At 63.9% G+C, this 56884-nt stretch carries 50 protein-coding genes and 1 tRNA gene (1 of these 51 running past the window's edge); 23 read left to right on the forward strand and 28 right to left on the reverse strand.

The features are described from left to right. The first annotated feature begins 212 nt into the window (after positions 1 to 212). Positions 213 to 896, forward strand: a complete 684-nt coding sequence (locus FIU94_RS03425) for a hypothetical protein (RefSeq protein ID WP_152464442.1) — start codon at positions 213 to 215, stop codon at positions 894 to 896. Positions 897 to 1044: 148 nt separating this feature from the next. On the opposite strand, the gene rpmE is transcribed toward FIU94_RS03425, so the two are convergent. The 3 genes from rpmE to FIU94_RS03440 form a co-directional block, all read right to left on the reverse strand. Next, positions 1045 to 1266, reverse strand: coding sequence for a 50S ribosomal protein L31 (gene rpmE, locus FIU94_RS03430; protein WP_152464443.1), 222 nt, complete (start codon positions 1264 to 1266; stop codon positions 1045 to 1047). An 11-nt stretch (positions 1267 to 1277) separates the two neighbouring features. Then, entirely contained in the window at positions 1278 to 1664 is a 387-nt protein-coding gene (gene rplS, locus FIU94_RS03435) for a 50S ribosomal protein L19 (protein WP_152464444.1), read from the reverse strand. Positions 1665 to 1923: 259 nt separating this feature from the next. Further along, positions 1924 to 2823 (reverse strand): DMT family transporter, encoded by a 900-nt coding sequence (locus FIU94_RS03440; protein WP_152464445.1) that lies wholly within the window; start codon positions 2821 to 2823, stop codon positions 1924 to 1926. 551 nt (positions 2824 to 3374) lie between these two features. On the opposite strand from FIU94_RS03440, the gene FIU94_RS03445 reads away from it, so the two are divergent. Further along, positions 3375 to 5057, forward strand: a complete 1683-nt coding sequence (locus tag FIU94_RS03445; RefSeq protein WP_152464446.1) for an ABC transporter substrate-binding protein — start codon at positions 3375 to 3377, stop codon at positions 5055 to 5057. 73 nt (positions 5058 to 5130) lie between these two features. Here the strand turns inward: FIU94_RS03445 and FIU94_RS03450 are convergent, their stop codons facing one another. The 3 genes from FIU94_RS03450 to dgcN form a co-directional block, all read right to left on the reverse strand. Next, positions 5131 to 5988 carry a D-amino-acid transaminase gene (locus FIU94_RS03450; RefSeq protein ID WP_152464447.1) on the reverse strand — a complete coding sequence of 286 codons (858 nt, stop codon included), beginning with the start codon at positions 5986 to 5988 and terminating at the stop codon, positions 5131 to 5133. Between the two features lie 105 nt (positions 5989 to 6093). Further along, a complete protein-coding gene (gene dgcA, locus FIU94_RS03455) occupies positions 6094 to 7059 on the reverse strand; it encodes an N-acetyl-D-Glu racemase DgcA (RefSeq protein ID WP_152464448.1) in 966 nt (321 codons plus the stop codon). A 48-nt stretch (positions 7060 to 7107) separates the two neighbouring features. Continuing rightward, positions 7108 to 8109 (reverse strand): N-acetyltransferase DgcN, encoded by a 1002-nt coding sequence (gene dgcN, locus FIU94_RS03460; protein WP_152464449.1) that lies wholly within the window; start codon positions 8107 to 8109, stop codon positions 7108 to 7110. 249 nt (positions 8110 to 8358) lie between these two features. Here dgcN and FIU94_RS03465 point away from each other — a divergent pair, with 249 nt between their 5' ends. After that, positions 8359 to 9318: an L-malyl-CoA/beta-methylmalyl-CoA lyase gene (locus tag FIU94_RS03465; RefSeq protein ID WP_152464450.1), complete on the forward strand. Its 960-nt coding sequence runs from the start codon at positions 8359 to 8361 to the stop codon at positions 9316 to 9318. 91 nt (positions 9319 to 9409) lie between these two features. On the opposite strand, the gene FIU94_RS21125 is transcribed toward FIU94_RS03465, so the two are convergent. Then, positions 9410 to 9541 (reverse strand): hypothetical protein, encoded by a 132-nt coding sequence (locus FIU94_RS21125; protein WP_302848711.1) that lies wholly within the window; start codon positions 9539 to 9541, stop codon positions 9410 to 9412. 250 nt (positions 9542 to 9791) lie between these two features. On the opposite strand from FIU94_RS21125, the gene FIU94_RS03470 reads away from it, so the two are divergent. Next, positions 9792 to 10754, forward strand: coding sequence for an acetyl-CoA carboxylase carboxyltransferase subunit alpha (locus FIU94_RS03470; protein WP_152464451.1), 963 nt, complete (start codon positions 9792 to 9794; stop codon positions 10752 to 10754). 6 nt (positions 10755 to 10760) lie between these two features. Here the strand turns inward: FIU94_RS03470 and FIU94_RS03475 are convergent, their stop codons facing one another. The 4 genes from FIU94_RS03475 to FIU94_RS03490 all read right to left on the reverse strand — a co-directional run bounded on the left by FIU94_RS03475 (position 10761) and on the right by FIU94_RS03490 (position 13432). After that, positions 10761 to 11207, reverse strand: a complete 447-nt coding sequence (locus FIU94_RS03475) for a GNAT family N-acetyltransferase (protein ID WP_152464452.1) — start codon at positions 11205 to 11207, stop codon at positions 10761 to 10763. A gap of 450 nt (positions 11208 to 11657) precedes the next feature. Next, positions 11658 to 12308 carry a GntR family transcriptional regulator gene (locus tag FIU94_RS03480; RefSeq protein WP_152464453.1) on the reverse strand — a complete coding sequence of 217 codons (651 nt, stop codon included), beginning with the start codon at positions 12306 to 12308 and terminating at the stop codon, positions 11658 to 11660. Positions 12309 to 12351: 43 nt separating this feature from the next. Beyond that, on the reverse strand, positions 12352 to 12693 hold the full coding sequence (locus FIU94_RS03485; RefSeq protein ID WP_152464454.1) for a DUF3140 domain-containing protein: 342 nt from the start codon (positions 12691 to 12693) through the stop codon (positions 12352 to 12354). A gap of 46 nt (positions 12694 to 12739) precedes the next feature. Next, positions 12740 to 13432, reverse strand: a complete 693-nt coding sequence (locus tag FIU94_RS03490; RefSeq protein WP_152464455.1) for a M48 family metallopeptidase — start codon at positions 13430 to 13432, stop codon at positions 12740 to 12742. Positions 13433 to 13542: 110 nt separating this feature from the next. Between FIU94_RS03490 and FIU94_RS03495 the strand changes: the two genes are divergently transcribed. Beyond that, a complete protein-coding gene (locus FIU94_RS03495) occupies positions 13543 to 13869 on the forward strand; it encodes a TIGR02300 family protein (protein ID WP_152464456.1) in 327 nt (108 codons plus the stop codon). A 102-nt stretch (positions 13870 to 13971) separates the two neighbouring features. Next, positions 13972 to 14047: transfer RNA gene (locus FIU94_RS03500), tRNA-Ala, on the forward strand. 734 nt (positions 14048 to 14781) lie between these two features. Here FIU94_RS03500 and FIU94_RS03505 read toward each other — a convergent pair. Further along, entirely contained in the window at positions 14782 to 15780 is a 999-nt protein-coding gene (locus FIU94_RS03505; protein ID WP_172975838.1) for a hypothetical protein, read from the reverse strand. Between the two features lie 115 nt (positions 15781 to 15895). Here FIU94_RS03505 and FIU94_RS03510 point away from each other — a divergent pair, with 115 nt between their 5' ends. Next, positions 15896 to 16846, forward strand: a complete 951-nt coding sequence (locus FIU94_RS03510; RefSeq protein ID WP_172975839.1) for a LysR substrate-binding domain-containing protein — start codon at positions 15896 to 15898, stop codon at positions 16844 to 16846. Further along, positions 16843 to 17889, forward strand: coding sequence for a tRNA 2-selenouridine(34) synthase MnmH (gene mnmH, locus FIU94_RS03515; RefSeq protein WP_152464459.1), 1047 nt, complete (start codon positions 16843 to 16845; stop codon positions 17887 to 17889). Before FIU94_RS03510 ends, mnmH begins: the two co-directional genes overlap by 4 nt. Here the strand turns inward: mnmH and selD are convergent. The 5 genes from selD to FIU94_RS03540 all read right to left on the reverse strand — a co-directional run bounded on the left by selD (position 17882) and on the right by FIU94_RS03540 (position 26476). Continuing rightward, positions 17882 to 20035, reverse strand: coding sequence for a selenide, water dikinase SelD (gene selD / locus FIU94_RS03520; protein WP_254702606.1), 2154 nt, complete (start codon positions 20033 to 20035; stop codon positions 17882 to 17884). The genes mnmH and selD overlap by 8 nt on opposite strands. Before the next feature lie 133 nt (positions 20036 to 20168). Continuing rightward, complete coding sequence (locus tag FIU94_RS03525; protein WP_152464461.1) at positions 20169 to 23480, reverse strand: error-prone DNA polymerase; 3312 nt, start codon at positions 23478 to 23480, stop codon at positions 20169 to 20171. 155 nt (positions 23481 to 23635) lie between these two features. Continuing rightward, positions 23636 to 25123: a DNA polymerase Y family protein gene (locus tag FIU94_RS03530; protein ID WP_152464462.1), complete on the reverse strand. Its 1488-nt coding sequence runs from the start codon at positions 25121 to 25123 to the stop codon at positions 23636 to 23638. Further along, positions 25071 to 25805 (reverse strand): ImuA family protein, encoded by a 735-nt coding sequence (locus FIU94_RS03535; protein ID WP_152464463.1) that lies wholly within the window; start codon positions 25803 to 25805, stop codon positions 25071 to 25073. Before FIU94_RS03535 ends, FIU94_RS03530 begins: the two co-directional genes overlap by 53 nt. Positions 25806 to 25969: 164 nt before the next feature. Continuing rightward, positions 25970 to 26476 (reverse strand): MarR family winged helix-turn-helix transcriptional regulator, encoded by a 507-nt coding sequence (locus FIU94_RS03540; RefSeq protein ID WP_152464464.1) that lies wholly within the window; start codon positions 26474 to 26476, stop codon positions 25970 to 25972. Positions 26477 to 26637: 161 nt separating this feature from the next. On the opposite strand from FIU94_RS03540, the gene FIU94_RS03545 reads away from it, so the two are divergent. Beyond that, entirely contained in the window at positions 26638 to 28845 is a 2208-nt protein-coding gene (locus FIU94_RS03545; RefSeq protein ID WP_254702607.1) for a DEAD/DEAH box helicase, read from the forward strand. Positions 28846 to 29029: 184 nt separating this feature from the next. Here the strand turns inward: FIU94_RS03545 and FIU94_RS03550 are convergent, their stop codons facing one another. The 3 genes from FIU94_RS03550 to FIU94_RS03560 all read right to left on the reverse strand — a co-directional run bounded on the left by FIU94_RS03550 (position 29030) and on the right by FIU94_RS03560 (position 32259). Next, complete coding sequence (locus FIU94_RS03550; RefSeq protein ID WP_152464465.1) at positions 29030 to 30304, reverse strand: ABC transporter permease; 1275 nt, start codon at positions 30302 to 30304, stop codon at positions 29030 to 29032. After that, positions 30301 to 31107: a taurine ABC transporter ATP-binding protein gene (locus FIU94_RS03555; RefSeq protein ID WP_152464466.1), complete on the reverse strand. Its 807-nt coding sequence runs from the start codon at positions 31105 to 31107 to the stop codon at positions 30301 to 30303. The genes FIU94_RS03550 and FIU94_RS03555 overlap by 4 nt, the downstream gene beginning before the upstream one ends. Before the next feature lie 132 nt (positions 31108 to 31239). Beyond that, on the reverse strand, positions 31240 to 32259 hold the full coding sequence (locus tag FIU94_RS03560) for an ABC transporter substrate-binding protein (protein WP_152464467.1): 1020 nt from the start codon (positions 32257 to 32259) through the stop codon (positions 31240 to 31242). 524 nt (positions 32260 to 32783) lie between these two features. Between FIU94_RS03560 and FIU94_RS03565 the strand changes: the two genes are divergently transcribed. The 9 genes from FIU94_RS03565 to FIU94_RS03605 all read left to right on the forward strand — a co-directional run bounded on the left by FIU94_RS03565 (position 32784) and on the right by FIU94_RS03605 (position 44646). Next, positions 32784 to 34175 carry an aspartate aminotransferase family protein gene (locus FIU94_RS03565; RefSeq protein ID WP_152464468.1) on the forward strand — a complete coding sequence of 464 codons (1392 nt, stop codon included), beginning with the start codon at positions 32784 to 32786 and terminating at the stop codon, positions 34173 to 34175. Between the two features lie 215 nt (positions 34176 to 34390). Further along, complete coding sequence (locus FIU94_RS03570; RefSeq protein WP_071969584.1) at positions 34391 to 34654, forward strand: glycine zipper 2TM domain-containing protein; 264 nt, start codon at positions 34391 to 34393, stop codon at positions 34652 to 34654. Positions 34655 to 34910: 256 nt separating this feature from the next. Continuing rightward, entirely contained in the window at positions 34911 to 36374 is a 1464-nt protein-coding gene (locus tag FIU94_RS03575) for a PLP-dependent aminotransferase family protein (protein WP_152464469.1), read from the forward strand. A gap of 113 nt (positions 36375 to 36487) precedes the next feature. Continuing rightward, the gene (xsc, locus tag FIU94_RS03580; protein ID WP_152464470.1) at positions 36488 to 38266 is read left to right on the forward strand and encodes a sulfoacetaldehyde acetyltransferase; all 1779 of its coding nucleotides are present in this window, start codon (positions 36488 to 36490) and stop codon (positions 38264 to 38266) included. A 3-nt stretch (positions 38267 to 38269) separates the two neighbouring features. Further along, positions 38270 to 39370 carry an acetate/propionate family kinase gene (locus FIU94_RS03585; RefSeq protein ID WP_152464471.1) on the forward strand — a complete coding sequence of 367 codons (1101 nt, stop codon included), beginning with the start codon at positions 38270 to 38272 and terminating at the stop codon, positions 39368 to 39370. Next, positions 39363 to 40121, forward strand: a complete 759-nt coding sequence (locus FIU94_RS03590; RefSeq protein WP_152464472.1) for a sulfite exporter TauE/SafE family protein — start codon at positions 39363 to 39365, stop codon at positions 40119 to 40121. Before FIU94_RS03585 ends, FIU94_RS03590 begins: the two co-directional genes overlap by 8 nt. A gap of 19 nt (positions 40122 to 40140) precedes the next feature. Further along, positions 40141 to 42954 carry a molybdopterin oxidoreductase family protein gene (locus FIU94_RS03595; RefSeq protein ID WP_152464473.1) on the forward strand — a complete coding sequence of 938 codons (2814 nt, stop codon included), beginning with the start codon at positions 40141 to 40143 and terminating at the stop codon, positions 42952 to 42954. Between the two features lie 73 nt (positions 42955 to 43027). Next, positions 43028 to 43774, forward strand: coding sequence for a 4Fe-4S dicluster domain-containing protein (locus FIU94_RS03600; RefSeq protein ID WP_152464474.1), 747 nt, complete (start codon positions 43028 to 43030; stop codon positions 43772 to 43774). Then, positions 43774 to 44646, forward strand: a complete 873-nt coding sequence (locus FIU94_RS03605) for a DmsC/YnfH family molybdoenzyme membrane anchor subunit (protein WP_152464475.1) — start codon at positions 43774 to 43776, stop codon at positions 44644 to 44646. Before FIU94_RS03600 ends, FIU94_RS03605 begins: the two co-directional genes overlap by 1 nt. Positions 44647 to 44661: 15 nt before the next feature. Here the strand turns inward: FIU94_RS03605 and FIU94_RS03610 are convergent, their stop codons facing one another. Together FIU94_RS03610 and dapA are read right to left on the reverse strand one after the other, a co-directional pair. Next, a complete protein-coding gene (locus tag FIU94_RS03610) occupies positions 44662 to 45831 on the reverse strand; it encodes a M20 aminoacylase family protein (RefSeq protein WP_152464476.1) in 1170 nt (389 codons plus the stop codon). A gap of 91 nt (positions 45832 to 45922) precedes the next feature. Continuing rightward, positions 45923 to 46798: a 4-hydroxy-tetrahydrodipicolinate synthase gene (gene dapA / locus FIU94_RS03615; protein WP_152464477.1), complete on the reverse strand. Its 876-nt coding sequence runs from the start codon at positions 46796 to 46798 to the stop codon at positions 45923 to 45925. A gap of 136 nt (positions 46799 to 46934) precedes the next feature. On the opposite strand from dapA, the gene FIU94_RS03620 reads away from it, so the two are divergent. Next, positions 46935 to 48902, forward strand: a complete 1968-nt coding sequence (locus FIU94_RS03620; RefSeq protein WP_152464478.1) for a lytic transglycosylase domain-containing protein — start codon at positions 46935 to 46937, stop codon at positions 48900 to 48902. On the opposite strand, the gene FIU94_RS03625 is transcribed toward FIU94_RS03620, so the two are convergent. Both FIU94_RS03625 and mnmD read right to left on the reverse strand, forming a co-directional pair. Next, positions 48849 to 49736, reverse strand: a complete 888-nt coding sequence (locus tag FIU94_RS03625; RefSeq protein WP_152464479.1) for a DMT family transporter — start codon at positions 49734 to 49736, stop codon at positions 48849 to 48851. The two genes, FIU94_RS03620 and FIU94_RS03625, sit on opposite strands and share 54 nt — an antisense overlap. Then, positions 49733 to 50407: a tRNA (5-methylaminomethyl-2-thiouridine)(34)-methyltransferase MnmD gene (gene mnmD / locus FIU94_RS03630; protein ID WP_152464480.1), complete on the reverse strand. Its 675-nt coding sequence runs from the start codon at positions 50405 to 50407 to the stop codon at positions 49733 to 49735. Before mnmD ends, FIU94_RS03625 begins: the two co-directional genes overlap by 4 nt. Positions 50408 to 50464: 57 nt before the next feature. Here mnmD and FIU94_RS03635 point away from each other — a divergent pair, with 57 nt between their 5' ends. Further along, positions 50465 to 51496: an FAD-binding oxidoreductase gene (locus tag FIU94_RS03635; RefSeq protein ID WP_152464481.1), complete on the forward strand. Its 1032-nt coding sequence runs from the start codon at positions 50465 to 50467 to the stop codon at positions 51494 to 51496. 87 nt (positions 51497 to 51583) lie between these two features. Here FIU94_RS03635 and FIU94_RS03640 read toward each other — a convergent pair whose 3' ends face one another. The 3 genes from FIU94_RS03640 to FIU94_RS03650 form a co-directional block, all read right to left on the reverse strand. Further along, positions 51584 to 52120, reverse strand: coding sequence for an NADPH-dependent FMN reductase (locus FIU94_RS03640; RefSeq protein ID WP_152464482.1), 537 nt, complete (start codon positions 52118 to 52120; stop codon positions 51584 to 51586). 134 nt (positions 52121 to 52254) lie between these two features. Continuing rightward, the gene (locus FIU94_RS03645; RefSeq protein WP_152464483.1) at positions 52255 to 52926 is read right to left on the reverse strand and encodes an OmpA family protein; all 672 of its coding nucleotides are present in this window, start codon (positions 52924 to 52926) and stop codon (positions 52255 to 52257) included. 126 nt (positions 52927 to 53052) lie between these two features. Continuing rightward, positions 53053 to 53913 (reverse strand): bifunctional helix-turn-helix domain-containing protein/methylated-DNA--[protein]-cysteine S-methyltransferase, encoded by an 861-nt coding sequence (locus FIU94_RS03650; protein ID WP_152464484.1) that lies wholly within the window; start codon positions 53911 to 53913, stop codon positions 53053 to 53055. Between the two features lie 101 nt (positions 53914 to 54014). Here FIU94_RS03650 and nth point away from each other — a divergent pair, with 101 nt between their 5' ends. The 3 genes from nth to FIU94_RS03665 are packed head-to-tail and all read left to right on the forward strand — an operon-like array spanning position 54015 to position 56245. Next, complete coding sequence (nth, locus tag FIU94_RS03655) at positions 54015 to 54659, forward strand: endonuclease III (RefSeq protein WP_152464485.1); 645 nt, start codon at positions 54015 to 54017, stop codon at positions 54657 to 54659. After that, positions 54656 to 55645, forward strand: a complete 990-nt coding sequence (locus FIU94_RS03660) for an adenosine kinase (RefSeq protein ID WP_152464486.1) — start codon at positions 54656 to 54658, stop codon at positions 55643 to 55645. The genes nth and FIU94_RS03660 overlap by 4 nt, the downstream gene beginning before the upstream one ends. A gap of 3 nt (positions 55646 to 55648) precedes the next feature. Then, positions 55649 to 56245, forward strand: coding sequence for a GNAT family N-acetyltransferase (locus tag FIU94_RS03665; protein WP_152464487.1), 597 nt, complete (start codon positions 55649 to 55651; stop codon positions 56243 to 56245). Between the two features lie 320 nt (positions 56246 to 56565). Here the strand turns inward: FIU94_RS03665 and tuf are convergent, their stop codons facing one another. Beyond that, positions 56566 to 56884, reverse strand: partial view of an elongation factor Tu gene (gene tuf / locus FIU94_RS03670; RefSeq protein WP_152464488.1) — the final stretch only. The gene runs 857 nt beyond the window's last position; 319 of the gene's 1176 nt are visible here — the last part of the coding sequence; the start codon falls outside the window, past its right edge; it ends in the stop codon at positions 56566 to 56568.

The raw sequence follows: 56884 nt of genomic DNA on the forward strand, positions 1-56884 counted from the left end.
TTTGGTAGCGCAGGTTATTGTTGTGCGACACTATATGTGGGGTGCGCCGCTTTGGAAAGTGTTGGTGTTCTGGGCAAATGAACTTCTGTCACTTTCCCGTCGCACCTGCTTCACAAAGCGAATTTGTCATCCTGTCGCAACTCTTCGCCGCGCCAGCGCGTTAGTCCTGATATGCCGGTTCGTGGACCGGCTGTGAAGCACGGAAAGCCGACATGCCGACAATGAAACATGACAGGTGGTACCATTCGACCAGCGCAGAGGTTCCGCAATTGCAGGCGGTATCTCAACTGCGCTCGGCGATGTTGGACATTGGCAGTCTACTTCTCATTTTCATCGCGACACCGCTGGCCCTTTTCTATGACACCTCCGTGGCAGGGCAGCCCATGTCAGAGAGCACATTGACCGAGCGATTGCAGGTGGTGCTGATCGTCATCTCCATGCTGGCTTTCGCAACCGGCGCATTTTTCAGGATGGGCCATGCGGGATACACCGGTGCGGTCACGACGCTCTTGGCGTGCATGGCGATCCGCGAAAACGATTCCGCCTTCGACCTCGTGTATCATGGTTTCTGGCTGGTGCCCGCGCTTGCCGCCCTGGCAGTCGGCGGCGCCTACACCTGGAGCCACCGTGCCGGTGCCTGGGCGGCCTTTGCCGCCCACCTGAATACCCGGCCCGGGACCTACTTTATCCTAGGGCTTCTTCTGTTGCTTGTTTTCAGCCGCCTGTTCGGCACCGGTGCGGTGTGGGAGGGTGTGATGGGCGCTGCCTACACCCCTGAAGTCAAAGCGGCCGTGCAGGAGGGGCTTGAGCTGCTGGGGTACTTCCTGCTGAGCTATGGGGCGTTCTTATCCCTGCAGAACCGGTTCGGCGGCGAACCAAATGACGTGCCACGCTGATTTCCCGACGCCTAACGTCGGCATATCCCTACCCGTGACGCGGGCGCTGCGACGTCAGGTCTGTGCATCGTCACATCGCGCCCTCCTGAAATGAAAAAGGCGCGCCCCCAAACAGGAACGCGCCTTTTCAAACGTATGGCAGGGCCGATCAGAAACCCAGACCGGCGTACTTGTTCTTGAACTTCGACACGCGGCCACCGGTGTCCATCAGGCGGCTGGAGCCACCGGTCCATGCCGGGTGAACGGAAGGGTCGATGTCGAGCGACAGCTGGTCGCCTTCCTTGCCCCATGTCGATTTCATTTCCACAACGGTGCCGTCGGTCATCTTGACGTTGATCGTGTGGTATTCGGGATGTGTATCGGCTTTCATCGAAGAGGTCCTTACGCTTCGGCGCCCGAGGAACGGGGCTTGTAGTGAGAGTTTTCGGTGATACGTGCGGATTTGCCCCGGCGCGAACGCAGGTAATACAGCTTTGCACGGCGGACGCGACCACGGCGGACCACCGTGATGCTTTCGATGTTGGTGGAATGCAGCGGGAACACACGTTCCACGCCTTCACCAAAGCTGATCTTGCGCACGGTGAAGGACCCGGCGATGCCGTGGCCGTTGTTGCGCGCGATGCAGACGCCTTCGTAGTTCTGCACGCGGGTGCGCGTGCCTTCTGTAACCTTGAAGCCGACGCGGATGGTGTCACCGGCGCGGAAATCGGGGATATCCTTGCCCAGTTCGGCGATCTGTTCCGCCTCGAGTTGTGCGATCAGGTCCATTGACCATTCTCCTAAATATGCTCGTGGTATGCCACGAAGTTGCTTGTCCGATCCAAGAGCTTCGGCCTGTCTGTCGGGTCTGCACCGTCTTCCCGTCAAAGGGAGGGGTGGCCCGCCGGAGATAGCATCGTCTTTCCTTGTCGCCTGCGCATAACGCAAACCACCGGAGCCGCAGCGGTGCGATTCCGGATGGCCGGGGTATAGGGGCGATGGCGGCGCGGATCAAGGGGGTTCGCACCCCCACCGCAGCGCGCCGATGCTAGTGTGGCGTAGGTCTGGCGGGACGACCCGGCGCAGGGTCCCGTTTGCGCCGCACTAGCACCACGAGATTGGAAAGGAACAACGCCCCGATCACAACGGCACCGCCAGTCAATGCATAAGCGCCGGGGTCTTCCCCGACAAAGTACCATGCCAACAGCGGCGCAAAGACGGATTCCAGCAGGATCAGCAGCCCCACCTCGGCAGAAGTGATGTAACGCGGACCCAGCGCCAGCAGAACAGAGCTGCCCAGGATCAGCCCGGCGTGCATCGCCACCAGCGGCGCCTGGTCGGACGGCACGGAAAACGGCTGCGCCCAGGCCAGGATCACCAGCGCGCCCAGCAGGTAGCCCAACGCCACACCCGGCACCATCGACACCCGCCGGACCAGCCGGACGGCGGTCAGACCGGCGGCGAAAATCGCCGATGTCGCCAACGCCAGAAGGTCCCCCGCCAGCGCGGCGTTCGCCGTCTCGCCGGAGCCGTAGGCGATCACCGCCAGACCGGGCAGGACCGCCGCCATCGTCAGATACATCCGCAGGCTCAGCCTTTCGCCCAGGGCGACCCGGCTGAACACCGCGGCAAAGACCGGCAGCGACGCGATGATGAAGACGACGTTTGCCACCGACGTCAGGCTGACCGCCAGCACGAAAAGCACTCCGGACGCGCCCATGGCAATGATGTAGACCAGCGCGGGCCAGCCGGTGCCGAGGAAAGCCCTGAAAGGGGCGGCGCCCCGCCAGACCAATAGTCCCACCCCGATCAGAAGCCCAACAAGCAGCGCGCGCCAGAAGGCGACGGTCAACGCCGGAGCGTCGATCAACCGGACAAAGAGAGAATCGGGCACGATGCAAAGCACACCGAAGAGCGTGATGAGCAAGCCTTTGAGCTGATCGTTCATGCGGCATCGGTGGCCGAGTTTCCCGGCCAGGTAAAGACCCCACTTGCCAGGAGCAGGCCCGGAGATTCGATCCGGTCGGTCAAGGTCAGACGCCTGCGCCGCCACTTTGGCGGCTATTCAGCAGACTCTTATCAGGTGCCGAAAACCGCCGGCAGGGTGCGACACCTGTCGCCGCCATGCTCAGCCCGAAATCCGCAGTGGCGACTTCGCGACCGCTCCGCTTTGCTCCGGGCGACGCAGACCGGGTCGGAAATGACGCTTTTCCTCTCACCGACGATGGATCTTTCCGAAACCCATTAACGGGAGGAAATCCGGCCTATGACCGATGTACGCCAAGACCGTAAATCGGCCGGCGTATGGCCAAGTCTTGGCAATACCTTTCGGCTGCAATTTCCGCGCTCAGACTTGACCTAGAAGGCCGGAGTGCGTGACACTCCCCCGACGCCCCCCAGGGCAAAACACAGAAATGCAGATCAACTGCGCTAAACCGCAGACTATCAAGGCATCGAAGGCGGCTCCTATACGGATCGCCGACAACGGAGAGGAAGACTATGAAATATTTGACACGCACCGGAAAACCGCTTCCGCAATCCATCTTGGATTCTGCAGAAGCCGCGCGAAAAGACCCGGTCAATCGCCGTGAATTTCTTGCGCTGGCCAGCGCCTTCGGTGCGACCGCCGCCACCGCCTACGGCATGATCGGCATGGCACCCCCGGCCTACGCCGACGCGCATGCCAACATGAAAGAAGGCGGCACGGTGCGCATGCAGATGGAAGTCCGCGCCCTCAAGGACCCGCGCACGTACGACTGGTCGCAGATCGCGAACTTCTCACGCGGTTGGCTGGAATACCTCGCCATCTGGGAAAACGACGGTACATTCAGCCCCGCCCTGCTGGAAAGCTGGGAAATCAACGATGACGCCACCGAATACACGCTGAACGTCCGCCAGGGCGTCAAGTGGAACAACGGCGACGACTTCACCGCCGAAGACGTGGCGCGCAACATCACCGGCTGGTGCGACAAGTCGCTCGAAGGCAACTCCATGGCGGGACGTTTCGCATCGCTGATCGACGAAGAAACCGGCCAGGCCATCGAAGGTGCGATCGAAGTGGTGGACAGCCACACCGTCAAGCTGAAGCTGCCGGTGTCGGACATCACCCTGATCCCCGGCATGGCGGATTACCCGGCGGCCATCGTGCCTGCCGACTTCGACCCCGATAACATGGTCGACAACCCCGTTGGCACCGGCGCCTACCTGCCAGAATCCCTCGAAGTGGGGGTGAAGGGCGTGCTGGTGAAGAACCCCGATCACACATGGTGGGGCACAGAGGTCTATGGCGGGCCCTACATCGACCGTCTGGAATACATCGACTACGGCACCGACCCGTCCGCATGGATTGCCGCTGCGGAGGCCGAGGAAGTCGACGCGTTCTACTCCATGGAAGGCGAATACATCGACATCATGGGCACGCTGGACGGCTGGGTGGAGAACGAGATCGCGACCGCCGCGACCATCGTGATCCGGCCCAACCAGCTGGCTGAAGTCGATGGCAAGAAACCTTACGAGGACAAGCGCGTCCGCCAGGCCATCGCAATGGCGGTAGACAACGAGATCCTGCTGGAGCTCGGCTATGCCGGACGCGGCATCGTCGCCGCGAACCACCACGTCGGCCCGATGCACCCCGAGTATGCGGAACTGCCGCCGCTCAAGGTCGATCCCGCCGCCGCCAAGGCGCTGATGGACGAAGCGGGCTACGGCGATTTCGAGCACGAGTTGTTCTCGATCGACGATGCCTGGCGCAAGGACACCACCGACGCGGTCGCGGCGCAGCTGCGGGACGCAGGTATCAACGTCAAGCGGACGATCCTGCCCGGTTCGACCTTCTGGAACGACTGGACCAAGTATCCGTTTAGCTCGACCAACTGGAACGCGCGCCCGCTGGGTGTGCAGATCTGGGCGCTGGCCTATCGCTCTGGCGAGGCGTGGAACGAATTCGGCTACTCGAACCCCGAATTCGATGCGCTCCTGTCCGAGGCTCTGGCGACGGCAGACGTGGACAAACGCCGCGAGCTGATGGCCAAGGGCGAGGCGATGCTTCAGGAGGATGGCGTGACGATCCAGCCCTACTGGCGGTCGCTCTATAACCACACGCGCGAAGGTCTGGTCGGTGCCGCGCACCACATCGGGTTCGAATACCACCCGGCGCGGATGGCCTGGACCGGCGACGCCTAAGCGCCGATACCGTCAAACAACGAAGGGCCGCGTTTTTCGCGGCCCTTTTTTTGTTAAACTGGACTGCAGGCAGTCAGACCGCCGCTTTGCGCATCTCGTCCAGATAGATTTCCCGCAGGCGTGGGGCCACGCGGCCCGGCGTACCATCGCCCAGCGCCACACCGTCGATTTCCACCACGGGCATGACAAAGGCCGAAGCCGATGTCGTAAAGGCTTCATCCGCCTGCTTGGCCTCGTCGATGGTGAAATTGCGCTCTTCGACTTCCATCTGCGCCTCGCGGGCGAACCGCAGGACTGCCGCGCGGGTGATGCCGTGCAGGATCTCGTTGCTGAGGGCGCGGGTGATGATCTTGTTGCCCTTGACGATATAGGCGTTGTTCGACGTGCCTTCGGTCACGAAACCGTCTTCAACCATCCAGGCATCGTCGCAACCGGCCTTCTTGGCCATCATCTTGCCCATGGACGGATACAGCAGCTGCACCGTCTTGATGTCGCGGCGGCCCCAGCGGATGTCCTCGATGCTGATGACCTTGGCCCCCTTTTTCGCAGCCGGACTGTCGGCGAGACCGGGTTTGTTCTGGGTGAACAGCACAATCGTCGGCTCGGTCTCGGGCGCGGGAAAAGCAAAATCGCGGTCGCCGTCAGACCCGCGCGTGATCTGGAGATAAACCAGCCCCTCGTCGATCTCGTTCAGGCGCACCAGTTCGCGGTGCACCTCCAGCAGATCCTCCTTGCTGATCGGGTTCTTCATCTCCAGCTCGTTCAGTGACCGGCTGAGGCGCACGGCATGGCCGTCGAAATCAATCAACTTGCCATCCAGCACGGACGTGACTTCGTAGACGCCATCCGCCATCAGGAAGCCCCTGTCGAAGATCGAGATCCGCGCCTCGGTCTCGGGCAGGTATTCGCCGTTTACGTAGACTGTCCGCATGTTACTGATCCTCTTTCAGCGGGCGCCGCCCGTGGTGTCCTTTTCGGGGCCGACATGGCGTGCACATCCGCGCCTGTCCAGCCTTTTTGACGGTCGATGCCCGCCTCATCCCCACAGGGCCGGGTCCGGGGGGTGGACCCCGGCGTCATCGAACTTCAAAGCATGTTCGCGGTCCTTGCCCAACAGAAGCGGCCCATCAAGGTCGACAACCCGCGCGCCCTGGGCAACCAGTGTCGCGGGCGCCATCGCCAGCGAAGACCCGACCATGCAGCCAACCATGACCTGATACCCCTGTGCCAGGGCCTCCTGGCGCAGCGCGAGCGCCTCGGTCAGGCCGCCTGTCTTGTCCAGCTTGATATTGACCACATCGTACTTGCCTTTGAGGTGCGGAAGGCTTTCGCGGTCGTGGGCCGACTCATCGGCGCAGACCGGCACGGGACGGTCCATTCCGATCAGCGCCTCGTCCTGGCCCGCAGGCAAGGGCTGCTCTACAAGCGCCACGCCAAGCCTGACCAGATGCGGAGCCAGATCGGCATAGACATCCGCGGACCAGCCCTCGTTCGCATCCACGATGATGGTCGACGTCGGCGCGCCTGCGCGCACAGCCTCCAGTCGTGGCATGTCGTCGGGCGTGCCCAGCTTGATCTTGAGCAGCGGGCGATGCGCGTTCCTGGCGGCCTGCGCCCGCATGTCGGCGGGTTCTGCCAGCGACAGGGTGTAGGCCGTGACCTCGGGGCCCGGTGCCGTCAGCCCGGCCAACTCCCAGGCCCGCTTTCCGGTGCGTTTCGCCTCCAGATCCCACAGCGCGCAATCCACGGCATTGCGGGCGGCCCCGGCGGGCAGCAGATCGTACAGACGCGAGCGGGTCAGATCGCCGCTCAACCCTTCGATCTGTGCTGCGACGCTGTCCAGCGTTTCATCGTAGCGCGCGTAGGGCACGCATTCGCCCCAGCCGGTCACGCCGCCAGCCTCGACCCGGACCGTCAGCACCTGTGCCTCGGTTCGCGAGCCGCGCGAGATGGTAAAGACCTGAGCCAGCGGGAAAACGTCCCGCGTCACTTCGATACGCATGATCGCTCCTCTTCTTCGCCAGAATGCTCCGGGACGCCTGCGCGCGGATTACAACTTCTCCAGCGCCTCGGCCAGACGGTCGGCACCGTGGCGGAACGGATCGACGGCAGGCAGACCCATCTCGGCCTCGACCTTGGCCAGATAATCCTTCGCCTCTTGCTCGGACAGGTGCTGTGTGTTGACCGAAACGCCGACGACCTTGCAGTCCGGGTTCGCCACCTGGGCCAACATCAGCGACAGGTCGCGCACCGCTTCAAGCGAGGGCAAGGTGTAATCCGGCAAGCCGCGCATGTGCGCCCGCGTGGGTTCGTGGCACAGGATCAGCGCGTCGGGCTGACCGCCATGGATAAGCGCCATCGTCACACCCGAGAAGCTGACGTGAAACAGGCTGCCCTGCCCCTCGATCACGTCCCAGTGATCCGGATCGTTGTCAGGCGTCAGGTATTCGATGGACCCCGCCATGAAGTCGGCGATCACAGCGTCCAGCGGCACCCCTTCGCCCGTGATCAGGATGCCCGTCTGGCCGGTGGCGCGGAAGCTGGATTTCATCCCGCGTTCCTTCATCGCCGCGTCAAGCGCCAGTGCGGTGTACATCTTGCCCACGGAGCAATCGGTCCCGACGGCCAGGACCCGCTTGCCGGTCCGCTTCTTCCCGTTGGCGATGGGATATTCGACGTTAGGCACACGCACATCGTGCAGGCTGCGGCCATTCTTTTCCGCCGCCGCGACAAGCACTTTTTCCCGCGAGAGCAAGTTGTGCAGACCCGACGCGATGTCAAAGCCCATGTCCAACGCCTCGACCAGCACTTCCTTCCACGCGGCAGAGATCACGCCGCCCCGATTGGCAACGCCGATCACCAGCGTCTTGGCGCCCGCTTCCTTGGCCTCGGCCAGGGTCATGTCGCTGAGACCGACGTCGGCCCCGCAGCCCTCCATCCGGAACTGTCCCACGGCATTGTCGGGGCGCCAATCCTTGATGCCCTGCGCCACCTTGGCTGCCAGCTGATCGGGCGCATCGCCCAGAAACAACAGATAGGGGGTCTCGATCATGGCATGCTCTCCGTTTACTCTATTTGCGATATGTTGCGCCATCCGGGACGCAAAGCGATTGCAATTTCAGTGATAATCGCGCCGAAGCGACAAACATTCAGCGCGAAGCCTCGTACATGCGCAATGATATTGCAAGGCGAAGCAGACACCGATGCTGCACCTGCGAAATCCGGCTTGCAGGTCGCGACGCAATTTAATATCTGCGGATGAAGAAAAGCCGCAATATTGTTTCGTCACAGGGGAACCACCATGTCTTTCCGCATTCAGCCCACGCCGCCTGCCCGCCCGAACCGCTGCCAATTGTTCGGGCCCGGCTCGAACAAGAAACTGTTTGAGAAAATGGCGGCTTCGGAGGCGGATGTCATCAACCTTGACCTGGAGGATTCGGTCGGCCCCAATGACAAGGACATGGCCCGCGCCAATGTGATCGAGGCGATCAATTCCGTCGACTGGGGCAGCAAAACCCTTTCGGTGCGGATCAACAGCCTGGACACGCCCTACTGGTACCGTGACGTGGTCGACCTGCTGGAGCAGGCTTCGGAACGGTTGGACATGATCATGATTCCCAAAGTGGGTTGCGCGGCGGATGTCTACGCCGTCGATGCGCTGATCACTGCGATCGAGCGGGCCAAGGGACGCAGCAAGCCAATCGCGCTGGAAGTGATCATCGAGTCCGCCGCGGGTATTGCCCATGTCGAAGAAATCGCCGCGTCTTCTCCGCGGCTGGAGGCGATGAGCCTTGGCGCCGCGGATTTTGCGGCATCCATGGGGATGCAGACCACTGGCATCGGCGGGACGCAGGAAAACTATTACATGCTGCACGACGGCCAGAAGCACTGGTCCGACCCTTGGCATTGGGCTCAGGCCGCTATCGTCGCCGCCTGCCGGACGCATGGCATCTTGCCGGTCGATGGGCCCTTTGGCGACTTTTCCGATGACGAAGGCTGCCGCGCGCAAGCGCGCCGGTCCGCGACGCTGGGCATGGTCGGTAAATGGGCGATTCACCCCAAGCAGATCGCGATTTCCAACGAGGTCTTCACCCCCTCGGACGAAGCCGTCGCCGAAGCACGCGAAATCCTGGAGGCGATGGAAACGGCCAAGGCCAACGGTGAGGGGGCGACCGTCTACAAGGGGCGCCTTGTGGACATTGCCAGCATCAAGCAGGCCGAAGTCATCGTGCGGCAGTCGGAAATGATCGCGAACCGCTGAGCGTATAGAATTAACGGGTCCAGAGCCCAGGCTCTGGACCCGTTCATCCCAAGGCACTGGCGCCAAAGCTGCCCGGCGGGGTCCGGGCGGCTTAACCGGCGTGCTTCACAACCGGCGCCTGACGGCCGGATGCATCGCCCTCGAAGCTGACGCGCTCCTGATAAAGCGCAATGGCCACGATGGCGCCAAGCATGCCCGCAAGAACGTAGTTCACCACCGCCATACAGGCCTCCTTTTCGACACTATGTCGCCCTGTTTGACCCTTTATCCCTGGCTGGGCACCCATGCTCCAATAGAAAAACAGGGGAAACACAGTGTTTCGCCACGGATGATGCCATAATTCAGCGCACTTTTCGGCATTGTCCCGGTGCCCGAAACAAGTGGTCTGCCGACACTGCCGCCTTGCCTGCACCGCTTACATTGCAAACCGACGCTTCTGGGGTCATATATCGGCCAACAAGGCGGAGCATTACATGACGCAATATCTGGATTTCGAAAAACCCCTGGCCGAGATCGAAGGCAAGGCCGAAGAGTTGCGCGCCATGGCGCGGGGCAACGACGAGATGGACACCACCGCCGAGGCCAAGGCGCTGGATGCCAAGGCGGCCAGCCTGCTGGACGAAATCTACGGCTCTCTCACACCCTGGCGGAAATGTCAGGTCGCCCGGCATCCGGAACGACCGCACTGCAAAGACTACATTGACGCCATGTTTACCGAATTCATGCCGCTGGCAGGGGACCGCAACTTTGCGGACGATCTGGCGGTGATGGGCGGCCTGGCACGGTTCAACGACCGCCCGGTCGTGGTGATCGGTCACGAAAAGGGCAACGATACAAAGTCGCGGATCGAACGCAATTTCGGCATGGCCCGCCCCGAAGGCTATCGCAAGGCCGTGCGACTGATGGAATTGGCGGGCAAGTTCAATCTTCCGGTGATCACGCTGGTGGACACGCCAGGGGCCTATCCCGGAAAAGGCGCCGAGGAACGCGGTCAATCCGAGGCGATCGCGCGTTCGACTGAAAAGTGCCTCCAGATCGGCGTGCCGCTGGTCAGCGTCATCATCGGCGAGGGTGGATCTGGTGGGGCCGTGGCCTTTGCCACCGCCAACCGGGTCGCGATGCTGGAACATGCCGTCTATTCCGTCATCACGCCCGAGGGCTGCGCGTCGATCCTGTGGAAAGATTCCGAGAAGATGCGCGAAGCGGCAGAAGCCATGCGTTTGACCGCCGACGACCTGCGAAAGCTGGGTGTGACCGACCGGATCATCCCTGAACCAAAGGGCGGTGCGCACCGCAATGCGCCCGCGGCGATCAAGGCGGTCCATAGCGCCATCGCCTCGATGCTGTCCGAACTGGACGGCAAAGATGCCAAGGCCCTGATCGCCGACCGGCGCAAGAAGTATCTTGATATGGGCGCAAAGGGGCTGGCGGCCTGACCGTCGCTACCATTTCATGCGAAAGCGCGGACCCGCCTGCGGTGCCCTGGTGAACCCCAAATTGTCGTAGGTCCGTTGTGCCGCCGTGTTGTCCGGGTCGGTGCCAACCGCGAGAAAACGGCACCCCCGGCCCTGCGCAAATGTGACGGAGGCGGCCACCAGCGCCCGCGCGACACCGCAGCGCCGCCTTTCCTGCCGGACAAACAGATGGTGCATGTCCATGCCACGCACACCGAATTGCAATTGGGCGAGCGGAAACAGGGCGGCGTAACCAACCAGCCCCTCTGCCCCCTCGGCCACCAGCAGTGTCAGCCAGGGCGCTGCGCCCAGTGTATCTCGGGCCAGATCTTCAGGCGTCAGACTGGCAGTATCGCCGTGGTACGCGGCCAGGGCGCGAACCATGTCATGCACCTGTGGGATGTCGGCTTTGGCAATGGAACGTATGAGAGGCATGCGGAACTCAGTTCGGGCCGCCCGCACGGAGGGGCCGCGCGAAAGGCGGCCATTGGTCTTTCAAAACAGGAAAAAGGGGCCGCGATCAGGACGCGGGGCGATAGCGACGGAAGAGGTGGCGCAGATTGACCATGAGCGCATGATGGCCCGGCTGTCGAATGCCGTCAACCAGAGCGTCCGCCGTTAGGTCGTGCTGACATCCATTTTCGCCCACCCGTTTCAGTCCAAAATTGCTCAGTTCCAGGCAAGAGAGCGTAGGAATAGCCAGCTATTTCAAGCTCTCTTAACGCAGAAATGGGCAATTTTGGCGAAACCCCTTCGGGGCGCGGCGGATTTCGCCTCTGCCATCCCTGATGTTCGCTTCCAATGGTCAGATTGCTGCGCTCACATCAGGGCGCCAGCGGCAAAATCCGTCTCGCGCGGGTGGTCGAAAATGGATGTCAGCACGACCTAACGCGCGAGCATTCGCAGGCCCTGCGTCACGTCCGATCGCACCGCCAGCCGCAGACCCGGCTCGTCCCCCGCGCGCAGGGCGGCGATGATCAGGCGGTGGAACTGGGGCGGCTCCGTCCGGCGCAGACGGCCATAGAGTGCCCGCATGGTCGGCCCCATCTGCAGCCAGACCGTCTCCGCCATCGCCAGCATCGCGGGGGCCTGCGCCCGCAGATAGAGCGTGCGGTGAAACTCAAGGTTCGTGCGGATGTAGCGGACCGCGTCACGCTGCGCCACCGCGTCGCCCACGGCGTTGTTGATGGTCTGCAACCGCTCGATCAGCGCAAGGTGCGCGCGCGGCAGGGCGCGGCTGGCCAATTCCACCTCGATCAGCGCGCGCAGGGCTGCCAGTTCCTCGATCCGGTCGCTGGACAGCTCCGGGGTCGATATCCGGCCCGATGTCGACATCGTCAGCGCCCCTTCGGCGGCCAGACGCCGCACCGCTTCTCGCGCGGGGGTCATTGACACCTCGTATTCCTTGCCGATGCCACGCAGGGTCAGCGCCTGCCCCGGTGGCAGGTCGCCATGCATGATGCGGCTGCGCATCCGGCGATAGACACGGTCATGGGCCAACGGCGTGGCCTCGGCGGGGCGCGGGGTCAGGTTCATGCAGGTGATGTGATCACAATTGGCGATCCCGTCAAGCGGGGCGTCAATCGTCCTTGAGCGGGTCGTGCCCCCAGTTCATCAGCGAATAACGCCAGTCGGAATGTTCTACGTCGTCATCCGGCCCGCCTTGGGACAGGTGCCGTTTGACGTAACCGACGACGGTGGCCATGTGATCCCACTGGTCGGCGGTCAGGTCATCCTTGTTCGTGCGCTTGATCGTGACAATCCGCCTGCCGGACCGGTGGCCGGTGGATTCACCGCCATCGCTGTCGCCGACCTGCTTCGATTCGTCCGTGTCGAGCCAGTCCTCCAGCTCCTTTGGTGCCATGTTGACCAGTTCACGCCATTCGTCCCAGATCTCGTCCCGCGACTTCGATGATGACATTTTGTGCCCTTTCCCTTGCTCGGACGGACAACGCGCCAGCGGCCGATCAGTTCGAGAAACGATAGCGGTGCAGGCTGCCGCCATGGGCACGCAACCAGCGGCGCGGCGGATCGTAGTCACCGTATATACGTGTGACCTCGGCCCAGAAGGCAGGCGAGTGGTTCATCTGCGCCAGATGCGCAACCTCATGTGCGGCGACGTAGTTCATCACGTCCGGCGGTGTCATGATAAGCCGCCACGAAAACATCAACCCGCCATCGCTGGTGCAGGACCCCCAGCGGGAACGGGTATCGCGCAGGGTGATACGGGTGTACCCCTTGCCCAGACGCGCGGCGTACATGTCGGATGCAGCCGCCAGCTGGTCACGCGCCATTTCCTTGAGGTGGCTGGCGAGCCGCACGCCGACGCGGTCCTCAGGTCCGGGAACCGCGATACTGTCAGGCCCGACCAGCACCCGCCGCCCCTGTCCCGGCACCAGCCGGAGAAGCCGCCCGCCTACCGGAATTTCCGCACCGGGCACGACGTCCATGTCCGCGCCGCGCGCGTCCAGATGCTTGCGAATCCACCCCTCCTTGCTGCGCGCGAACGCCAGCGCCTCCCGCTCAGCCAACCGTTTCGGCATCGTCAGGGTGACACGCCCGTCAAGTTGCGAGATACGCAGCGATATACGCCTTGCGCGGGCGGAACGGCGCAAGATCAGGGGAATAGGCGGATCGCCGGAGAGGACAGGATCGGTCATCGGACGGACTCGGCAGCAAGACGGGGCTAAAGCCTTTGACAGTCTCCCCCTCATATGGCACTTGCCCTGAATCATCTACACACTAACGTAATTTTCAAGAGGGGTGTTTCATGCCCAAGGAAGAATGGGGAACCAAGCGCCTGTGCCCCACAACGGGCAAGCGTTTCTACGACCTCAACAAGGATCCGATCGTCAGCCCCTACACGGGCGAAGTGCTCGAGATTGACGCGTCCAAGTCGCGGATGATCGCCGCCGATGCCGAGGATGCCGCAACAGCCAAGGCCAAGAAATCAAAGGTCGAGGATGATGCGATCCTGGACGATGAAGATGAAGTCGATGTGGATCTGGACGACGATATCCTGGACGACGACGACGACGATGATGATACCGTTCCGCTGGACGATCTCGCCGACGTGGCGTCGAACGACGACGACTGAACCGATTGCGGCGGCGGGAGTGGATTTTTCCCTTGATCCCGCCTTCGCTTGCGCCTAATCACGCACCACCAAACGGTCCGCACCCAAGACGCGGACCAGAATGGGGCATTAGCTCAGCTGGGAGAGCGCCTGCATGGCATGCAGGAGGTCAGCGGTTCGATCCCGCTATGCTCCACCATTCACCTTTTGGTCAGCACCACATAGTTCGGCCCTTTTCGTCAGAAGCGTTGCCTCTGACCGCGCGACCGACGCTGAATCGGCCATTCCCTGCGGCTGGCGCGAGCGTCTGCAGTGCGGACTTAGCGGTCATGTCCGACATCCGAAACAGATCGCGCCCGAACCGAGGGGTGGGCGAGTAGCGCCCGCCCCGTGGGGGCGGTTCGGGCGCTGCCAAAGCTTTGCTTTGGCGATAGGTCTTCGCTTTGAAAATAGAACATGCGCTCGCTGCCGACCTTCGCCGCACGCTGCCTGAACGGCAGCTTCGGACGCTGCCGATCGCCACCCGGCTCGTCAGAGGCAAACCTTTCTGACGAGAGGGGCAATCTCGGCGCGTAGCCGAGCTTCTGCATTCCTGCTTTCAAACGATTTTCCCCCCGCCTGAAAGGCAGGACTTTGTGACTCCTGCCACCTTTTGAACAGAAACACAAAGTACCGCTTTTTCTGTCAGAAGCAGTGACTCTGCCCTGGCAGGCTGCCCGGTCGCGGCCCTTGCCGAGCATCGGCAGTGCTGATCAAACCGGCCATCTCCAACCTCCGAAACAGGTCGCGCCCGCCCCATGGGGCGGACAAGCGCAATCCGGCCCGTGGTTTGATCGACAGCATGTAGCATTCAAACCGGTCGGGGCTGCGGGAGGATCCGGTCAAACGGGCTGGACAACCGAATGGCCTTTGTAGGCCAAGAGAGTGCCAACCCTATTCCTTGATGTGCCATGTGATGGCGGTGCGGTAGCCGAGCGATCCCAGCATGTCGATTTTCGACTGCCAGCGCGCGGGGCAGACGACCATGACCGCGTGATCCCCCCGCGCAGCGCGTGCCGCTTCGGCGGCAGTGATCAGGGCGCGCGCCCCTTCGTCCTGGACTTTCCTTGCGCCCGGATCTTCAATTGCATCGTGGAAAAAGTCGTCGATCACACCGACACCCGAGATATCGTGTGGCACGGGAAAATGCAGCGGCGTTGCGGGCTGCGAAATCGCGTAGCCCCGGATGCGACCATGATCTTCCGACACGAACATGTCGCGATCCTCAAGCGTCAGGCTGCGCCGCATCCAGGCCCCAAAGCGCGCATCCGCCTGCGTGTGAGGCTCCCAGAACCTGTGATTCAACTGGTCGAGCACCCTGCGATGCACCGCGCTGGCAGTGACGATTCCCGGAACATCGGCCTCCACCGCTGGCCGCACAGTGCCACTGACGGTGCTTGCCGACAGGCCGGACTTGACCAGATACGCCGTCAGAGGGGCATAACCCTGCGTGGCAAAGTCACCTTCCCAGTCACCACCGGAGATGCTGGATGCCAGCAGTATCACCGCCCCCGCCGTCTTGAGGTCGGCTTCGGCCGCCTCAAGCAGCGCCTGCCGCGTCCCGGCGGGGGCATCCGGGCAGACATGGCAGTCCTCCATCACCAATCCGGGCGGACCAAAGCGGCCGGCATAGATCGGCGGCACCGGCAGCAGGATGGAATGGGTCACACCAACCGTCCTGCCCTTGTCCACAGCAATCAGCCATTGCTGTCGGACCGGCGGGTTCGTCGCCTCCATCGCAGCCTGGAGGCTTTCGCGAACACGCTCCAACGGGGAGGGCGACAGCCGCCACAGGCCTGGGTTGGCATCCTGCCGCGCCTTTGCGTCGGACAGCAGCAACACAGCAAGGTCATCAAGATCGGATGGCGCGGCGGGTCTGATTGAAACGGGCATGAGCAGTCTTTCACGTTCGGGATACGGAGCCACCCCAAGCTGCGCAGGAACAGGCCAGTTTGACAAAGCAGGAATTCTGCTTGCGATGTCAGAAAAACTGAAGCCTTCTTTGCACATGCATAATGTCAATCTGAATGCCCTGCGTGTCTTTGCCACCGCTGCCCGCGCTGGCAGCTTTCAGCGCGCGGCGGCAACGCTCAACATTTCCCACGGCGCGGTGTCCCAGCGGGTCAAGCAATTGGAGACCGACCTGGGCGTGACCCTGTTTCACCGCAAACCGCGGGGTGTCACACTGACCGACAAAGGTCGCACTTATTTCGAAACGGTCGACAAAGCACTGAACCAGGTGACGCAGGCGACCGCCGAGCTGCGAAAGCCGGATCGGCAGATCACCTTGCACATCGGACCGTCCTCGGCCCTGAAATGGCTGATGCCCCGGATGGAAGCGTTCAACGCAAAACATCCGGAAATTTCCCTGCGGACCGAGATTCATCAGGTCCCGCTTACCCGCGATCTGGGCGGGCAAGAGATCGCGCTCTGGCCCGCGCAAAGAGCGTTGCCCAATGCCGCGCATCATCTGCGCTGCCTGAGCGAGTTGGAAATGGTCGCGGTGTGTAGTCCTGAGGTTCGCCGCAGGGTCCACCCTGCCGAACTGCATGCGATCCTGTCCTGCACTCTGCTGCAGGATGACCACCGCCGCTGGGAACGTCTGATCGAAGAAAGCGGCCACGAAGGTCCGCACAATATCCTGAACTTCGGCAGTGCGGCGCTGGCGCTGGACGCTGCGATGCAGGGGCACGGCATTGCCATCGCCCCCTATCACATGACGGCGGCGGACCTCGCCGACGGAAAGCTTGTGTCGGTCTGGCACCCGGCAACCCCGTCGGGAGAGTTTCTTTACCTCGCCTGGTCCAGACGCCATGCCCGAGACCGACCGCTGCGCCGGACCGTGGAGTGGATCCTTGGCGAATTCGGTATTGAGCATGCGTCGGCACCGGACCAAAGCCGCCCGATTGCGCCCGCGCCCCCGTCAAATAAAGCCGAACCTGATCGGGGTCTCCGATGAAACAGCTCGCCCTTAGCTCACTTGCCGATCTGGCCGACTTGAACGTCGACACGATCATCGACGTCCGGTCGCCCGGCGAATTTGCAGAGGATCACCTGCCCGGTGCCATCAACCTGCCTGTTCTCGATAACACTGAGCGTGCCGAGGTCGGCACGATGTACAAACGCGCCTCGCCCTTCTCCGCCCGCAAGGTCGGCGGCGCGCTGGTTGCGCGCAACACCGCCGCGCATCTGACCGGACCGCTGGCGGAAAAGGAAGGCAACTGGCAACCGCTGGTCTACTGCTGGCGTGGCGGTCAGAGGTCCGGTGCCTTTGCCACGATTCTCGATCAGGTCGGCTGGCGGGTCCAGTTGCTGCAAGGTGGCTATCGCAGCTATCGGCGGCTTGTGGTTCAGACGCTCTACGATGCGCCGTTGCCACACCGGCTGGTGCTTCTTGCGGGCGGCACCGGCACCGCAAAGACGGAAATGCTGCGCCACCTGCAGGACGCGGGTGCGCAGGTGCTGGACCTCGAAGGGCTCGCGCAGCACCGCGGTTCGCTTTTCGGCGGGACCGGCACCGGTCAACCGGCGCAAAAACTGTTCGAAAGCCGCGTTGCCGCAGAGATGGGGTGTCTTGACCCGGAACGCCTGACCTGGGTGGAGGCCGAAAGCAGCAAGATCGGCGACCGGATCGTGCCGCCTGCCCTTTGGTCCGCCATGCTGGACGCGCCACGGGTCGAGATTGACGCCCCGCTGGCAGCGCGCGCCGCCTACCTCTGTGACGCCTATGCGGACCTGACCGAAGACCCGGCGCGCCTGCAAAACCAGATCGACCAGCTGCGCCCCTATCACGCGGGAACGCAGATCGAAGTCTGGAAAACCCAGGCCGAGGCAGGCGATTTCACGGCGCTCGCGGCGGGCCTGGTGGAGGCGCATTACGATCCGCGCTATCGGAAGGGCAGCCTGAGCGCCGCGACGCCACGACAGCGCCTTGCACTGGACGATCTTTCTCCCGCAACGCTGCGCGCCGCTGCCGCCCGTCTGGTCCGAGACATCACCTGACCCGCAAAACGCCCCCGCCGGATGACAATCGACCGATCATGTGCCCCTTGCACCCTTCGGCGGCAAGGGCAGATAGCGTGCTTTCCACCGCATCGGCAGGCACCGCGGCGAGCAGCCCCCCGGCGGTCTGCGGATCGAAAAGGAGCGGGTCGGCATCCCCTTCAACCGGCGCATTGGCCCGGTTTGCCGCCATCAGAGAAGAGGCAAAACCCGCATCGGACAACGCCCGCGCCCCAGCATAAAGAGGGATCGCATCCCCGCAGATCTCCGCGTCCAGCCCAGAGGCACGCGCCATTGCCGTCAGATGCCCCGCCAAGCCGAACCCGGTCACGTCTGTCATCGCGTGGGCGACGTCTGCCAGCACAGCAGCTTCCCGATGCTGGGCACGGGCCATGGTGTTCAAGGCAGCGGTCAGGTCACGTCCATCGGCCTGCCCTACCATATCTGCCGCCAGCAAGACCCCCGATCCGAGCGGCCGCGTCAGGATCAGCGCATCCCCGGGCCGGGCGCCCGACTGGGTCAACGGCATGCCCGCGCGCAGCCCGGTGACGGTGAACCCCAGCGTAAGCTCCGCCCCCATGGTGGTATGCCCGCCCACCAGTTGCGCACCGACCTCTGCCATCACTTCCTGCGTCGCGCGGGTGATCTCCTGCAGGGTGCGGGCCTGCAGATCTGCGGACATCTGCGGCAGGATGATTGTGGACAACACCACCTGGGGCACAGCCCCCATAGCCCAGACATCGCCCAGCGCATGCACCGCCGCGATGCGCGCCATTAGGAAAGGATCCTCGATAAAGCCCCTCAGATGGTCGGTGCTGACCACCTGAAATCCGCCATCCGGCCGCCGCAGGATAGCGGCATCGTCGCCAGCACCCGCCACCACATCGTCGCGCACCGGCCCCAAGCCCGACAGCGCGCCCTGCAGCACATTGCCATCCACCTTGGCACCGCACCCGCCGCAAAGCGGCTTTGCCGCCAGCGCCTCGGCAACCCCCTGGGCAAGGGGGCCGGTCACATCGGGTGGTGCCATCGGCGGCAGGTCCGCCAGCTTGTCCATGAACGTGCGGTCGATCCGATCTTTCCAGCGCCACAGCAACGGCCCTGAAGCCGCCAGGCCGAATTTCTCTGCCAACGCCGCGCGCTCTCCGAGCGAGATCAGCTTGAGATAATTCCTCTGCGGTCGAAACACCCGCCGCCGCCCCTCGCCCAGCGCCACGCGCAGGTTGTGCTGCAACACCGGCGCCGCCCGCACCGCAAAGACCCCGGCCTTGGGGCGGGGCGCATGGGTCAATTCGGCGCAATCGCCCACTGCGAAAAGCCTGTCGTCCCCCAGCACGCCAAGATCCGGCCCGACCTTGATGAAGCCGTTGTGCAGTGGCAGGTCGGTCCTGCCGATCCAGGGGTGCGGCGTGGCCCCCGCCGCCCCGACACAAAGACCTGCGGCAATCTCCACGCCCCGCGCCAGGACAACGCGATCCGCCGCGATCCGCGCCACCTCTGCCCCCGTTTCCAGGCTCACGCCCAGCTCTTTCATTGCCATCCGCAACCGTTTCCGGGCGGCTGGGCCAACGCCCGAAATATTCGGGCCCGCCTCGATCACCGTAACTCGCGGGTTGACCCCGGCCTGCCGCAGCGCATGCGCCATGGCCATGGACAATTCGCACCCCGCGACGCCGCCGCCGATCACCGCCACGTCGGGGGCGACGGCCCCCTCCTTGACGCGCGCCAGGAACGCGCGCCATCGCGCCGCGTAGATATCCAGAGGTTTGGCACCGACCGCATGCTCGGCAAAGCCGGGCAGGTCCATTTCGGCCTTGATGCCCACGTCGATGCTGCTCACATCGTACCCGACCGGCCCCCGGCCTGCGACATGCACCTGCCGCGCCGCGCGGTCGATTGCGTCGACCCGGCCCAGGATCAACCGCGCGCCTGCATGGCGGCACAACTTGGCCAGGTCGATCTCCAGATCGTCCCGTTCGTAGTGTCCGGCCACATGGCCCGGGAGCATCCCGGTGTAAGGTGCGGTGGGACCAGGGTTGACCACCGTGACCCGCACCCCCGGCAAGGGCGCCATCCCCCAGGACCGCAACACAAGCGCATGGGCATGCCCGCCCCCCACCAGGACCAGGTCGCGCGTCAGCGGCACCTGCCTCAACACCTGTACCAGCTTTCTTCTTGGGTCATAGATATTCCCGGGCGGTCTGAGGGGCAGCGCCCCTTAGAAATGGCGCGAATGCGGCGCGGCCACTCCTGTTCCTAGCAGTGCAACCCGCCCTTCGCTAATGAAAATCCCGCGATTTGGGGATCACCCGCACATCTCGCGGATGCCGCCGCCCGCCGACCTGACCGGGGATCGGATGCGTCACCTCGTCCCCGCGGGCAAAGGAAGGCGGCACCTTTTCCGCCGCCAACCCATCCAACCGCGCGGTGCGGTCTTCCAGCCGGTCCGCCACAATGTGGATCACCCGACCGTCCGTCTGAACCCGGCCATGCACCATCATCAGCCGCGCCGACATGATCACCGGGCGGAATGCCTCGAACAACTTGGGCCAGATCACCAGGTTGGCCACCCCCGCCTCGTCTTCCAACGTGATAAAGCAGACCCCCTTGGCGCTGCCCGGCTTCTGCCGCACCAGCACCAGCCCCGCCAGCGAAACCCTTTGCCCGTGCCGCATGGACGGCAATTGATCGGTGCAGGAGAACCCCTGCCGCCGCAGACTGCCCCGGAAAAAGGACATCGGATGCGCCTTCAGCGACAGCCGCAGCGTCTGGTAGTCGGCCACCACATGCTCAGCCCGAGGCATCGCCGGAAGGTTCACCACCGGCTCCGCCCCCTCGTCCCCCGCCGCCGCATGGGCAAAGATCGGCAAATCGGGCGCATCCTTCAGCCCTTGGGCCTGCCAGAGCGCCTGCCGCCGGTCCATCCCCATGGAACGCATGGCATCAGCCGCCGCAAGCCTGCGCACGGCACCCCGATCCAGCATCGCCTGTTCCTTCAGTTGTTCGACATCGGCAAAAGGCGCATCCCGCGCCGCCGCGATCCGCAGGCCCGCCTCCTCGCGCATCCCGTCGACCTGGCGAAACCCCAGCCGCAAGGCGAAACCGCCCCCGCAGGGCTCCAGCGTGCAGTCCCATTCGGAGTAGTTCACATCCACCCCCCGCACCTCGACGCCATGCTCGCGCGCATCCCGCACGATCTGCGCGGGCGCATAAAACCCCATCGGCTGCGCATTCAAAAGCGCGCAGGCAAAAGCCGCCGGATAATGGCATTTCATCCAGGACGACACATAGACCAGCTTGGCGAAACTGGCCGCGTGGCTCTCGGGGAAACCGTAATCGCCGAATCCCTTGATCTGGTCGAAACACCGCCGCGCAAAGTCTTCGTCATAGCCGCGCCCGACCATCCGGCTGACCATCTTGGCCTGCAGGGTTTCGATGGTGCCGCGCGACCGGAATGTCGCCATCGCCTTGCGCAACTCGTTCGCCTCTTTCGCCGTGAACTGCGCCGCATCAATGGCGATCTTCATCGCCTGCTCCTGAAAGATCGGCACCCCCAGCGTACGCCCGAGGATCTTGAGAAGCTCATCCTGCGGATATTGCGGCCCTGGTGCCGGATAGCTGACCCCTTCGATCCCCTGCCGCCGCCGCAGAAAAGGATGCACCATATCGCCCTGGATCGGTCCCGGTCGCACGATCGCCACTTCGATCACCAGATCATAGAACGTGCGCGGGCGAAGCTTGGGCAGCATCGCCATCTGCGCCCGGCTCTCCACCTGAAACACACCAAGGCTGTCCCCCGCGCAGAGCATGTCATAGGTTGCCGGGTCCTCTGACGGGATGCTGGCCAGATCGTGATCGACCCCGTAATGCGCACGCAACAGGTCAAAGCATTTGGCAATGCAGGTCAGCATCCCCAGCGCCAGAATATCGACCTTGAAAATCCCCAGCGCGTCGATGTCGTCCTTGTCCCACTCGATAAAGGACCGGTCCGGCATCGCACCATTGCCGATCGGCACCATCTCGGTCAGGGGCCGCTCTGTCAGGATGAAGCCGCCCACATGCTGGCTCAGATGTCGTGGCATGCCGGTCATCTCTCGCGCCAGGGCGATCACCCTGCGCAGATAGGGGTCCGACAGGTCCAGCCCCGCCTCCTTGACCCGGCCTTCGGCCATCTCGGCCTCGAAACTGCCCCAGACAGTACCCGCCAACCGTGCCGTCACGTCCTCGCTCAGCCCCATCGCCTTGCCGACCTCGCGGATGGCCGAGCGGGGGCGGTAGTGGATGACGGTTGCACAAAGCCCGGCCCGGTCGCGCCCGTACTTGGCATACATGTACTGGATCACCTCCTCGCGCCGCTCGTGTTCGAAATCCACGTCGATGTCGGGCGGCTCGTCACGCTCTTCGCTCAGGAAACGCTCGAACAGCACGTCATGCTCCTCGGGGTCCACTGCCGTGATCCCCAGACAGAAGCACACCGCCGAATTCGCCGCCGACCCGCGCCCCTGGCACAGGATCGGCGGCTGTGCCTCCTCGCGGGCAAAACGAACGATGTCGTTGATGGTCAGGAAATAACGGGCGATCTTCTTGGACCGGATCAGCGCGAACTCCTTCTCGATCACCGCCCGGATGCGCGGCGACACCCCATCGGGATAGCGCCGCGCGGCCCCTTCCCAGGTCAGCTTTTCCAGCGCCTCCTGCGCGGTCATCCCCGGCACCTCGATCTCGTGGGGATATTCATACTTCAGGTCATCCAGCGAAAAGCTGCAGGCATCCGCCACCGCCCGCGTGGCGCGGATCGCCTCGGGCCAGGCCGCGAAGAGACGGCACATCTCTCCCGGCGATTTCAGGTGCCGCTCCGCATTGGGTTCCAGCGCGAACCCGGCGTTGTCGATGGTGGTACCCTCGCGGATGCAGGTCATCACATCCTGAAGAGGCCGCCGCTGCGGCGCATGATAAAGCACGTCGTTGGTCGCCAGAAGCCCCAGCCCGTGCGCCCGCGCGATGTCATCCAGCCGCCCGATGCGCGCCACATCGTCACCACGATAAAGATAGGCCGCCCCCACGTACCGCATGCCCGGCAGCGCCCGCACCAGCCGCACCAGCCCCGCCTCGAAAAGCTCCAGCCGTTCGGGCGGCATCACGATCAACTCCAGCCCTTCGGCATGGGCGGCCAGCATCTCCAGCGTCAGGTGGGTCTCACCCTTTTGCTGCCAGCCGCCCGCCACATCCGCCATCTTGCCCTTGCTCAACAGGGTGGAAAGCCGGGCATAAGCCGCACGGTCGCGCGGATAGGCCAGCAGATGGGTGCCGCACATCAGCACCAGCCGTGCTCCGATCAGCGGACGTATCATGGCCTTCTTCGCTTCGGTATGGACCCGGACAACTCCGGCCAGCGTGTTGTGGTCGGCCACGCCCATCGCATCATAGCCCAGCAGATTGGCTGTCGCGGTCAGATCCACCGCATCCGACGCCGCCCGCAAAAAGGAAAAGCAGCTCGCCAGCCCCAGCTCCACGAAAGGTGCGGGATCATGCCGGCGGAATGGCTCCTCCGTCTCCAGCGTGCGCCGCTTGTGCCCGTCCTGCTGTGGCATTCACGCGCCCCGGGCCGGGCAAAGGTGCTGCCCCGCCCTCTCTTTTCGGGTATAGATACGCCCATGCAGGCATCCGCCGCTGGCGCACCGGAAAAAGCAGGGCGCCAGCGACGGGATGGCGGGTGGGGCGCCGCGGCACGCGCGCGTCACCCCCATCACGCAAAAATTCCCTGCAGAAACCACTGCGGATCGCCACCACGCCCATCTCCGAGGATCCCCTGGCGAAACAGCCAGAAGCGCCGCCCATCCGTTACCTCGACCTTGTAGTAATCCCGCAACCGCGTGCCGGGCCGGTCTCGCCACCATTCCGGTGCGATCCGTTCCGGCCCCTCGTGCCGCGCGGTCAGATAGGCCACCCGCCGCCATCGGAACCGCGCGGGCGGCCCCTCGGGAACGGCATAGAGCACCACGATCTCCTCTGGCGGGATCAGGATCCGCAGGGGCCGCGCGCGTGTCATCGCCGGAGGGTCGCACACCGCCGCCCCCAGCGCAGGCACCTGCGTCTCCACCCGTTCGGGCAGATGGCTTTCGCGCCAGTCGGACCAGGTGACCTTGCCCGGCCCCAGTCTGGCCGTCAGCCTGTCCAGCAGCGCCGCCACGTCACGGGCCGCATCGCGCTTGCCGTCCAGCGTATCCTGATGCAGCGCGAGCGGTTCCACCGCCAGCGCCTCCAGTGTCAGCAGGTCGAAACCGAAACCGGGGTCGATCCCTTCCGTCTTGCCGCTCAGCAGCCGCAACAGATGCGCCGGATCGCGGCTGGCCTGCGCCAGTGCCACGTCGCGGCTGCGCCATTCGCCATCCACACGGTAGATCGTCAGCCGCAGCCGCCGTGCGCCGCGTTCTGCCCGCGCCAGCTGCGCAGAGAGGTCCGACGCCAGCGCCTCCAGATGTGGCACCGGGTCGATCACCGGTTCGGCCAACCGCGCCCGCGCCAGCCAGCGCGGGGTCTCCGCCGGGGCGTTCAGCGGATCGCTTTGCCGCCCCAGCGCGCGGTCCAGCAGCACCAGCGGGTTGAGGTCCGCGGCCAGCCGGTCGAACCGCCGCATCAGCGCCACCCGTGGCACCTGCATCAGTGCGCCCAGCGTCTTCAACCCCAGCCGCCCCAGCAACCGAACCGTGTCTTCTTGCAGTCGCAGGGCCGCCACCGGCAGGGGGGCCAGCGCCACCTCCAGATCGTCCGGCCCGCAGATCACCTGCCCCGCCCCATGACGGGCCAGCATCCGGGCAGCGCCCCGCGTCGGCGCCAGGGCCAGCCGCGCCGACAGCCCCTGCATGCGAAACCGCACGCTTATGTCGCGCAGCAGCGCCGCCTCTCCGCCAAACAGATGCGCGGCCCCGGTCACATCCAGTACGATCCCGGAGTGGCCATCGCGCACCGTCCAGGGGCACCAGCGCCGCGCCCATTGCGCCACCCGGTCCAGCAGCGCCACGTCGCCCTGCGGATCGGCCCGCTCCACGTGCAGGTCCGGATGTATTGCCTGTACGTCCACCACCCGCGCGCCCGACGCGATGTCCCGCTGCGCGGCACTCGCGTTCACCGCATGAATGACCGGCCCGTGGCTGCCCTGAGTGGCCAGCACAACCGGCACCTCATCCCCCGGCAGAGTACGCTGCTGCGCCGCGATCCTGCGCCAGCGGTCCATCGCCAGATCTGGAAACCAGACGGAGACGATCCTTGCCCCTTGCGGCCCGGGCGTCACAAGACGCCTCCCACACCCCCGGTGCCCGGCCGCGCGCGCGAAACAGCTCCGCCTCCCACAGGGGCGTGCCCGGAGCATGTCGGTTCCACGGGTTCCGCGCAGACGGCAACGAGCGCAGGCGCCAACGTTCGCGCGCCGCCGACAGCGCCCCGTGATCGCCCGACCGGATCAGCCAGATCGGCACGCCCGAAGCTTCGGCCCGCAAGGCCAGGCGCTTGGTCGCGGTAAAGCTCAACACTTCGGGCGCGCCGTGAATCTCGCCCACCACGGCGGAAAGGCCCGCGCATCCCGCCGCTTCTTCCATCGTCCAAAGAACATCGCGCGGATGGCTGACGTCGACCCGCAGAATTGGTGCCCGCACCCCCAACCCGCGCAGGGCGGGGCCGTAAAGCTGCCCGTTCTCGCGCCGTGACATCCGGTCGCTGACCCAAAGCACCGGCTCCGCACTGTCGGGCAGCGCCGCCAGCACGAACCCCGTCACCGCCGCGTCGAAAGGCCCGCCCGCAAGCACGTCGCGCAACACCGGGGCATCCGCAGCACCCGGCTGGCCGGGAGACGCGACAGGCTGAACCAGATGTTTGTCCGACAGGGCAATCACCTGCCCAAGAGGAGAATCGGGTGGCATACATTCCTCCATTGTTCATGTTTTGTTCTAATTGAAAAGACATCAAAATGCCAACGGACTTTCTGCGGCAGGACCGGAAAAACATAGTAAAGAACACCATCCATCAGCTGCACATCTCTCCCTGCGGCGGTCTGCACCCAACAGATGTGCTACTTGGAGACGCCTTAAGGGCGATGTTCCAGCATCGCCCGCGAATGGACGATCAGCTTGTCCAGGATCGCATCGAAGGCTCCGACCTCCTCTACCGTCAGAGGGGCGAGCACCTTTTCGTTCCGTTCCAGCACATGTGTCATGACGCGGCCATACAGCGTCGTGCCCTTTGCGGTCAGTTTCAGCGCCACCGCACGCCCATCATTGGGGTCCGTTGTATCGACGATGAGCCGCGCAGCGGTCAACTGCTTGATCACCCTGCTCAACTGGCTCTTGTCCATCAGCAAAATCTCGGCGACATCGCCGGCCCGTGTGGGTTGATGGGCCCGGATCACAGCCAGCACACGCCAGCTTGCGATGCTCAGGTCGAACATTGAGTCCGCCCATTGGCTCGCCGAACGGTCCTGAATGACGCAGAGTGTGTGCAGCTTGAACGTGATGACATCCTCAATCCCGTCCGCGACGGGATGCTTGCCGCGCCGGTTATCGGACGCGCCCGAAGTGTCAAATTCGTCTGGCATTGCCTGCCTCCGTCATCAATGGCAAGGACTTAATTGACAAAATCCAATAAGCTCAAGTCGAAACTGCATCCGCATCGACCTTTTTTACAGGGAAGAAGCCCATGTACAAACGTCCCCGAACCCCCTAAGGCCTGCCCATCCCCTTCAGGTGCCACCGTGCGATGCACAGCGACCTCATCAACAGGACAACCTCCCCCGTGATCCAGACCATCGCAGACGCCCTTGCCGCCCAAGGCTACGACACCCTTACCCCCGTCCAGGAGGCCGTCACCGACCCTGCGCTGGAAGAGGCGGACCTGCTGGTCTCGGCTCAGACCGGGTCGGGCAAGACGGTGGGCTTCGGGCTTGCCATCGCCCCCACCCTGCTGGGCGATCAGCCGCGCTTCGGTCCCGCCGGAACGCCGCTGGCGCTGGTCATCGCACCCACCCGCGAACTGGCGATGCAGGTCTCGCGGGAACTGGGCTGGCTATACGGTCAGGCGGGCGCCGTTGTGACCACCTGCGTGGGCGGCATGGACCAGCGCACCGAACGCCGCGCGCTGGACCGTGGCGCGCATGTGGTGGTGGCCACACCCGGGCGCCTGTGCGACCATATCAAGCGCGGCAATATCGACCTGTCCACCCTGCGCGCCGTGGTGCTGGACGAAGCCGATGAAATGCTTGACCTCGGTTTCCGCGAAGAGCTGGAATTCATCCTCTCCGAAGCCCCGGAAGATCGGCGCACGCTGATGTTCTCGGCCACTGTTCCCGCCGCCATCGCCAAACTGGCGCAATCCTATCAGAAGGACGCCCAGCGCGTCGCGACCACCGGCGAGGCGCGCCAGCACAGCGACATCGAATACCGCGCGCTGAACGTGCACCCCCGCGATACCGAGAACGCCATCATCAACGTGCTGCGGTTCTACGAGGCCAAGAATGCCATCGTGTTCTGCAACACCCGTGCCGCCGTTGCGCGGCTGACCACGAAATTCACCAACCGCGGGTTTTCCGTCGTGGCCCTGTCGGGTGAGCTGACGCAATCGGAACGCACCAATGCGCTGCAGGCCCTGCGCGACGGGCGCGCGCGCGTCTGCATTGCCACCGATGTGGCCGCACGGGGCATCGACCTGCCAAACCTCGAACTGGTGATCCACGCGGACCTGCCCAGCAACGCCGATACGCTGCTGCACCGTTCTGGCCGTACGGGGCGTGCGGGACGCAAGGGCGTCTCTGCCCTGATCGTGCCGCCCAAGATGAAGACCAAGGCCAACCGCCTGCTGGGCTGGGCCAAGCTCAAGGCCGAATGGGCCGCCGCCCCCTCAGCCGAAGAAGTTAATGCCGCGGACGAGGCGCGGCTGCTGTCGGATCCGGCGTGGGAAGCGCCCGTGCCCGAAGACGCAGCCGATTTCGTTGCCAGCCTGGTCGAAAAATACAGTGCCGAACAACTGGCTACCGCTTTCGTGAACCTCTACCGCGCCCGGGCCTCCGCGCCCGAGGATCTGGCCGATCCCGGATCGAAGGACGACAGCAAGCGCCCGGCCTTCGGACCCTCCGTCTGGTTCTCCGTCAGTCAGGGCCGCAACGACGGGGCCGAACCCCGCACGCTGCTGCCGATGCTGTGCCGCGCGGGCGATTTGACCAAGGATGACATCGGCGCGATCCGCGTACAGGCCAGCCACAGCTTCGTGGAAATTCTTGCAAGCTCCGCGCCCAAGTTCCTCAATGCCCTCGGTCCCGACCGCACCGCAGAGGAAGGCGCGGTGGTCACTCAGTTGGACAAGGCGCCGGACCTGCCCAAGGGCGGACCCGCTTCGCGCGCGCCACGCGGCCCGAAACCCGGTGGCCCGAAGCCGCAGCGCAAACCCGCCTATGATCCCGACGCGCCATCACGCCCCCGCGAAACGCGTGCGCCCCGCGATGCAGCGACCGTGACAGAGACACCTGCGGAAAAGCCAAAATTCGACAAACCGAAGTTTGATAAACCAAAGACCGACAGGCCGAAATTCGACAAGCCCAAAGCGCCCAAGGGCGAACGCCCGCCAAAGTCGCACAAGACGGACCGCAGCCCGATGAAGCCCGGCGCCACGCCCAAGCCGAAATCCGGCCCCAAGGGCGAAGCCCCGGCGAAACCCAGGGCCAAGGCGGTCTGGAAAAAGGACGCGGCCCCCTCCGCAACGACGGGCAAGCCCAAGGGCAAGGTAACGCGCCCCCGTGACGCGGGCGCCGCCCCGGCAGAGTCGACCTACAAACGCGCCTCCGATCCTTCAAAGCGTTTCACGCCACCGAACAAGATCGGCAAGCAGGACGGCAAGCCCGCCGCCCGCGGCAAAACTTCCGGACGACCCAAGGGAGGCAACGCCGTTCCGCGCCGGGGCAAAAGCGCAAAGTAACGCCGCCCCGTGGCGGCATGCGCCCTATCCCTGCAAAATCGGATGGTTCACGAAGCCCGTTACCTCGCCTCGGAGTGAATGAACGCCCTCTCTGCCGATTTGGCAGCACTCCCTGTCGAGATGGCGCCGCAGCCGCGGACCAGGGCAACCGACCGGACCAATGCTGCCGGTATCGTGCCCCGGATCAGCCCTTTCCCTTCCACGGGACAAGGAACCGCTCCGCCGCCCGCATCAGCATGTCGATGCCAAAGCCGATGACGCCGATCAGGATGATCCCCATGATCACGATATCGGTGTTCTGGAACTTGGACGCGGTCATGATCATCATGCCTGCCCCCTGTTCGGCTGCGACCAGTTCCGCCGCCACAACCGTGCCCCAGCACACGCCCATGGCGACGCGCGCGCCGGTGAAAATCTCGGGCAGCGAGTTTGGAATGATCACATAGCGCATGATCTGCCACTTGCTGGCCCCCAGTGAATAGGCGGCGTGAACCTTGGAAATCTTGACGCCCGACACGCCCGAGCGTGCCGCGATCGCCATGATCCACAGGGCCGCGAGGAACAGCAGGATGATCTTGCCCGCCTCACCGATCCCGGCCCAGATGATGACCAGCGGGATCAGGGCCAGCGGCGGCACGGGGCGCATGAACTCGACAATCGGGTCGAACCAACCCCGAAACCAGTTGCTCAGCCCCATCGCATATCCCAGCGGAATTCCCACGAGGGCGCCCAGAAGGAACCCCACGACCACCCGGAACAGCGAATAACCCAGATGTTCCAGCAAAGTGAAATTACGGAAACCCTCGTCCATGATCTGTAGCGTCCGTGTCCAGACCTCTTCCGGCGCGGGCAGATACAGCGGTTCCATCTGCCAGCCGCGGGAGGGCTGGAAGTTCGGCGTGCCCTTGTCCGACAGCGTCACCGATCCGTTCGCCGTCCGGACCGTGCCGCCAGGGGCGATTTCCTTGCCGTCGATGGCGATCACCTGGGCACCGTCGCTCTTGCCGATCTCGTCGTTCGCGTCGACCCGGATCAGCCCGCTGCGCCATTGCGTGATGGTCACCGAATCGTTCTTGGCAAAGCCGTCGCCCGGCTCGACCTCGGCCTCTTCCGCAGGCGCGCCACGCGGGTGGACCACCACTGTCACGGTGGCATCGTCCGTCCCTTGTCCGGGGGCCTGCGCGGTGTAGGTAAAGGTCGTGGTGCCCGCGAAAGGTCCGGGCGCGTGCAGAAGCGATGGCAACAGGCTCGACCCGGTAAAAACGCCCCACATCACAAAGATCGTCAGCACCGACAGGACACCGGCGATGCGGTTCGGCCGCACGGCACTTTCGTCGCCGAACTTCACGGTCTTGAGCGAGGTATAATCGCGCGTCGCCTTGTGCAGCACCTTGGTCACGACAAAGGCGCTTACAACGAAAATGGCGATGTAGATCAGCAGAAAGAAGAAACCGGTCATGCCGCGTCCTCCTTTGTGCCCATGATCTCTTCCTCCATATCCCAGATCATGTTGAGGATTTCTTCCCGCCGGGGGCCGAACTCTTCGTGTTTCTTGACCTCCCTCAGGTCGGCGTTCACGCCCAGCTCCGCAAAGGGCAGGCGATATTCCTTGTGGATGCGGCCGGGCCGCGGGGCCATGACGATCAGCCGCTCGCCCAGCAACAGCGCCTCTTCGACCGAGTGGGTGATCAGGATGATCGTCTTGCCTGTCTCCTTCCACAGCTTCAGAACGAGGCTTTGCATCTTTTCCCGTGTCAGCGCGTCCAGCGCGCCCAGCGGCTCGTCCATGAGGATCACATCCGGATCGTTGGCCAGACACCGTGCCAGCGCGACGCGCTGCTGCATCCCGCCCGAGAGTTCGTAGACCGCCTTTTCCTTGAAGTCCTTCAGGCCGACCACATCCAATAGATGATTCACGGTCTCGGCCTTTTCCTTCTTGGGCATCCCCTTCATCGAGGGGCCGAACCCGACATTTTCACGCACCGACATCCACTCGAACAAAGCGCCCTGCTGGAACACCATCCCACGTTCCGCGTCGGGCCCGGTGATCTGGTGTCCGTTCAGCGTCATCCTGCCGCCCGTCGGTGCCAGGAAGCCGGCCACGATGTTCAAAAGCGTGGTCTTGCCGCACCCCGAGGGGCCAAGCACGCTCAGCAGTTCACCCTCCTTGAGATTAAGCGACACGTCCTGCAGCGCCTGCACATGACCGCCGTCGGGCAGGTCAAATCGCATGGAAAGATTTTCGATGGAGAGTCCGCTCATGGTATCGGCCTTCTGCCCCGATAGAGGCAATGGGGCGGGTCGGACCCGCCTCAGTTTTGTCAGGATAGGATAAAGTGGTGCGGGGTAGGAAAGTGCCGACGCGGTACGGATGCCCGCGTCGGCCTCAGCGGATCAGGAGCCGCTGTTCATCATCTCTTGCGCCGCTTCCAGCGGGCCGGTGTTCACTGCACCTTCGTAGCTGTCCAGCGCAGAGTCGATCGACCCGGCCTCGACAAAGACCTCGGCAACGCCCTTCATGAAGGTTGCCGCATTGCCACCCAGCCAACGCTCGGAAAGCTGCTCTTCCACGGTGGGGAACTTGAAGGTCGAGATCGCAGCACGGGCTGCTTCAAGGTCCATGCCGGATTGCTCTGCGATCTGGGCCAGCATCTCGTCGCTGGGGTCCGCGGCCCACTGCGCGTTGGCCTCTGCGGTGACCTGCAGGAATTTCGCCAACTCTTCGCCGTTCTCGGCGGCATAGGACGCGGGCACCGAAGTCACGTCGAACACCAGAATCCCCAGCTCTTCTTTTTCGTCGCCTGTCAGCAGGACGTTGCCGTATTCCTTCATGCGGGTCAGACCGCCGCCGTAGCCGCAGGCGAAATCAACGGCACCCTGGCTCAGCGCGGCGGCACCTTCCGGCGGCGCCATGTCGACGATCTGCAGGCTGTCGAGCGGAACGCCGAAATGGTCCATCTGGCGCAGGAAGCCGTAATGCGCCGCCGTGCCGAGCGGCACCGCAACCTTCTTGCCTTCGAGTTCCGACGCGCTGTTCTTGTCGATCTCCAGATCGGCCTTCACCACGCAGTTGTCGTTGTCCGAATAGGACACCGCCACATCGACCACTTGAATATCCTGACCGCCCGATGCCGCGACCACGAAAGGGGGCACGCCCTGGCTGACGGAAATCTGCACATCGCCCGAAGCCATGGCGGCGGACATTGCGGTGCCGGTCTCGAACGAAACCCAGTTGATTGTTTTGCCCAGTGCTTCCTCGTAGGCACCCGATGCCTTGGCCGCCAGCATCGGCATCGGCCACTCAAGGAAATAGGCCACCGTGATCTCGCCTGAATGCGCATCGGCAAGAGCTGCCTGACCGGTCATCGCCATCACGGCGGCGGCAACAAAGCGGGTTGTGGTCTTATGGATCATTGTAGTCTCCCTTTGATATTTACGGCGGACATTGGCTGCCCGTCATTGGATTGTCCGGTCTGATTTTCAGTTCCAAATTGGGCGCCATCCAGCGGAAAAAAGCAAGAGATGCAAATATTAAAGAAGAATCTTCACTTGTTTTTCCACCTGTTCCAGCCGCTACGCCGCTTCGGCTGATCGTTGTTTGAGCAAGGCACGACAAAGAATTCACCAAAGCCGATTTCGCTATTTCGCCTCTTGAAAACCGTCACATCCTGGCCCGCGATCCTGTGTGCGATCGCGACACGAACAAAGGTCCAACCTCCGGGGGTGCATAAGTCCAGTTTGCGGCGGGTCGGCACGTATCGCGCGCCACCGATCGCCATCGTTGATATTGCGGACATTAGACAGGCCCAGCTTCTGGAGGTACCAATGGTGTTGATCTGGCCCTACTTGATTCTGGAAGTAACCTGCAAAGAGGGGGTCAGACGGGGCGCAGGCTGCCCCGAATTCACTCCGCTCTCCCAGCGACGAAAGGTCTGATCATGGACGGCAATTTCAACGAAAACGATATCTCCCGCGTTGTCGAAGCGGACCGCGCGCACATCTGGCACCACCTGAGCCAGCACAAGCCCTACGAGACCACCGATCCCCGCATCATTGTCGAAGGCAAGGGCATGCGCGTCTGGGATCAGAAGGGCAAGGAACACATCGACGCCGTTTCGGGTGGGGTCTGGACCGTGAACGTGGGCTATGGCCGCGAACGCATCGCAAACGCAGTCCGCGACCAGCTGATCAAGCTCAACTACTTCGCAGGCTCTGCTGGCTCCATCCCCGGTTCCAACTTCGCCGAGATGCTCATCGACAAGATGCCGGGCATGAGCCGCGTCTATTATTGCAACTCGGGGTCCGAAGCGAACGAGAAGGGCTTCAAGATGGTGCGCCAGATCGCGCACAAGCGTTATGGCGGCAAGAAGCACAAGATCCTCTACCGCGACCGGGACTATCACGGGACCACGATTGGCGCGTTGTCGGCGGGCGGTCAGGACGAACGCAACGCGCAGTACGGCCCCTTCACCCCCGGTTTTGTCCGCGTGCCGCATTGCCTGGAATACCGCAGCTTCGAGCAGGACGGCGCACCGCAGGAAAACTATGGCGTCTGGGCCGCCGACCAGATCGAAAAGGTGATCCTCGCCGAAGGCCCCGACACGGTTGGCGCGCTTTGCCTTGAACCCGTGACTGCGGGCGGCGGCGTGATCACGCCCCCGGACGGCTATTGGGAACGCGTGCAGGAGATCTGCAAGAAATACGACATCCTACTGCATATCGACGAAGTCGTCTGCGGCGTGGGCCGTACCGGCACCTGGTTCGGCTATCAGCACTACGGCATCCAGCCGGACATGGTGACAATGGCCAAGGGGGTCGCATCCGGCTATGCCGCCATCGCCTGCCTTGTCACCACCGAAGAAGTCTTCGACATGTTCAAGGATGATGCCGCCGATCCGCTGAACTACTTCCGCGATATCTCCACCTTTGGCGGCTGCACCGCGGGGCCGACCGCGGGCATCGAGAACATGAAGATCATCGAGGACGAGAACCTGCTGCAGAACACCACCGACATGGGCCACTACATGCTGGACCAGCTGCAGGCGCTGGCCGACAAACACGCGGTGATCGGTCAGGTGCGCGGCAAGGGCTTGTTCCTGGGCGCGGAACTGGTCACTGATCGCGGCACCCGCGAACCGGTCGCTGAAAAGCTGGTGCAGCAGGTCGTGGGTGACTGCATGGGTCAGGGCGTCATTATCGGTGCGACCAACCGCTCTCTGCCCGGCAAGAACAACACGCTGTGTTTCTCGCCTGCGCTGATCGCGAGGAAGGACGACATCGACCAGATCGTCGAAGCAGTTGACGGGGCGCTGGGTCGCGTTTTTGCCTGACCGGAACGGCGCGTCGGCGCCTTACCGCCAATATCTCGCAAAGGCCGGGCTTGACCCGGCCTTTCGTTTGTCACACCCAAGGGGGGTCTTGCCCGAACAAGATGCGTGGCCTGCACGATGGCTGATTTTCGCCGATCTACTTCCGGCCTGAAAATTCTGCTGAACCTTTTTGGACAGGCCGCGTTAACCCACGAACGAATACTCGGGAGACCAAAATGAAAAAGCTACTCATCGCCATTCCTATGATCGCCGCGCTGGCCGCATGTGAACCAGGCGGACCCAACCAAGGTGCTCTGACCGGTGCCGCCCTCGGTGCCGCGACAGGTGCAGCCGTATCCGGCGGCGACGACCGTGTGGCAGGCGCCCTGATCGGCGGTGCTGTCGGCGCAGCTGCCGGCAACTACATCGGTCGCACCCAAGCCGGTGCCTGCGTGTACCAGCGTCCTGACGGTTCGCGCTACACCGCAGCTTGCCCGTAAATCGCGCATTCCCTCCAAGGATCGCGATGGCCTCGCCCTTTCAGGGCGGGGCCATTTTTATTCCGGAAAGAGGCCCGTCAATCGTCAGCCAAATTTCACCTCTCGATTGAAACTGCGCCCCTCAACGAAACAAGAAGCCTCAATACATGATTGTAAAATGCCTCGGCTTCCCTTTACCTTTGGGGGTGATCATATTCATTTCGCGACCCCATATCTCCAGATTGATTGCGCTTTAGGTCCAATCTAAGGTGGCGGCATGGCGCTTCCGGTTGAAACCTTTTTTCTGAATCCCGACGCACCGGGAACGCTGCAGCAGCAGATACAGCAGATGATTGCCCAAGGCATTCTGTCGGGCCGATTTCGGCAGGGAGAAAAGCTGCCTTCAACCCGCAGGCTCGCCGCACACCTTGGGGTCAGCCGCATCACCGTGACCATCGCCTATACCGAACTGCTGGCAAACGACTACCTGACCTCCCGGGGCAGGTCGGGCTATTTTGTCTCGGACAATGCGCCGACACCCCCCAGCTTCGCCCCCCTCGCGGAACGCGAGGACGCGGTCGACTGGTCCCGCGCCATCGGACAGAAGTTCAGCGGCGGCGCGGCCGTGTCAAAACCTCAGGACTGGGCCAAGTTCCGCTATCCCTTCATCTACGGGCAGGCAGACCCGACACTCTTTGACCACACCAACTGGCGGCTTTGCGCGCTCCAGGCGCTGGGGCAACGCGATTTCACGGCGCTGACCACCGATTATTTCGACCGCGACGATCCCCAACTGATCGAATTCATCGCACGGCATACGCTGCCCCGGCGCGGCATCAATGCCCGTCCGGAACAGATTCTGATCACGCTGGGCGCACAGAACGCGCTATGGCTGACCACCCAGGTTCTGCTGACCCAGCGACGGCACGCGGCACTCGAAGACCCCTGCTACCCCGCGCTGCGCGATATTCTGTCCCAGTCACGCTGCCATATGACACCCGTTCGGGTCGATTCCGATGGCATCCCCCCCGATGCGATTCCGCCCGGCACCGACGTCATCTTTACGACGCCCAGCCACCAGTGCCCGACCAATGCGACCATGCCGATGGAGCGGCGCCACGCCCTGCTGGCCCGCGCCGCCGAGATGAACGCGCTGATCGTGGAGGACGACTACGAATTCGAGATGTCGTTCCTGAAGTCTCCATCGCCCGCGCTCAAGTCGCTCGACGCCGACGGCAGGGTGATCTACGTCGGCAGCTTCTCGAAGTCGTTGTTTCCGGGGCTGCGCCTGGGGTATCTCGTCGGCTCCGAGCCCTTCATCAAGGAGGCGCGGGCGCTGCGTGCTTCGGTCCTGCGACACCCACCGGGCCACATCCAGCGCACCGCCGCCTATTTCCTGTCACTGGGCCACTACGACGCCCTGATCCGTCGCATGGGCACCGCACTGCAGGACCGGCGCGCCGTGATGGAACGGGCGCTGGCGGAGAATGACCTGCGCATCTCCGGGCGCGGCTATTATGGCGGGTCGTCCTTCTGGATGCGCGCGCCCGACGGGGTGGATACGGACGCCCTGGCAAAGCGCCTGCACCGAAAGGGCGTGCTGATCGAACAGGGACGCCCCTTTTTCACCGGGCCACACCAGCCCACGAACTACTACCGCCTCGCCTATTCTTCGATCCCCAGCCAGCGTATCCCCGACGGCGTCGGGCTGATCGCAGAGGCCATCAGGGAGTTCAACTGAATTGGCCATAGGCGGCCCCGAAATTTGGCCCTAACAGTGCGCACTCTTGCACCCTACTGTGCCCCCAAAGGCCGAGAATCGCCGGTTTCACCAGACATTAAGGATCACCACCCATGAAAATGACGACCGAAGAAGCATTCGTGAAAGTTCTGCAGCGTCATGGCATCGACAACGCCTTCGGGATCATCGGTTCCGCAATGATGCCGATCTCCGACCTGTTCCCGCAGGCCGGGATCACGTTCTGGGACTGCGCACACGAAGGCTCCGCCGGGATGATGTCGGATGGCTACACCCGCGCCACCGGCAAGATGTCGATGATGATCGCCCAGAACGGCCCCGGCATCACCAACTTCGTCACTGCCGTGAAAACCGCCTACTGGAACCACACGCCGCTGTTGCTGGTCACGCCACAGGCCGCGAACAAGACCATCGGCCAGGGTGGCTTCCAGGAAGTCGAACAGATGAAACTGTTCGAGGACATGGTCGCCTACCAGGAAGAGGTCCGCGACCCCACCCGCGTGGCCGAAGTCCTGACCCGCGTGATCGCCAAGGCCAAGCGCCTGTCGGGCCCCGCGCAGCTGAACATCCCGCGTGATTTCTGGACCCAGGTCGTGGATATTGAAATTCCCGATCCGGTGGAATTCGAACATTCGCCTGGCGGCGAAGGTTCGGTTTCGGCGGCGGCAAAGCTGCTGTCGGAAGCCAAGAACCCCGTGATCCTGAACGGCGCTGGCGTGGTCCTGTCCAAGGGCGGCATCGACGCGTCGAAGGCACTGGCCGAACGACTGGATGCGCCGGTCTGCGTCGGCTACCAGCACAACGACGCCTTCCCGGGGTCTCATCCGTTGTTCGCCGGACCGCTGGGTTACAACGGGTCGAAAGCAGGGATGGAACTGATCAAGGACGCAGACGTGGTCCTGTGCCTCGGGACCCGGCTGAACCCGTTCTCGACCCTGCCGGGTTATGGCATGGAATACTGGCCCAAGGACGCCAAGGTCATCCAGGTCGACATCAACGCCGACCGCATCGGCCTGACCAAGAAGGTCAGCGTCGGCATCGTGGGCGATGCGGCGAAGGTCGCGAAAGGCATCCTGAACCAATTGTCGGACGACGCTGGCGACGCGGGCCGCGAAGATCGCAAGGCGCGTATCGCCAAGGCGAAATCCACCTGGGCGCAGCAATTGTCGTCGATGGACCACGAAGAAGACGATCCCGGCACCACCTGGAACGAGCGTGCCCGCAAGGACAAGCCGGACTGGATGTCGCCCCGCATGGCATGGCGCGCGATCCAGTCGGCCCTGCCGCGCGAGGCGATCATCAGCTCCGACATCGGCAACAACTGTGCCATCGGCAACGCCTACCCGGACTTTGATACGGGCCGGAAATATCTGGCGCCCGGGCTTTTCGGCCCCTGCGGCTATGGCCTGCCCGCCATCGTCGGCGCCAAGATCGGCTGCCCCGACGTGCCCGTCGTCGGATTTGCCGGTGACGGCGCCTTTGGCATTGCTGTCAACGAACTGACCGCGATCGGTCGCGGTGAGTGGCCCGCAGTGACCCAGATCGTGTTCCGCAACTACCAGTGGGGCGCGGAAAAGCGGAACTCGACCCTGTGGTTCGACGACAACTTTGTCGGAACGGAACTGGACACCGAAGTGTCCTATGCAGGCATCGCCCGGTCCTGCGGGCTTGAAGGCGTTGTCGCCCGCAGCATGGAAGAATTGACCGCAGCCCTGAAAAAAGCGATCGACGACCAGATGAATCACGGCAAGACGACGCTGATCGAAGCCATGATCAACCAGGAACTGGGCGAACCCTTCCGCCGCGATGCGATGAAAAAGCCGGTCAGTGTTGCTGGCATCTCGAAGTCCGACATGCGGCCGCAGTCGGTCTGAGCTGTGCCTGGGCCGATACTCGTCCTCAATGCGGGATCCTCGTCGATCAAATGCGCGCTATTCGGCGCGCATTTCCGCGAAGTACTGCGGGTCGAGGCGACGGGGATCGGCGCCCAGGGTGCGGTGAAGGTGAGCGGCACAGCACCGCGCGCCCTGTCGCTGCCGGACAATGCCGCTGCGCTGCGTGCGGTGGCGGACACGCTGGCGGCTCAAGGCGCGGCGCTGGACCGTCTCGCGCTGGTGGCGCATCGCGTGGTGCATGGCGGGGATGAATTCACCGCCCCGGCGCGCATCACCGACCAGGTCCGCGCGGGCATCGAGGCCTGCATCCCGCTGGCGCCGCTGCATAATCCGCATCATCTGGCTGCCATCGACTGGGTCGCACAGACCGCCCCGTCGATGCCGCAGGTGGCCAGCTTCGACACCGCCTTTCACGCCACGGTGCCAGAGGTCGCCCGGCGGTACGCTCTGCCCGATCTGCCTGCCACGCGCGGGCTGCGGCGCTATGGCTTTCATGGCAACAGCTATGCCGCGCTTACCCGCGCCCTGCCGGAGATGACCGGCGCGCCGCTGCCTGCACGGCTGCTGGCGCTTCACCTAGGCAACGGTGCCTCGCTCTGCGCAATCCGAGATGGGCAATCGGTGGCCACCACCATGGGCTATTCCCCGTTGGGGGGGCTGACCATGGGCAGTCGCGTCGGCGTGATCGACCCCGGCGCGGTGCTGGAGCTGGTCTCTCGCGTCGGGTTGCCGCAGGCCGACCAGATCCTCAGCGCACAAAGCGGACTGCTCGGCCTGTCGGGCCTTGGCAGCGACATGCGTGACCTGGCTGCCAGCGATGCGCCTCAGGCTGCTTTCGCCCGCGATCACTTTGCCTATTGGGCCGCGCGCCAGGCCGGGTCGATGTTCGCCGCCATGGGGGGCTGCGACGCCATCGCCTTTACCGGCGGCATCGGCGAGAACGACGCGGACATCCGCAACCGCATCGCCGATCTGCTGCGCTGGGCCGGAGACCTGCCCGTTCATGTTGTCCCCGCTGCCGAAGAGGCGCATATCGCCATGCAAGCCGCGCAGCTGACCGGCATCGGCGCCGCCGATGCCTGATCCCTGGTTCCCCCTGCCCCTCGGCCCCGGCGATATGGCGCTGTTCTTCGCCATCGTCTTCGCAGCGGGGCTGGTGCGCGGCTTTGCAGGTTTTGCCCTGTCGGCGCTGGTGATGGCCGGTGCAGCCAGCTTCATCGCCCCCGTGCTGCTGATCCCGGTCCTGTGGTTTCAGGAAATGGCGGCCAGCCTGATGATGGCCCGCGGAGGCTGGCGCGAGGCGAACAGACTGCGCGCGGCCCTGCTGGTCGCGGGCAACTTGATAGGCTGGCCCCTGGGCTTGTGGCTGACCGTCAGCCTGCCGGTGACGACCTCCGCCCGCATCGCGTTGGTGGTGATCCTGGTGCTGGCCGCGCTGCAATTGCTGCGGGTCAACATCTCCGCACTGGCCACCCGCCGGGGCACCGTGCTGGCCGGTGTTGTCGCCGGCATCGCCTCGGGTCTGGCACATGTGGGCGGCATGGTTGTCGCGCTTTATGTGCTCAGCCAGAACGATACGGCCCGGTCTATGCGCGGGACGCTCGTGCTCTATCTCTTTTTCGGTTCACTGGGGTCGCTTGCCTACCTGCTGGGCTTTGGCGTGATGACCCGATCCGCCGCGCAGGCTGCGGTTTTCCTTGTGCCTGTTACAGTGGCGGGCGTCTGGATTGGCGCCCGGTTGTTCACTTCCAGATGGGAACCCTACTACAAGCCTTTTTGCCTCTGCCTGCTGATCGGGCTTGCGACCCTGTCACTGATCCGCAGCCTGATCTGACCCTGAAAGGACCCCGGTGATGAACCAGCCCAAGCTAGACCTGAGCCCGAAAGTGTCTGACGAGGTGCGCAAGACCACCTGCTACATGTGCGCCTGCCGCTGCGGGATCAATGTGCACCTCAAGCAAGGCAAGGTCGCCTATATCGAGGGCAACCGCGACCACCCCGTGAATCAGGGCGTTCTCTGCGCTAAGGGGTCGGCGGGGATCATGCAGCACAATGCGCCTTCGCGTCTGCGGGCGCCGCTGAAACGTGTAGGCCCCCGCGGATCGGGCGAATTCGAAGAAATATCCTGGGACGAAGCCTATGACATCGCGACCGGCTGGCTTGGTCCCATCCGGGACACGAACCCTGAAAAGCTGGCCTTTTTCACCGGGCGGGACCAATCGCAGTCTTTCACGTCCTTTTGGGCGCAGGCCTTCGGTACCCCCAACTACGCGGCGCATGGCGGGTTCTGTTCGGTCAACATGGCGGCAGCAGGCATCTACACGATGGGCGGCGCTTTCTGGGAATTCGGCCAACCCGACTGGGACCATACCAAACTGTTCATGCTGTTCGGCGTGGCCGAAGATCATGACAGCAACCCGATCAAGATGGGGATCGGCAAGATCAAGGGACGCGGTGCAAGGGTGATCGGAGTGAACCCCATCCGCACCGGATATAACGCAGTCGCCGACGACTGGGTCGGCATCACGCCGGGCACCGACGGTTTGTTCATCCTGTCGTTGATCCACTGCCTGATGAAGGCGGGCAAGATCGACCTGCATTACCTTGCGCAATATACCGACGCCCCGGTTCTGGTGAACGGTGATGAAAAGTCGCCGGACTTCGGTCTCTACCTGCGCGACGAGGACGGCAAACAGTTGGTCATCGACCGTGTGACCAGAAAGCTGACCCCCTACGACCAGCCCGGTGTGAAGCCGGACCTGTCCGCCACGCACCGCGCCAGGGGCGTGACCCACCGGCCCGTGTTCCACATGATGGCGGAGATGTACCTGAGCGAGGACTACGCCCCGGAGGCCGTCGCGGCGCGTTGCGGAATCCCTGCAAACCGCATCCGCGCCATCGCATCGGAACTGGCCCGCGTGGCTTTTGACGAAGCGTTCGAGCTGGACCACACATGGACCGACTTCCGCGGCGAAACGCACGACAAGATGATCGGCCGTCCGGTCAGCTTTCACGCGATGCGCGGCATCTCGGCCCATGCCAACGGCTTCCAGACCTGCCGCGCGCTGCATGTCTTGCAGATCATTCTCGGCACCGTGGAGGTCCCCGGCGGCTTTCGTTTCAAACCGCCCTATCCCAAGCCCGCGACGGCACATCCCAAGCCCCATACCGGCATGACCCCCGGCGGTCCGCTGAACGGGCCGCACCTTGGTTTCGTCCACGGCCCCGACGATCTGGCCCTGAAGGACGACGGCACGCCTGCGCGTATCGACAAGGCGTTCACCTGGGAAAACCCGATGAGCGCGCATGGCCTGATGCACATGGTGATCTCGAACGCACATGCGGGCGATCCCTACAAGATCGACACGCTGTTCATGTATATGGCCAACATGTCCTGGAATTCCTCCATGAACACCGGCGGCGTGATGGAGATGTTGACCGACACGGATGAAAACGGCGACTACGTCATCCCGCATATCATCTACTCGGACGCCTACAGCTCGGAAATGGTGGCCTATGCCGACCTGATCCTGCCCGACACGACATATCTCGAAAGGCACGACTGCATATCCCTGCTGGATCGGCCCATCTGCGAGGCGGACGCGGCGGCGGATGCAATCCGCTGGCCGGTCGTGGAACCGGACCGTAACGTGAAAGGCTTCCAGTCCGCGCTCTGCGATCTGGGCGCAAAGCTGGGCCTGCCCGGTTTCGTCAATGACGATGGCAGCCAGAAATACGCCGATTATGCGGATTACATCGTAAACCACGAACGCCGCCCCGGCATCGGCCCATTGGCAGGCTGGCGCATGGGCGAAGAGGGCCTCCAACACGGGCGCGGCGGACCGAACGAAGGACAGCTGGACAACTACATCAAGAACGGGGGCTTTTTTGCCGCGCATATCCCGGATGGCGCCAACTATTACAAGCCGTGGAACCGGGGCTACCAGGAATGGGCCGTCAACATGGGCCTTTATGACAGCCCCCAGCCCTATCTGTTCTCGCTCTACGTCGAACCTTTGCGGAAATTCCAGCTGGCCGCCGAAGGCCATGGCGAGCGGCAGCCGCCCGAACACCTGCGCGACCGGATCAAAGCGACCATGTCACCCCTGCCGATCTGGTACGAGACGGACCAGCAGGGCAATGATGGCTATACGATCAACGCCCTCACCCAGCGGCCGATGGCGATGTACCACTCCTGGGGCAGCCAGAACGCCTGGCTGCGGCAGCTGCACGGGCACAATCCACTCTACCTGCCGACCAGGCTGATGCGGCAGCATGACCTGGCGGACGGCGATTGGGCAAGGGTCAGTTCCCCACACGGCGAGATCACGGTGCCGGTCATGGAAATGGCGGCCCTGAACGAGAACACCGTCTGGACCTGGAACGCCATTGGCAAGCGAAAGGGGGCCTGGGCGCTGGACAAGGATGCACCGGAGGCGACCAGAGGCTTCCTGCTGAACCACCTGATCCATGAACTGCTGCCCCCAAAGGGCGACGGGCTGCGCTGGGCGAACTCGGACCCGATCACCGGGCAGGCTGCATGGTTCGACCTCAAAGTGAAGATCGAGAAGACCGCCGCCCCCGGGGAAGCCAAGCCGGAGTTTCCTCCGCTAAAGTCGCCGGTCCCGGAAGCGCCGGAAAATCTGGCGTGGAAGGTGGGCAAATGACGGAACGCAAGCCGCGGCGGACATTCGGTCTGGGCCGGACGACGGTTCCGGCACGACACAGAAAGGGCATCGCATGACGTCTCTCCCCGAACGCACCGAGAAGAAGCTCGGCCTTGTCATCGACCTCGATACCTGCGTGGGCTGCCATGCCTGTGTGATTTCGTGCAAGGGCTGGAACACCGAGAATTATGGCGCGCCGCTCAGCGATCAGGACGCCTATGGCGACAACCCGTCCGGCACCTTCCTGAACCGGGTACACAGCTACGAAGTGCAGCCCGAGGAAGGTCACGCCCAGCTGATCCACTTTCCCAAATCCTGCCTGCATTGCGAAGACGCGCCCTGCGTCACCGTCTGCCCCACCGGTGCCAGCTACAAGCGCGTCGAGGATGGCATCGTGCTGGTCAATGAAAGCGACTGCATTGGCTGCGGCCTTTGCGCCTGGGCCTGCCCCTATGGCGCGCGCGAGATGGACGCCACCGAGAAGGTGATGAAGAAATGCACCCTTTGCGTCGACCGGATCTATAACGAGAACCTGCCGGAGGTGGACCGGACCCCCGCCTGTGTGCGCACCTGTCCTGCAGGCGCGCGCCATTTCGGCGATCTGGGCGACCCGGACAGTGCGGTCAGCCAGCTCGTCGCCGAACGCGGCGGCGTTGACCTGATGCCGGAGCAGGGCACCAAACCCGTGAACAAGTACCTGCCGCCCCGGCCTAAGGATAACATCCTAGAGCTGGACGTCCTCGGCCCCTATCTCGAACCCGTCGCGGAAGAACCCAAGGGTTTTCTGGGCTGGCTCGACAAGGCACTGGAGAAACTCTGATGCATCCCGCACCTTCCGTCATCGCATTTTCGACCTTCTCGGGGCTGGGCTTTGGCCTGCTCTTCTGGCTGGGTTTCGGGATACCGACCGTCAGCGGCTGGTCCGCCTTCGCCTTCTTCGCCATTGCGTATGTGCTGGCAGTAGGCGGGCTGATTTCCTCCACCTTTCACCTCGGTCATCCGGAACGCGCGCTCAAGGCGTTCACGCAATGGCGCTCAAGCTGGCTGAGCCGGGAGGGCGTATGCGCTGTCGCCGCACTGGTGGTCATGGCCATCTATGGCGCGGGGCTGGTGTTCTTCAGCGCCTCCTGGCAGCCCGTGGGCATCCTGGGGGCGATCCTTTCGCTTGCGACGGTTTTCACCACCGCGATGATCTACACGCAGCTCAAGACCGTACCCCGCTGGCATCTGCCCCTGACCCCGGCCTATTTTCTGTCTCTGAGCCTGGCGGGGGGCGCCCTTCTGGCGGGTCAGATCACCTGGGGGATCATTCTGCTGATCCTGGCGGGCCTGATCCAGATCGCCACCTGGCTGCTGGGCGACAGGGCGCTGTCGGGGTCCGGCACGGATATGGCAAGCGCCACCCGCCTTGGCGATATCGGCAAGGTCCGCGCCTTCGAACCGCCGCACACCGGCACCAACTACCTGCTGCGCGAATTCGTCTTTCAGATCGGCCGTAAACATGCGCGGAAACTGCGGGTGATCTCGTTCGGATTGATGATCGTGTTGCCTGTGCTGCTGTTGCTGCTGCCCTTCAGCCACCTGCTGGCTGTCATCGCGGTGCTGGCGCATGTGGCCGGGGTGCTGACATCGCGCTGGCTGTTCTTCGCAGAGGCCGAGCATGTGGTCGGCCTCTACTACGGTAAACGATGACCTGCCCCCCGAGGATCAGCCGTTGAGCGGCAGCCGCCGCTCGACCACCCGTGCCATGATCGAGGCGCCGACAGGCAGGACAGAGGTGTCGAGCACGTAGCCGGGATTATGCAGCCCCACGGTACCCGCATGGCCGACTGTGCAATAAGCGCCGGGGATCACCCGCAGCATGTCGGCGAAATCCTCGGACCCGGTCACAGGCGCTGTCTCGGGGTCGAGGTTATCGGCGCCTACAATGTCGCCCGCCGCCTGCATGTAAATGTCCGACAGCTCATCGTCATTGATCAGAACGTCAAAGACGTTGCGCAGGTTCAGCGTGATCTCGACACCGTGCATGGTCGCCATCCCGTCGCAGATCGCCTTCATGCGCGCGGCGGCAAGCTCGTACATCTCGTCCTTGAAGTACCGAACCGTACCTGCCAGCGTCGCTGTATCAGGCACGATGTTATAGGCTGACCCCGCATGTAGCTGTGTCACCGACAGCACCAGCACCTCCTGCGCCGGAATGTTGCGGCTCAGGATCGTCTGAAGCTCGCTGGCCAGCGAGGCGGCGATGATCAGGCTGTCCTTGCTATCGCTTGGCCGTGCCGCGTGACTGCCCCTGCCCTTGATCGCGATGTCAAAGAAGGCGGCACCGGCCATGGCGGCACCCTTGCAGATGCCGACCTTGCCGGGCTTGCCGTTGGGGGTGTTGTGCATGCCGAATATCTCGTCGCATGGAAACTGCTCGAACAGACCGTCCGCCAGCATCTGCCGCGCGCCGCCAAGACCTTCTTCGGCGGGCTGGAACACGACCACCGCCGTCCCGTCGAAATCCCGTGTCGCCGCAAGGTGTTTGGCCGCCCCCAGCAGCATCGTCGTATGGCTGTCATGACCGCAGGCATGCATCACCCCCGGCACGGTGGAGGCATAGTCCAGACCCGTTTCCTCGTGAATTGGCAGCGCATCCATGTCCGCACGCAGGCCAACGCGGCGGTTGCCCTGCCCCTTGCCCCGGATCAGCCCGACGACGCCCGTCTTGCCAAGGCCGGTATGCACCTCGTCCACACCGTATTCACGCAGCTTTTCGGCCACGATCCCGCTGGTGCGCACCTCGGTAAAGCCGATCTCGGGATGGGCATGCAGATCGCGAAAAATCGCCTCCAGCTCGTCCTTGCTGTCAGCGATCGTGGGAAGGATGTTCATGTGCAGGCTCCGGTGCTGGATGGATGTCCCGTCACCCTACGCCCGCTTTGCAGGGAAGTGTAGGGTGGGCATCGCCCACCCCCGAACCGGTTCAGTTCAGCAGACCCGCATGGCGCAGACCGTGATCCACCAGCGCCTTGGTCGCGTCGGAAAGGCCGCTGAGTGGAAGGCGCACCTCTTCGCTGCACAGGTCGAGCCGGGACATGGCATATTTCACACCGACCAACCCAGGCTCTGTAAAGATCGCCTGGTGCAGTGGCATCAGCCGGTCCTGAATCTCCAGCGCCTTGGCGTAGTCCCAGTTGGCACAGGCCGCCTGCATCTCACTGAGCATTCGCGGCGCAACATTGGCCGTAACCGAGATACAGCCAACCCCGCCCTGCGCGTTGAAGCCATGGGCGGTGCCGTCTTCGCCCGACAGCTGAATGAAGTCCTTGCCACAGGTGATGCGTTGCGCGCTCACCCGGGCAACATCGCCGGTTGCGTCCTTGACACCGACGATACGGGGTAGTTTGGCCAGTTCGCCCATGGTGGCCGGGATCATGTCAACAACCGAACGGGGCGGGATGTTGTAGATGATGATCGGCAACTCGCAGCAATCGTGCACAGCGGTAAAATGCGCGATCATCCCGCGCTGCGTCGGCTTGTTGTAGTAGGGCGTGACCACCAGCAGCGCATCGGCGCCCACCTCCTCGGCGTGGCGCGCAAGGCGGATCGCCTCGACCGTGCTGTTCGAACCGGCCCCGGCGATGACCGGAACCCGTCCATCAGCGGCCTTCACGACCTCTTCGATCACCTGCTCATGCTCGCGGTGCGTCAGCGTCGGGGATTCACCCGTGGTCCCCACGGGAACCAGCCCGTTGGAGCCTTCGCCGATGTGCCATTCCACGAGTTTCTTCAGTGTTTCCATATCCAGCTCGCCGTTCCTGAACGGCGTGACGAGGGCAGGCAGAGAGCCTTTGAACATATGCACGCTCCTTTTGTGCTGGCCGGCGACATGCCGGTCTGGAAATCAGTCAAAAGGCACGGCCACGTGATTTGAACTCGGTGACTCATGCCATATGTTGCAAGCCTCTAGCCCCTGACCCATGGAAACTCAAGCGATGACACGACTTCTGACGGCCCTGATGCTTGTTTTCACCTTCGCCGTTGCGGCCCAGGCAGAGCAACGCCCGCGCCCGCTGGGTTGGGCGATGGATGCAATGCGCAACGGCAACTGGGACGCGGCGGCGGCCATTGCGCAGCGGGACGGGGCGGTCGCAGCCGATGTGATCGAATGGCACCGACTGCGGGCCGGGCGCGGCACCTATGACGAGGTGCGGACATTCCTTGCACGGCGCTCGGACTGGCCCGGCGAAAGCTATCTGCGTCGGCAGAGCGAGGAAGCGGTGATCCGCGCCGGAGATGCGGCGATTCTCAGCTTTTTCGGACAGGTCCCTGCGCAGACACCGCGCGGTGTCCTGGCGCATGCGGCGGCCCTGGAGAGGGCAGGCAAGCTGGGCGACGCGCAAGCGAACCTTGTTCTGGCCTGGCGCACCATGCCCATGAACCCCACGTCACAGGCAATGTTCCTCAGGGACCATGAGGCGTTGCTGAAGCCGCACCACGTCGCGCGGCTGGAGCACATGCTGTGGGAACGTGAGCACGCCGAGGCGCGGCAGATGTTCGATCTGGTCGGCAAGGACGACGTTGCGCTGGCCGAGACGCGTATCGCGCTGCAAAGGCTTGAGGGCAACGTGAACCCGATGATCGACGCATTGCCCGCATCCAAGAAAGGCGATCCCGGCCTTCAGCACGACCGGTTCGAATGGCGTATCCGCAAGAACCTGGTCGGCGACGCCAAAGACCTGATGCTGGAACGCTCCACCTCGGTCGCCGCGCTGGGCCGACCCGACAAATGGGGCAACCGCCGCCGCGCTTTGGCGCGGGGCGAGATGCGGTCGGGCGATCCCGAGCGCGCCTATCGAATGGCCTCGCAGCATCACCTGCTACCCGGGTCGGACTACGCCGATCTGGAATGGCTGTCGGGATATATCGCGTTGCGCTTTCTGAAAGACCCCGAAACGGCGTATGAGCATTTCAGCAACCATGACGACGCAGTGGAGTCTCCGATCTCGCAGGGGCGGGCAGGCTACTGGCAGGGCCGCGCGCTGGAGGCGATGGGCGATGCCGAAGGCGCGGCCAAAGCCTATGCCATGGGGGCGAAGTACCAGACCGCCTTTTACGGGCTTCTGGCCGCGGAACGGGGCGGCCTGCCTTTCGACACCAGCCTCGCGGGGCCGGAACCCGAACAGGACTGGCGCACCTCGGCCTTGGCCGACGCGCCTCTGTTCATGGCCGGAATGCTGTTGCAGGCCTCGGGTGAATTGAATCTGGCCGAACGCTTCTGGACGCACCTGGCCGAACAACTGGTGGAGGAAGACCTGCATCTGCTGGGGCAGGCGGCCATCGACATCGGCCAGCCCCACCTTGCCGTGATGATCGGCAAACGGGCCGCGCAGCGCGGGCTGACGATTGCCGCGCCCTACTATCCGCTGCATTCGCTGGTCGAGATGGACCTGCCGATGGCGCCGGAGATGAGCCTGTCGATCGCCCGCCGCGAAAGCGAATTCGATCCCGTTGTGCAAAGCGCCGTGGGCGCGCGCGGCCTGATGCAGATCATGCCTGCCACTGGTCGGGACATCGCGCGGGACCTGGGCATCAGCGACCTGCACACCACCGACCGGATGATTGCGGACCCGGATTACAACGCGCGGCTCGGGGCGACGTACCTCAGCCAGATGGCCCGCCGCTTTGACGGCAACGTCGTGATGATGTCGGCGGCCTACAATGCGGGCCCCGCGCGACCGCCACGGTGGATGGAGCTCTACGGTGATCCCCGCCGGGGAGAGATCGACATCGTCGATTGGGTCGAAATGGTGCCCTTCCGCGAGACCCAGAACTACATCATGCGCGTCACCGAAAGCCTGCCGGTCTACCGCGCACGGCTGGGCAAGGACCCGCTGCCGGTCCCGTTCTCAGAGGAGTTGACGGGATCGACGCTGAAGGCGTTCACGCCAAAAGGTGAATAGGCCCGCCGCAACGATGAGACCCGCCCCCGCGATCACGTTGGCGCGCACCGTTTCGCCGAAAAAGCTGAGACCGATGACCGCGGCAAAGGCGAGCTGAAAGTAGGCGAAGGGTTGTACCGCGCTTGCTTCGGCCACCTCGTAGACGCGGATAAGCAACCAGTGGCCGGATATGCCCGTCACGCAGAGACAGGCCATGACGATCCAGTCCGGGCCGGTCATCGGTTCCCAGAACCAGATGCCGACCAAAGTCATGGTCACGGCCCCGGCGACGCCGGTCCAGAAGAAACTGGTAGCGGTGTTGTCGGCCTTGGCGACATAGCGGGTCAGCAGGCCGTATACCGCAAACATCGCTGCCGCCAAGAGCGGGATCAGCGCGGCGGGATCGAAAACGCTCATCCCCGGTTGCAGGATGATCAGCACGCCGACAAAGCCCACGGCGATCGCCGCCCAGCGCCGCCAGCCCACGCTTTCGCCCAGAATCGGCCCCGACAGGGCGGCCACCAGAAGCGGATAACAGGTAAAGACGGCATGGCTCTCTACCAGCCCAAGGATGGTGAAGGCCAAGACCATCACACAGATCTCTGACGCGAGCAGGATGCCGCGAACCGCCTGCACCACCGGCTGCGTGGTCTGTGCCGCGGTGCGAATGCCACCCGCGCGCCGCGCTGCCACCGCCATTACGAAGGCCGCGAAGAACCAGTAGCGGATCATCACGACCATCAACACGTTGTATTCCGACGCCAGATGACGCGACAGACCGTCCTGCACCGCAAAAATGAACGTCGTGGCGATCATCAGGCCAATGCCAAGCGGTGTGTTGTTGCCCTGGCTCATGCGACCAGTCGCGCCCGTGTCATATGCCGTTTGCGCCCGTGCCCCGGAACCCGCGCCACATCGAAGCCTGCCGCGGCCAGCCCCCGGCGCACGCCACCCGCCGCGGTGTAGGTCGCCGCCGTGCCCCCCGTTGCCGTATGCGCGGCGACCGCCGCCATCAGGTCTGGCGACCAGAGTTCGGGATTCTTGGCCGGGGCGAAGCCGTCGAGAAACCAGGCGTCAGCCCGACCCGGCCAGACCGGCAGGGTATCGCGGGCATCGCCGGTGATGACGTTCAGCCGCAGGCCCGGCAGGCTGATCGCGCCCCCCGCCCCGGTCCAGGCTGCCGCAAGCGCGTCACGCCGCCCCCCGAAGTCGGGAAAGGCGCGGTGCGCCCGGGCCATGTCGGCGCGGGAAAGGGGAAAGGCTTCGAAGCTGGTGAAGTGCAACGTGCCATCGGGGCACGCGGTGGCAAAGGCGTCCCAGGCGATCAGCAGGTTCAGGCCGGTGCCGAACCCCAGCTCTGCGATGGCGAATCCGTCGCGGAACCGCGCAGGCAGATCATTGCCTGCCATGAACACATGCCGCGTTTCCGCCACTCCGTCGTTCAGGCTGAAGAACGGGTCGTCGAAACGGGTCGAAACGGGCACGTCGCCGTCGCGCCATGTGATCGGGTCGGACTGCTGCTGCATGGGGTTGCCCGCTGTGGAGAGTTACGCCAGATGTGCGATAACAGGCGGGAAATGGCAATGCACGATATCACCATCCGCGGCGCGGGAATCTTCGGTCTTTCGATCGCCTGGGCTTGCGTGAAGCGCGGTGCGCGGGTTCAGGTCATCGACCCCCACGGCCCTGCAGCGGGGAGCAGCGGCGGCGTCGTCGGGGCGCTTGCCCCCCATGTGCCGGAGAACTGGAACCCCAAGAAGGCCTTTCAGCTGGAGAGCCTGCTGATGGCAGAGGCGTTCTGGCGCGACGTCGATCGCGCCGGGGGTGGCAACAGCGGCTATGCCCGAACCGGCCGCCTGCAACCGATTGCGGACGACCGACAGCATGCGCTCGCGCAGGACCGGGCCCGGACGGCCCGAGAGCTTTGGCAGGACCATGCGCGATGGGAGGTCGTGTCGGCTACTGGGGCTGCGTGGGAACCCGCCAGCCCCTCGGGCCATCTGATCCGCGACACGCTCAGTGCCCTGGTGCATCCCCGCAGGGGGTGTGCCTCGCTGGTCATGGCGCTGGCCGCGCGGGGCGTGCACGTCCAGGCCGAGGCGCGCGACGAAGGCCGCTCTCTCTGGGCGACGGGCGCCCGGGGGCTGGAAGAACTGAGCGCCACGCATCACCGGCTGGTGGGCACGGGGGTCAAGGGGCAGGCCGCGCTGCTGCGCTACGACGCCGCCGGTGCGCCACAGCTGTTCGCAGGGGGGGTGCACGTCATCCCGCATGGGGACGGCACCGTCGCCGTCGGCTCAACCTCCGAACGTGAATACGACAGCCCCGACCGCCCTGACGCGCTGCTGGATGAGGTGATCGCCCGCGCGCGTGCTGCGGTGCCTGCGCTCGCAACAGCGCCTGTGATCACGCGCTGGGCCGGTCTGCGCCCCCGCAGCCGCAGCCGCGCGCCGATGCTGGGGCCTTGGCCGGACAAGGCGGGACACTTCATCGCCAACGGCGGTTTCAAGATCGGCTTTGGCATGGCCCCAAAGGTCGCCGAAGTGATGGCGGACCTGATGCTGGAAGGTATCGACAGGATTCCAGAGGGATTCGGGGTGGCGGACAACCTGTGATCTTTGACCTGCGGCCGCCGGATAAAGGCCGTGCCAGGGATCAAGCCCCCCGCTGCGGGGTGTCCGTTCCGGCCCGGCGTGGACGGGTCAGATCATCGCCCGCAACGCCTTCATCAGCTCGGTCAGCTCCTTGACATAAATCTCGCCCTGCAGCTGGCCGGTTTCGTCGAACTGCTTGCGGCTGCCGGCCAGGTGGATCTCCGGCCCCTGCAGGATGCGCGGGCGGAACGGCACCATGAAACCGCGCAGGATCATCTGCGCCCGCTCCCCACCCGCGCGGCCCGCCGTGGCGGACATCACGGCGACCGGCTTGCCCTGCCACGGCTTGAATTCTGCCCGGCTGATCCAGTCGAGCGCGTTCTTGATCACGCCGGAGGGCCCCTTGTTGTACTCGGGGGTCGAGAGGATCACCGCATCCGCCGCGTCGATCTGGCGGGCGACCTTGATCACCATCTCGGGCACGCCATGCTCGGCCTCCTCGTCCGCGTCGTAGAGCGGAAAACGGATGTCCGCTTCTTCATAATCCGCCTCGCCGAACAGTCGAGCTGCCTCGCGCAGGAGGCGGGTATTGGTGGCATCGGCCCGGAGTGACCCCGAAATGCCCAGAAGTCTTAATTTGTTCATCGACTGCCTTCCTTTTCCTGCGCGGCGTTTTCCTTAACTTCGGTCGCGTTCCCGAAAATGCAAGGAGCCCCCGCTGCTTGCGGAGGCTCCGAGCATTTTTGCGTCGATAGGTCGCGCCCCGGAGGGCGACGCAATCAGCGTGCGTTGGGCAGGATGACGATTTCCACCCGGCGGTTCTGCTGTTTGCCCTGCGGGGTCAGGTTACTGGCCACCGGCTGGCTTTCGCCGCGACCGAAGGTCTGGACCCGACTTGCCGGCACGCCGTTGGCGTAAAGAACCTGGGCCACCGCATTCGCACGACCTTCGGACAGGGTCTGGTTATACGCCGCATCGCCGTCGCTGTCGGTGTGGCCGATGATCTGCAAAGTGGAGTTTGCATAGACCTGCACGTTTTGGGCCAGCGCCCGGAGATCACCCTGAATGCTGGGCTGAACAGCGGTGCTGTCGGTGGCAAAGGTGATGTCCTGAGGCAGGGTCACGATGAGCCTGTCACCGGTGTTGGTGATCACGACGCGGCTGTCCATCTGGCGGCGCAGCTCGGCCTCCTGCTTGTCCAGCGAGTAGCCGATACCGGCACCAGCCGCGCCGCCCAGGATTGCCCCGGCAAGCGCGCGGTCGCCGCGATTGCCATCATCGGCGGTCAGCGCGCCAAGCACCGCCCCCGAGGCGGCCCCGATCAATGCGCCGTTCTTGGTTTTCTGGTTCGGGTCGTTCGGGCCTGCGCCGAACTGGCCTGGATCCGTGCACGCGCCGAGGGTCAAAGCACCCGCGGCCAGCGCGGCGAGGGAAAGTTTGGAAGAAATCATATCTACTGCCTTTGAGTCTGGGGCCGCGTTCGGGCGCGGCATCTTGATGCAGAGCATATATAGTGCGCACGAGGCCCGCGTTCAGGGCTTATTTCTGATCGGCATCATCCCGCCGATACATGGCTCTCACGCTTCCGCCCGTGCGGCTTCGAATGCCAGCATGGCCCGCTTCACGGGCAGCCCCCAGTGATACCCGCCCAGGCCCCCGGACTTGCGCAATGCCCGGTGGCAGGGGATCAACCAGCTGACCGGATTGCGCCCTACCGCCGTCCCGACAGCGCGAACCGCACGGGGATGCCCCACGGCCTGCGCGATGTCGGTATAGGTCGTGACCTGCCCCGACGGGATGGACAACAGCGCCTCCCAGACCTTGATCTGGAACGGCGCACCAATCAGATAGAGCGGTGCCTTGTCCATCGCGGCCTCTTGCGCACCGAAAGCCGCCAGCACCCAGGGCCGCAGGAATGCGGCATCCTCGACAAAATCGGCCAGCGGCCACCGGCCAACCAGGTCCGCCATCGCCGCATCCTCACCGACTTCGGCAGACAGGGCGAGCCCGCAGATGCCCTTGTCGGTGCCCATCACCAGCGCGGCTCCGAAAGGGCTGTCGAACCAGCCCCAACGGATCGTCAAACCCACCCCGCGGCGGGCGAAATCGCCGGGGCTCATCGCCTCCCACCGCAGGAACATATCGTGCAGACGCCCCGTCCCCGACAGGCCCACATGATGTGCGGCATCTAGGGTGGTGGCATGGTCGCGCAGCATCCGCTTTGCCTGACCCAGCATCAGGTATTGCTGGTATCTCTTGGGCGACACGCCGACCCACCGCGAGAAGATGCGCTGAAAATGTGCGGGCGACATGCCCATATGCGCGGCCAGTGCCTCCAGCGTCAGGGGATCTCGCGAGGCGTCGATCAGGTCGATCGCACGGCGCATGACGCCGAAATGGTAGCCGTCTTCGGCGGAAAGGGATTCTTGATGTGTCATGCTGGCAATCTAATCAGCCCCCGGCGGGCAGGCGACCCGAAACATGCGCCTTTTGCCGCCATGGCTTGCCCCCGGCCCCCTTTCTGCGTCATATGCCGGACATGGCCGAACAGCTCGATTATCATACGATCCGCGAGATTTTCCTGCGCTTTCAGGCAGCAGATCCTGAACCCGAGGGGGAACTGGAGCATACCAACGCCTATACCCTGCTGGTCGCCGTCGCGCTGAGCGCGCAGGCCACCGATGCGGGCGTGAACAAGGCCACCCGCAGCCTTTTCAAGGCGGTGGACACGCCCACAAAAATGGTCGACCTGGGGCTTGATGGGCTGGTCGACCACATCAAGACCATCGGCCTTTTTCGGCAGAAGGCCAAGAATGTCATGAAAATGAGCCAGATTCTCGTCGACGACTACGGTGGCGAAGTGCCGAACTCACGCGCGGCCCTTCAGGGGTTGCCCGGTGTGGGGCGCAAGACGGCGAATGTGGTGTTGAACATGTGGTGGAAACAGCCCGCCCAGGCTGTGGACACTCATATCTTCCGCGTCGGCAACCGGACAGGCATCGCACCGGGTAAAACCGTGGATGTCGTGGAACGGGCCATCGAGGACCATATCCCGGCCGACTTCCAGCTTCACGCCCATCACTGGATGATCCTGCACGGGCGCTACCACTGCAAGGCGCGCAAACCCCTGTGCAAGACCTGCATCATCCGCGATCTCTGCCCTTTTGAGGAAAAGACAATATGAAGACCTATGACCTGGTCGGCATCGGCAACGCCGTTGTGGACGTGATTACCCAATGCGACGACAGCTTTCTGGATCACATGGGGATCGAGAAGGGCATCATGCAGCTGGTGGAACGCGACCGCGGCGAAACCCTGTATGCGGCGATGACGGACCGCGTACAGACGCCCGGCGGATCGGTTGCCAATACCATTGCAGGCGCCGGGGCGCTTGGGATGCAGACCGCCTTTATCGGGCGCGTGCGGGACGATGCACTGGGCCGGTTCTACGCCAGCGCGATGTCAGACCACGGGATCGATTTCGTCAATCCACCGGTCACGGTGGGCGATGTACCGACCTCGCGCAGCATGATCTTTGTGACGGAGGATGGGGAGCGGTCGATGAACACCTACCTCGGCATCTCCACCGGCCTGGGCTCGGGCGATGTGCCGGGCGAGGTGGCGGGCAACGCCAAGATGATGTTCCTCGAAGGGTATCTGTTCGATCAGGATCCGGGAAAGACAGCGTTCCGCGAAGCGGCCCGCGCGACCAAGGCCGGCGGCGGCATGGCCGGCATCGCCATCTCCGACCCGTTCTGCGTCGAACGCCATCGCGCCGATTTCCTGGCTCTGATCGAACATGATCTGGACTATGTGATCGGGAACGAAGCCGAGCTGAAGGCCCTGTTCGAGACCGACGACCTGGAAGACGCCATCGCGCGGACCGCCGCGATCTGTCCGATCGTCGTCTGTACACGGTCGGGCGACGGCGTAACGCTGGTCCGCGGGGGCGAGCGGGTGGACGTACCGGTCAAGAGGGTGACACCGGTCGATGCCACCGGTGCGGGCGACCAGTTTGCTGCAGGGTTTCTGTTTGGGCTCGCCAAAGGTGCAGATCTGGAGACCTGCGGCCGCATGGGCAACCTCTGCGCGGGCGAGGTGATCAGCCATATCGGACCGCGCCCGCAGGCCGACATGCTGTCGCGGTTCCGCGCGGAAGGGTTGCTCTGACCCATGCTCGAAGACGGTCTGCACGACATACCGCCCGGCAAGGTCGCCACGGTGGTCACGCATCTGGAAATGCGAAGCCCACCTGACCCAAGGGCCGTCGATCTGCCCGCCGGAGTTACGTTTGAACGGTTCACACCGGACGTAGCCCGGTACCGCGCGTTGTTCGACCGCGTCGGGCGCGACTGGCTGTGGTTCGAGCGCCGCGTGATGCCCGAGGCCAAGTTACAAGCGATTCTGGAGAACCCTCGCGTGACCTTTCATACCCTGCGCAAGGATGGCGAAGACGCGGCTCTTTTGGAACTCGACTTCCGCGAGGACGATGCCTGCGAACTGGCGTACTTCGGGCTGGCACCCAGCCTGATCGGCAGCGGAGCCGGACGCTATCTGATGAACCGTGCGACCGAACTGGCCTGGAGCGCGCCGATCAGCCGGTTTCACGTACATACCTGTACGCTGGACAGCCCGCAGGCGCTGGGGTTTTACATCCGCAGCGGCTTTGTACCCTGGAAACAGCAGATCGAAATCGCCCCCGATCCGCGCCTGACAGGATACTTGCCCGTGGACGCTGCCCGACACGTGCCGATTTTCGGCTCCAGGTAGGTTTATTTCCGTTCGTCGCGGCACGGCGGCCAATGTCGAATGCGGAACTGATATCCCGGTCTGTGGTCCATTCCAGTCGCTCAACACATCTGCCAGCTCTACCAAAGAAGACATGTCATATTTGACATGTCTTCTTTTGCATTCGGGGGGAGCCGCATCGGCCAAGGGCCGCCGCCGGAGCTGCGGGTGGCTTCAGGACCTTGCACCGCAACCGGTGGCCCGGTTTCCCCCCTTGTCGCACCTCCCCTACGACAAAGGCCGCCCCGTGGGGCGGCCTTTGCTTTACTGTGATCAGGCGCGCCCGTGCGGGCGCATGCCGATCAGTCGGTGATCTTCGACACCACACCCGCGCCGACGGTACGGCCACCTTCACGGATGGCAAAGCGCAGGCCCTGCTCCATCGCGATCGGCGCGATCAGTTCAACGCCAAAGGACACGTTGTCGCCCGGCATCACCATCTCGGTGCCTTCGTTCAGCTGAACCGTACCGGTCACGTCCGTCGTCCGGAAGTAGAACTGCGGACGGTAGTTCGCGAAGAACGGCGTGTGACGGCCACCCTCTTCCTTGGTCAGGATATAGGCTTCGGCTTCGAACTTGGTGTGCGGAGTCACGGAACCGGGCTTGCACAGCACCTGGCCG

The sequence above is a fragment of the Sulfitobacter sp. THAF37 genome, assembly GCF_009363555.1.
In the GTDB taxonomy this organism is placed as follows: Bacteria; Pseudomonadota; Alphaproteobacteria; order Rhodobacterales; family Rhodobacteraceae; genus Sulfitobacter.

Excerpts from the sequence above, each read along its gene's own strand:
- FIU94_RS03560 (WP_152464467.1), bottom strand. The coding sequence starts at position 32,259 with ATGATCCATAAGACCACAACCCGCTTTGTTGCCGCCGCCGTGATGGCG.
- FIU94_RS03540 (WP_152464464.1), bottom strand. The coding sequence starts at position 26,476 with ATGCCAGACGAATTTGACACTTCGGGCGCGTCCGATAACCGGCGCGGC.
- rpmE (WP_152464443.1), bottom strand. The coding sequence starts at position 1,266 with ATGAAAGCCGATACACATCCCGAATACCACACGATCAACGTCAAGATG.
- FIU94_RS21125 (WP_302848711.1), bottom strand. The coding sequence starts at position 9,541 with ATGGCGGTGGTGAACTACGTTCTTGCGGGCATGCTTGGCGCCATCGTG.
- FIU94_RS03650 (WP_152464484.1), bottom strand. The coding sequence starts at position 53,913 with ATGACACATCAAGAATCCCTTTCCGCCGAAGACGGCTACCATTTCGGC.
- FIU94_RS03635 (WP_152464481.1), top strand. The coding sequence starts at position 50,465 with ATGCACGATATCACCATCCGCGGCGCGGGAATCTTCGGTCTTTCGATC.
- FIU94_RS03600 (WP_152464474.1), top strand. The coding sequence starts at position 43,028 with ATGACGTCTCTCCCCGAACGCACCGAGAAGAAGCTCGGCCTTGTCATC.
- FIU94_RS03590 (WP_152464472.1), top strand. The coding sequence starts at position 39,363 with ATGCCTGATCCCTGGTTCCCCCTGCCCCTCGGCCCCGGCGATATGGCG.
- FIU94_RS03495 (WP_152464456.1), top strand. The coding sequence starts at position 13,543 with ATGCCCAAGGAAGAATGGGGAACCAAGCGCCTGTGCCCCACAACGGGC.
- FIU94_RS03665 (WP_152464487.1), top strand. The coding sequence starts at position 55,649 with ATGCTCGAAGACGGTCTGCACGACATACCGCCCGGCAAGGTCGCCACG.
- FIU94_RS03555 (WP_152464466.1), bottom strand. The coding sequence starts at position 31,107 with ATGAGCGGACTCTCCATCGAAAATCTTTCCATGCGATTTGACCTGCCC.
- FIU94_RS03475 (WP_152464452.1), bottom strand. The coding sequence starts at position 11,207 with ATGCCTCTCATACGTTCCATTGCCAAAGCCGACATCCCACAGGTGCAT.
- FIU94_RS03565 (WP_152464468.1), top strand. The coding sequence starts at position 32,784 with ATGGACGGCAATTTCAACGAAAACGATATCTCCCGCGTTGTCGAAGCG.
- FIU94_RS03440 (WP_152464445.1), bottom strand. The coding sequence starts at position 2,823 with ATGAACGATCAGCTCAAAGGCTTGCTCATCACGCTCTTCGGTGTGCTT.
- FIU94_RS03525 (WP_152464461.1), bottom strand. The coding sequence starts at position 23,480 with ATGCCACAGCAGGACGGGCACAAGCGGCGCACGCTGGAGACGGAGGAG.
- xsc (WP_152464470.1), top strand. The coding sequence starts at position 36,488 with ATGAAAATGACGACCGAAGAAGCATTCGTGAAAGTTCTGCAGCGTCAT.
- FIU94_RS03490 (WP_152464455.1), bottom strand. The coding sequence starts at position 13,432 with ATGACCGATCCTGTCCTCTCCGGCGATCCGCCTATTCCCCTGATCTTG.
- FIU94_RS03595 (WP_152464473.1), top strand. The coding sequence starts at position 40,141 with ATGAACCAGCCCAAGCTAGACCTGAGCCCGAAAGTGTCTGACGAGGTG.
- dgcA (WP_152464448.1), bottom strand. The coding sequence starts at position 7,059 with ATGCGTATCGAAGTGACGCGGGACGTTTTCCCGCTGGCTCAGGTCTTT.
- FIU94_RS03530 (WP_152464462.1), bottom strand. The coding sequence starts at position 25,123 with ATGGACCGCTGGCGCAGGATCGCGGCGCAGCAGCGTACTCTGCCGGGG.
- FIU94_RS03570 (WP_071969584.1), top strand. The coding sequence starts at position 34,391 with ATGAAAAAGCTACTCATCGCCATTCCTATGATCGCCGCGCTGGCCGCA.
- FIU94_RS03425 (WP_152464442.1), top strand. The coding sequence starts at position 213 with ATGCCGACAATGAAACATGACAGGTGGTACCATTCGACCAGCGCAGAG.
- dgcN (WP_152464449.1), bottom strand. The coding sequence starts at position 8,109 with ATGATCGAGACCCCCTATCTGTTGTTTCTGGGCGATGCGCCCGATCAG.
- FIU94_RS03480 (WP_152464453.1), bottom strand. The coding sequence starts at position 12,308 with ATGAACCTGACCCCGCGCCCCGCCGAGGCCACGCCGTTGGCCCATGAC.
- FIU94_RS03450 (WP_152464447.1), bottom strand. The coding sequence starts at position 5,988 with ATGCGGACAGTCTACGTAAACGGCGAATACCTGCCCGAGACCGAGGCG.
- FIU94_RS03545 (WP_254702607.1), top strand. The coding sequence starts at position 26,638 with ATGCACAGCGACCTCATCAACAGGACAACCTCCCCCGTGATCCAGACC.
- FIU94_RS03510 (WP_172975839.1), top strand. The coding sequence starts at position 15,896 with ATGCATAATGTCAATCTGAATGCCCTGCGTGTCTTTGCCACCGCTGCC.
- FIU94_RS03535 (WP_152464463.1), bottom strand. The coding sequence starts at position 25,805 with ATGCCACCCGATTCTCCTCTTGGGCAGGTGATTGCCCTGTCGGACAAA.
- FIU94_RS03625 (WP_152464479.1), bottom strand. The coding sequence starts at position 49,736 with ATGAGCCAGGGCAACAACACACCGCTTGGCATTGGCCTGATGATCGCC.
- mnmD (WP_152464480.1), bottom strand. The coding sequence starts at position 50,407 with ATGCAGCAGCAGTCCGACCCGATCACATGGCGCGACGGCGACGTGCCC.
- FIU94_RS03505 (WP_172975838.1), bottom strand. The coding sequence starts at position 15,780 with ATGCCCGTTTCAATCAGACCCGCCGCGCCATCCGATCTTGATGACCTT.
- FIU94_RS03660 (WP_152464486.1), top strand. The coding sequence starts at position 54,656 with ATGAAGACCTATGACCTGGTCGGCATCGGCAACGCCGTTGTGGACGTG.
- mnmH (WP_152464459.1), top strand. The coding sequence starts at position 16,843 with ATGAAACAGCTCGCCCTTAGCTCACTTGCCGATCTGGCCGACTTGAAC.
- FIU94_RS03445 (WP_152464446.1), top strand. The coding sequence starts at position 3,375 with ATGAAATATTTGACACGCACCGGAAAACCGCTTCCGCAATCCATCTTG.
- FIU94_RS03465 (WP_152464450.1), top strand. The coding sequence starts at position 8,359 with ATGTCTTTCCGCATTCAGCCCACGCCGCCTGCCCGCCCGAACCGCTGC.
- FIU94_RS03550 (WP_152464465.1), bottom strand. The coding sequence starts at position 30,304 with ATGACCGGTTTCTTCTTTCTGCTGATCTACATCGCCATTTTCGTTGTA.
- FIU94_RS03610 (WP_152464476.1), bottom strand. The coding sequence starts at position 45,831 with ATGAACATCCTTCCCACGATCGCTGACAGCAAGGACGAGCTGGAGGCG.
- rplS (WP_152464444.1), bottom strand. The coding sequence starts at position 1,664 with ATGGACCTGATCGCACAACTCGAGGCGGAACAGATCGCCGAACTGGGC.
- FIU94_RS03575 (WP_152464469.1), top strand. The coding sequence starts at position 34,911 with ATGGCGCTTCCGGTTGAAACCTTTTTTCTGAATCCCGACGCACCGGGA.
- FIU94_RS03645 (WP_152464483.1), bottom strand. The coding sequence starts at position 52,926 with ATGATTTCTTCCAAACTTTCCCTCGCCGCGCTGGCCGCGGGTGCTTTG.
- FIU94_RS03640 (WP_152464482.1), bottom strand. The coding sequence starts at position 52,120 with ATGAACAAATTAAGACTTCTGGGCATTTCGGGGTCACTCCGGGCCGAT.
- dapA (WP_152464477.1), bottom strand. The coding sequence starts at position 46,798 with ATGTTCAAAGGCTCTCTGCCTGCCCTCGTCACGCCGTTCAGGAACGGC.
- nth (WP_152464485.1), top strand. The coding sequence starts at position 54,015 with ATGGCCGAACAGCTCGATTATCATACGATCCGCGAGATTTTCCTGCGC.
- FIU94_RS03485 (WP_152464454.1), bottom strand. The coding sequence starts at position 12,693 with ATGTCATCATCGAAGTCGCGGGACGAGATCTGGGACGAATGGCGTGAA.
- FIU94_RS03620 (WP_152464478.1), top strand. The coding sequence starts at position 46,935 with ATGACACGACTTCTGACGGCCCTGATGCTTGTTTTCACCTTCGCCGTT.
- FIU94_RS03605 (WP_152464475.1), top strand. The coding sequence starts at position 43,774 with ATGCATCCCGCACCTTCCGTCATCGCATTTTCGACCTTCTCGGGGCTG.
- FIU94_RS03470 (WP_152464451.1), top strand. The coding sequence starts at position 9,792 with ATGACGCAATATCTGGATTTCGAAAAACCCCTGGCCGAGATCGAAGGC.